This is a genomic window from Luteimicrobium sp. NPDC057192 (assembly GCF_042670205.1).
GTDB lineage: Bacteria > Actinomycetota > Actinomycetes > Actinomycetales > Cellulomonadaceae > Luteimicrobium.
In genome coordinates, this window is the sequence record NZ_JBHUWD010000001.1 from 54861 (window position 1) to 108719 (window position 53859).

At 71.4% G+C, this 53859-nt stretch carries 58 protein-coding genes (1 of these 58 cut by a window edge); 25 read left to right on the top strand and 33 right to left on the bottom strand.

Annotated features, from left to right (window positions below):
- Positions 1-149: 149 nt before the first annotated feature.
- A complete protein-coding gene (locus ACFT5B_RS00295; RefSeq protein WP_386795972.1) occupies positions 150-1631 on the bottom strand; it encodes an MFS transporter in 1482 nt (493 codons plus the stop codon).
- Between the two features lie 106 nt (positions 1632-1737).
- Here ACFT5B_RS00295 and ACFT5B_RS00300 point away from each other — a divergent pair, with 106 nt between their 5' ends.
- A complete protein-coding gene (locus ACFT5B_RS00300; protein WP_386795973.1) occupies positions 1738-2223 on the top strand; it encodes a MarR family winged helix-turn-helix transcriptional regulator in 486 nt (161 codons plus the stop codon).
- Between the two features lie 16 nt (positions 2224-2239).
- On the opposite strand, the gene ACFT5B_RS00305 is transcribed toward ACFT5B_RS00300, so the two are convergent.
- From ACFT5B_RS00305 to ACFT5B_RS00325, 5 genes are all read right to left on the bottom strand, one after another.
- The gene (locus ACFT5B_RS00305; protein WP_386795974.1) at positions 2240-2677 is read right to left on the bottom strand and encodes a hypothetical protein; all 438 of its coding nucleotides are present in this window, start codon (positions 2675-2677) and stop codon (positions 2240-2242) included.
- A 96-nt stretch (positions 2678-2773) separates the two neighbouring features.
- Entirely contained in the window at positions 2774-3877 is a 1104-nt protein-coding gene (locus tag ACFT5B_RS00310; protein WP_386795975.1) for a hypothetical protein, read from the bottom strand.
- On the bottom strand, positions 3874-4446 hold the full coding sequence (locus ACFT5B_RS00315) for an RNA polymerase sigma factor (protein WP_386795976.1): 573 nt from the start codon (positions 4444-4446) through the stop codon (positions 3874-3876). Before ACFT5B_RS00315 ends, ACFT5B_RS00310 begins: the two co-directional genes overlap by 4 nt.
- A 176-nt stretch (positions 4447-4622) precedes the next feature.
- Positions 4623-5792: a hypothetical protein gene (locus ACFT5B_RS00320; protein ID WP_386795977.1), complete on the bottom strand. Its 1170-nt coding sequence runs from the start codon at positions 5790-5792 to the stop codon at positions 4623-4625.
- Positions 5789-6355 carry an RNA polymerase sigma factor gene (locus ACFT5B_RS00325; protein ID WP_386795978.1) on the bottom strand — a complete coding sequence of 189 codons (567 nt, stop codon included), beginning with the start codon at positions 6353-6355 and terminating at the stop codon, positions 5789-5791. Before ACFT5B_RS00325 ends, ACFT5B_RS00320 begins: the two co-directional genes overlap by 4 nt.
- 137 nt (positions 6356-6492) lie before the next feature.
- Here ACFT5B_RS00325 and ACFT5B_RS00330 point away from each other — a divergent pair, with 137 nt between their 5' ends.
- Entirely contained in the window at positions 6493-6855 is a 363-nt protein-coding gene (locus ACFT5B_RS00330; RefSeq protein ID WP_386795979.1) for a VOC family protein, read from the top strand.
- Between the two features lie 49 nt (positions 6856-6904).
- Here ACFT5B_RS00330 and ACFT5B_RS00335 read toward each other — a convergent pair whose 3' ends face one another.
- Both ACFT5B_RS00335 and ACFT5B_RS00340 read right to left on the bottom strand, forming a co-directional pair.
- Positions 6905-7282, bottom strand: coding sequence for a DUF2255 family protein (locus ACFT5B_RS00335; RefSeq protein ID WP_386795980.1), 378 nt, complete (start codon positions 7280-7282; stop codon positions 6905-6907).
- A 64-nt stretch (positions 7283-7346) separates the two neighbouring features.
- The gene (locus tag ACFT5B_RS00340) at positions 7347-8303 is read right to left on the bottom strand and encodes a phosphotransferase family protein (protein ID WP_386795981.1); all 957 of its coding nucleotides are present in this window, start codon (positions 8301-8303) and stop codon (positions 7347-7349) included.
- A gap of 33 nt (positions 8304-8336) precedes the next feature.
- Here ACFT5B_RS00340 and ACFT5B_RS00345 point away from each other — a divergent pair, with 33 nt between their 5' ends.
- Positions 8337-8768: a DUF2809 domain-containing protein gene (locus ACFT5B_RS00345; RefSeq protein WP_386795982.1), complete on the top strand. Its 432-nt coding sequence runs from the start codon at positions 8337-8339 to the stop codon at positions 8766-8768.
- Here ACFT5B_RS00345 and ACFT5B_RS00350 read toward each other — a convergent pair.
- Entirely contained in the window at positions 8689-9129 is a 441-nt protein-coding gene (locus ACFT5B_RS00350) for a winged helix-turn-helix transcriptional regulator (RefSeq protein WP_386795983.1), read from the bottom strand. The genes ACFT5B_RS00345 and ACFT5B_RS00350 overlap by 80 nt on opposite strands.
- Positions 9130-9152: 23 nt before the next feature.
- Between ACFT5B_RS00350 and ACFT5B_RS00355 the strand changes: the two genes are divergently transcribed.
- The 3 genes from ACFT5B_RS00355 (at position 9153) to ACFT5B_RS00365 (ending at position 11103) form a co-directional block, all read left to right on the top strand.
- Complete coding sequence (locus ACFT5B_RS00355; RefSeq protein WP_386795984.1) at positions 9153-9527, top strand: DoxX family protein; 375 nt, start codon at positions 9153-9155, stop codon at positions 9525-9527.
- Positions 9528-9723: 196 nt separating this feature from the next.
- Positions 9724-10152 (top strand): hypothetical protein, encoded by a 429-nt coding sequence (locus ACFT5B_RS00360; RefSeq protein ID WP_386795985.1) that lies wholly within the window; start codon positions 9724-9726, stop codon positions 10150-10152.
- An 81-nt stretch (positions 10153-10233) separates the two neighbouring features.
- Positions 10234-11103 (top strand): sigma-70 family RNA polymerase sigma factor, encoded by an 870-nt coding sequence (locus ACFT5B_RS00365; RefSeq protein ID WP_386795986.1) that lies wholly within the window; start codon positions 10234-10236, stop codon positions 11101-11103.
- A gap of 6 nt (positions 11104-11109) precedes the next feature.
- Here ACFT5B_RS00365 and ACFT5B_RS00370 read toward each other — a convergent pair whose 3' ends face one another.
- Positions 11110-11715, bottom strand: a complete 606-nt coding sequence (locus ACFT5B_RS00370) for a TetR/AcrR family transcriptional regulator (protein WP_386795987.1) — start codon at positions 11713-11715, stop codon at positions 11110-11112.
- A gap of 93 nt (positions 11716-11808) precedes the next feature.
- Between ACFT5B_RS00370 and ACFT5B_RS00375 the strand changes: the two genes are divergently transcribed.
- Together ACFT5B_RS00375 and ACFT5B_RS00380 are read left to right on the top strand one after the other, a co-directional pair.
- Positions 11809-12639: a class I SAM-dependent methyltransferase gene (locus tag ACFT5B_RS00375; protein ID WP_386795988.1), complete on the top strand. Its 831-nt coding sequence runs from the start codon at positions 11809-11811 to the stop codon at positions 12637-12639.
- A gap of 77 nt (positions 12640-12716) precedes the next feature.
- Positions 12717-13991, top strand: a complete 1275-nt coding sequence (locus ACFT5B_RS00380; RefSeq protein WP_386795989.1) for an ATP-binding protein — start codon at positions 12717-12719, stop codon at positions 13989-13991.
- 40 nt (positions 13992-14031) lie between these two features.
- Here the strand turns inward: ACFT5B_RS00380 and ACFT5B_RS00385 are convergent, their stop codons facing one another.
- The 4 genes from ACFT5B_RS00385 to ACFT5B_RS00400 are packed head-to-tail and all read right to left on the bottom strand — an operon-like array spanning position 14032 to position 18168.
- A complete protein-coding gene (locus ACFT5B_RS00385; RefSeq protein ID WP_386795990.1) occupies positions 14032-14904 on the bottom strand; it encodes an ABC transporter permease in 873 nt (290 codons plus the stop codon).
- On the bottom strand, positions 14904-15827 hold the full coding sequence (locus ACFT5B_RS00390) for an ABC transporter permease (RefSeq protein WP_386795991.1): 924 nt from the start codon (positions 15825-15827) through the stop codon (positions 14904-14906). The genes ACFT5B_RS00385 and ACFT5B_RS00390 overlap by 1 nt, the downstream gene beginning before the upstream one ends.
- The gene (locus ACFT5B_RS00395) at positions 15824-16921 is read right to left on the bottom strand and encodes an ABC transporter ATP-binding protein (RefSeq protein ID WP_386795992.1); all 1098 of its coding nucleotides are present in this window, start codon (positions 16919-16921) and stop codon (positions 15824-15826) included. Before ACFT5B_RS00395 ends, ACFT5B_RS00390 begins: the two co-directional genes overlap by 4 nt.
- A 29-nt stretch (positions 16922-16950) precedes the next feature.
- Positions 16951-18168 carry an ABC transporter substrate-binding protein gene (locus ACFT5B_RS00400; RefSeq protein ID WP_386795993.1) on the bottom strand — a complete coding sequence of 406 codons (1218 nt, stop codon included), beginning with the start codon at positions 18166-18168 and terminating at the stop codon, positions 16951-16953.
- Positions 18169-18364: 196 nt separating this feature from the next.
- On the opposite strand from ACFT5B_RS00400, the gene ACFT5B_RS00405 reads away from it, so the two are divergent.
- From ACFT5B_RS00405 to ACFT5B_RS00425, 5 genes are all read left to right on the top strand, one after another.
- Complete coding sequence (locus ACFT5B_RS00405; protein WP_386795994.1) at positions 18365-19465, top strand: LacI family DNA-binding transcriptional regulator; 1101 nt, start codon at positions 18365-18367, stop codon at positions 19463-19465.
- Between the two features lie 12 nt (positions 19466-19477).
- Positions 19478-20281, top strand: coding sequence for an AraC family transcriptional regulator (locus tag ACFT5B_RS00410; protein WP_386795995.1), 804 nt, complete (start codon positions 19478-19480; stop codon positions 20279-20281).
- An 82-nt stretch (positions 20282-20363) separates the two neighbouring features.
- Positions 20364-20819, top strand: coding sequence for a DUF2000 family protein (locus ACFT5B_RS00415; RefSeq protein ID WP_386795996.1), 456 nt, complete (start codon positions 20364-20366; stop codon positions 20817-20819).
- 36 nt (positions 20820-20855) lie between these two features.
- A complete protein-coding gene (locus ACFT5B_RS00420; protein WP_386795997.1) occupies positions 20856-21443 on the top strand; it encodes a sugar O-acetyltransferase in 588 nt (195 codons plus the stop codon).
- On the top strand, positions 21440-21988 hold the full coding sequence (locus tag ACFT5B_RS00425) for a TetR/AcrR family transcriptional regulator (protein ID WP_386795998.1): 549 nt from the start codon (positions 21440-21442) through the stop codon (positions 21986-21988). Before ACFT5B_RS00420 ends, ACFT5B_RS00425 begins: the two co-directional genes overlap by 4 nt.
- 16 nt (positions 21989-22004) lie before the next feature.
- Here ACFT5B_RS00425 and ACFT5B_RS00430 read toward each other — a convergent pair whose 3' ends face one another.
- Complete coding sequence (locus tag ACFT5B_RS00430) at positions 22005-22325, bottom strand: hypothetical protein (protein WP_386795999.1); 321 nt, start codon at positions 22323-22325, stop codon at positions 22005-22007.
- Positions 22326-22392: 67 nt separating this feature from the next.
- Entirely contained in the window at positions 22393-23964 is a 1572-nt protein-coding gene (locus ACFT5B_RS00435; RefSeq protein ID WP_386796000.1) for a SulP family inorganic anion transporter, read from the bottom strand.
- Positions 23965-24044: 80 nt separating this feature from the next.
- Between ACFT5B_RS00435 and ACFT5B_RS00440 the strand changes: the two genes are divergently transcribed.
- Positions 24045-24416: a MerR family transcriptional regulator gene (locus tag ACFT5B_RS00440; RefSeq protein WP_386796001.1), complete on the top strand. Its 372-nt coding sequence runs from the start codon at positions 24045-24047 to the stop codon at positions 24414-24416.
- A gap of 23 nt (positions 24417-24439) precedes the next feature.
- Here ACFT5B_RS00440 and ACFT5B_RS00445 read toward each other — a convergent pair whose 3' ends face one another.
- Positions 24440-25255 carry an alpha/beta hydrolase gene (locus ACFT5B_RS00445; protein ID WP_386796002.1) on the bottom strand — a complete coding sequence of 272 codons (816 nt, stop codon included), beginning with the start codon at positions 25253-25255 and terminating at the stop codon, positions 24440-24442.
- A gap of 149 nt (positions 25256-25404) precedes the next feature.
- Between ACFT5B_RS00445 and ACFT5B_RS00450 the strand changes: the two genes are divergently transcribed.
- Both ACFT5B_RS00450 and ACFT5B_RS00455 read left to right on the top strand, forming a co-directional pair.
- Complete coding sequence (locus ACFT5B_RS00450; protein ID WP_386796003.1) at positions 25405-26166, top strand: SDR family oxidoreductase; 762 nt, start codon at positions 25405-25407, stop codon at positions 26164-26166.
- A gap of 7 nt (positions 26167-26173) precedes the next feature.
- Complete coding sequence (locus tag ACFT5B_RS00455; protein WP_386796004.1) at positions 26174-26878, top strand: VIT1/CCC1 transporter family protein; 705 nt, start codon at positions 26174-26176, stop codon at positions 26876-26878.
- Here ACFT5B_RS00455 and ACFT5B_RS00460 read toward each other — a convergent pair.
- From ACFT5B_RS00460 to ACFT5B_RS00475, 4 genes are all read right to left on the bottom strand, one after another.
- Positions 26851-27375, bottom strand: a complete 525-nt coding sequence (locus ACFT5B_RS00460) for an AAA family ATPase (protein WP_386796005.1) — start codon at positions 27373-27375, stop codon at positions 26851-26853. The genes ACFT5B_RS00455 and ACFT5B_RS00460 overlap by 28 nt on opposite strands.
- 44 nt (positions 27376-27419) lie before the next feature.
- A complete protein-coding gene (locus tag ACFT5B_RS00465; RefSeq protein ID WP_386796006.1) occupies positions 27420-28613 on the bottom strand; it encodes a hypothetical protein in 1194 nt (397 codons plus the stop codon).
- Positions 28610-29209: an RNA polymerase sigma factor gene (locus ACFT5B_RS00470; protein WP_386796007.1), complete on the bottom strand. Its 600-nt coding sequence runs from the start codon at positions 29207-29209 to the stop codon at positions 28610-28612. Before ACFT5B_RS00470 ends, ACFT5B_RS00465 begins: the two co-directional genes overlap by 4 nt.
- Before the next feature lie 78 nt (positions 29210-29287).
- On the bottom strand, positions 29288-30130 hold the full coding sequence (locus ACFT5B_RS00475) for an endo alpha-1,4 polygalactosaminidase (protein ID WP_386796008.1): 843 nt from the start codon (positions 30128-30130) through the stop codon (positions 29288-29290).
- Positions 30131-30366: 236 nt separating this feature from the next.
- On the opposite strand from ACFT5B_RS00475, the gene ACFT5B_RS00480 reads away from it, so the two are divergent.
- Positions 30367-31581: an NAD(P)/FAD-dependent oxidoreductase gene (locus ACFT5B_RS00480; RefSeq protein WP_386796009.1), complete on the top strand. Its 1215-nt coding sequence runs from the start codon at positions 30367-30369 to the stop codon at positions 31579-31581.
- Positions 31582-31655: 74 nt separating this feature from the next.
- On the opposite strand, the gene ACFT5B_RS00485 is transcribed toward ACFT5B_RS00480, so the two are convergent.
- On the bottom strand, positions 31656-32327 hold the full coding sequence (locus ACFT5B_RS00485; RefSeq protein ID WP_386796010.1) for a hypothetical protein: 672 nt from the start codon (positions 32325-32327) through the stop codon (positions 31656-31658).
- A gap of 8 nt (positions 32328-32335) precedes the next feature.
- Positions 32336-32662 (bottom strand): Abi family protein, encoded by a 327-nt coding sequence (locus tag ACFT5B_RS00490; protein WP_386796011.1) that lies wholly within the window; start codon positions 32660-32662, stop codon positions 32336-32338.
- Between the two features lie 588 nt (positions 32663-33250).
- Between ACFT5B_RS00490 and ACFT5B_RS00495 the strand changes: the two genes are divergently transcribed.
- Complete coding sequence (locus tag ACFT5B_RS00495) at positions 33251-34123, top strand: hypothetical protein (RefSeq protein ID WP_386796012.1); 873 nt, start codon at positions 33251-33253, stop codon at positions 34121-34123.
- Complete coding sequence (locus ACFT5B_RS00500) at positions 34120-35166, top strand: ImmA/IrrE family metallo-endopeptidase (protein ID WP_386796013.1); 1047 nt, start codon at positions 34120-34122, stop codon at positions 35164-35166. Before ACFT5B_RS00495 ends, ACFT5B_RS00500 begins: the two co-directional genes overlap by 4 nt.
- Positions 35167-35315: 149 nt before the next feature.
- On the opposite strand, the gene ACFT5B_RS00505 is transcribed toward ACFT5B_RS00500, so the two are convergent.
- Positions 35316-36557, bottom strand: a complete 1242-nt coding sequence (locus ACFT5B_RS00505; protein WP_386796014.1) for a phospholipase D-like domain-containing protein — start codon at positions 36555-36557, stop codon at positions 35316-35318.
- Positions 36558-36656: 99 nt separating this feature from the next.
- Here ACFT5B_RS00505 and ACFT5B_RS00510 point away from each other — a divergent pair, with 99 nt between their 5' ends.
- A complete protein-coding gene (locus tag ACFT5B_RS00510) occupies positions 36657-38279 on the top strand; it encodes an Eco57I restriction-modification methylase domain-containing protein (protein WP_386796015.1) in 1623 nt (540 codons plus the stop codon).
- Positions 38280-38604: 325 nt separating this feature from the next.
- Here the strand turns inward: ACFT5B_RS00510 and ACFT5B_RS00515 are convergent, their stop codons facing one another.
- Both ACFT5B_RS00515 and ACFT5B_RS00520 read right to left on the bottom strand, forming a co-directional pair.
- A complete protein-coding gene (locus ACFT5B_RS00515) occupies positions 38605-38907 on the bottom strand; it encodes a hypothetical protein (RefSeq protein WP_386796016.1) in 303 nt (100 codons plus the stop codon).
- Positions 38904-39197, bottom strand: coding sequence for a WhiB family transcriptional regulator (locus ACFT5B_RS00520; RefSeq protein ID WP_386796017.1), 294 nt, complete (start codon positions 39195-39197; stop codon positions 38904-38906). Before ACFT5B_RS00520 ends, ACFT5B_RS00515 begins: the two co-directional genes overlap by 4 nt.
- Positions 39198-39532: 335 nt before the next feature.
- Between ACFT5B_RS00520 and ACFT5B_RS00525 the strand changes: the two genes are divergently transcribed.
- Positions 39533-39868 carry a hypothetical protein gene (locus ACFT5B_RS00525; RefSeq protein ID WP_386796018.1) on the top strand — a complete coding sequence of 112 codons (336 nt, stop codon included), beginning with the start codon at positions 39533-39535 and terminating at the stop codon, positions 39866-39868.
- A gap of 138 nt (positions 39869-40006) precedes the next feature.
- Here ACFT5B_RS00525 and ACFT5B_RS00530 read toward each other — a convergent pair whose 3' ends face one another.
- Positions 40007-43483, bottom strand: coding sequence for a replicative DNA helicase (locus ACFT5B_RS00530; protein ID WP_386796019.1), 3477 nt, complete (start codon positions 43481-43483; stop codon positions 40007-40009).
- A 318-nt stretch (positions 43484-43801) separates the two neighbouring features.
- On the opposite strand from ACFT5B_RS00530, the gene ACFT5B_RS00535 reads away from it, so the two are divergent.
- Positions 43802-45172 (top strand): MATE family efflux transporter, encoded by a 1371-nt coding sequence (locus tag ACFT5B_RS00535; protein ID WP_386796020.1) that lies wholly within the window; start codon positions 43802-43804, stop codon positions 45170-45172.
- Between the two features lie 80 nt (positions 45173-45252).
- Here the strand turns inward: ACFT5B_RS00535 and rplI are convergent, their stop codons facing one another.
- The 5 genes from rplI to ACFT5B_RS00560 all read right to left on the bottom strand — a co-directional run bounded on the left by rplI (position 45253) and on the right by ACFT5B_RS00560 (position 50048).
- The gene (gene rplI / locus ACFT5B_RS00540; protein ID WP_386796021.1) at positions 45253-45702 is read right to left on the bottom strand and encodes a 50S ribosomal protein L9; all 450 of its coding nucleotides are present in this window, start codon (positions 45700-45702) and stop codon (positions 45253-45255) included.
- Positions 45703-45727: 25 nt separating this feature from the next.
- Positions 45728-45964 (bottom strand): 30S ribosomal protein S18, encoded by a 237-nt coding sequence (rpsR, locus tag ACFT5B_RS00545; protein ID WP_284292650.1) that lies wholly within the window; start codon positions 45962-45964, stop codon positions 45728-45730.
- Positions 45965-46066: 102 nt separating this feature from the next.
- Complete coding sequence (locus tag ACFT5B_RS00550) at positions 46067-46579, bottom strand: single-stranded DNA-binding protein (protein WP_386796022.1); 513 nt, start codon at positions 46577-46579, stop codon at positions 46067-46069.
- A gap of 123 nt (positions 46580-46702) precedes the next feature.
- Positions 46703-46993, bottom strand: a complete 291-nt coding sequence (gene rpsF / locus ACFT5B_RS00555; RefSeq protein ID WP_386796023.1) for a 30S ribosomal protein S6 — start codon at positions 46991-46993, stop codon at positions 46703-46705.
- Between the two features lie 175 nt (positions 46994-47168).
- Entirely contained in the window at positions 47169-50048 is a 2880-nt protein-coding gene (locus ACFT5B_RS00560; protein ID WP_386796024.1) for a transglycosylase domain-containing protein, read from the bottom strand.
- Positions 50049-50338: 290 nt separating this feature from the next.
- On the opposite strand from ACFT5B_RS00560, the gene ACFT5B_RS00565 reads away from it, so the two are divergent.
- The 3 genes from ACFT5B_RS00565 (at position 50339) to ACFT5B_RS00575 (ending at position 53639) form a co-directional block, all read left to right on the top strand.
- Positions 50339-50914, top strand: a complete 576-nt coding sequence (locus tag ACFT5B_RS00565) for a PadR family transcriptional regulator (RefSeq protein ID WP_386796025.1) — start codon at positions 50339-50341, stop codon at positions 50912-50914.
- Positions 50915-51001: 87 nt separating this feature from the next.
- Positions 51002-52093 (top strand): inositol-3-phosphate synthase, encoded by a 1092-nt coding sequence (locus tag ACFT5B_RS00570; protein WP_036955263.1) that lies wholly within the window; start codon positions 51002-51004, stop codon positions 52091-52093.
- 136 nt (positions 52094-52229) lie between these two features.
- Positions 52230-53639 carry an MFS transporter gene (locus ACFT5B_RS00575; protein ID WP_386796026.1) on the top strand — a complete coding sequence of 470 codons (1410 nt, stop codon included), beginning with the start codon at positions 52230-52232 and terminating at the stop codon, positions 53637-53639.
- Between the two features lie 10 nt (positions 53640-53649).
- Here the strand turns inward: ACFT5B_RS00575 and ACFT5B_RS00580 are convergent, their stop codons facing one another.
- A protein-coding gene (locus tag ACFT5B_RS00580) for a DUF3349 domain-containing protein (RefSeq protein WP_386796027.1) crosses the window boundary here: on the bottom strand, positions 53650-53859 show its 3' portion. Its footprint extends 93 nt past the window's final position; only the last 210 of its 303 coding nucleotides appear in the window; its start codon lies off the right edge, out of view; the stop codon is at positions 53650-53652.

The following is a 53859-nucleotide window of genomic DNA, read 5'->3' on the forward strand; positions in this document are numbered from 1 at the left end:
TCTATCCCGCGCCATTGCCCGGTGTCAAGGATCGACCGCGTGTCGCGGCCGCGCGCCCGGCGCGTCGCCGACGACGACGGCCCCGCCGCGCAGGTGCGGCGGGGCCGTCGAGGCTGGGTGTGCGCAGGAGCGGGCCCGCGCCGTCGGGGCTACTCGGTGACCGCGGCGGCCACGAGCTCGTCGCGGACGGCGTCGGGCGCGTCGGCCACGGGGGCCTCGGGCGTCCGGCCGCGGCGCGGGATCAGCAGGACGACCAGCGCCCCGGCCGCCGCAGCGGCAGCGCCGATGACGAAGCACAGGCGGAACGCGCCGTGCGTCGGGATCTCGGGCGTGCCGGGGGCGAGGACGAACGTCTGGCTCGTGAGGACCACGGCCATGACCGCACCGGCGACCGTCGTGCCGATCGACCGCATGAGGGTGTTGACCGAGACGCTCGATGCGGCCTCCGCCGCGGGGACGTTGGTCAGGATGAGCGTCGGCATGGCCGCGTACCCGATCCCGACGCCCGCGCAGACGATGCACGAGGCGATGAGAAGCTGCCACGGCGCGTTCGTCATGAAGACCGCGACGACGTATCCCGCCGACAGGACGAACGCGCCCGTCGCGAGCGTGATCCGGCCACCGAAGCGCGTGAGGAGCTTCGCGGAGACGGGCGAGAACAGCATCATCATGAGACCGCCGGGCGCGAGCCACAGGCCCGCCTGGAGGATCGTCTGGCCGAGGCCGCCCGCAGCCTTCGGCAGCTCGAGGAGCTGGGGCACCACGATCGACTGCGCCATCATGCCGAAGCCGATGAGCACCGCGGCGATGTTGGTCAGCAGGACGGGGCGCTTGCCCATGGTGCGCAGGTCGACCAGCGGGTCGTCGTGGCGCTTCTCGAACCAGCCCCACAGCAGCAGGACGACGACGCCACCGCCGATCATGCCGACGGTCGAGGCCTCGCCCCAGCCCCAGTCGTTGCCCTTCGAGACGCCGACGAGGACGCCGACGAGGCCGATGGCCAGCCCGATCGCACCCACGAAGTCGATGCGCCCGGGGTGCCGGTCGTGGGTGTTGGGGAGGAACGCCAGGGACAGCAGGGTCATGGCGACGGCGAGCACCGTGGAGACCCAGAACAGCGCGTGCCAGTCGTGGTCCTGGGCGATCCAGGCGGCGAGCGGCAGGCCGAGCGCGCCGCCGACGCCGAGCGTGGCGGACACGCCCGCGACGGCGCCGTTCACCATCTGCGGCGGCGCGACCTCACGCACCATCGAGATCGCGACGGGGATGTAGCCCATCGCGATGCCCTGGAGCACGCGCCCCACGAGGACGATCGCGAGGCTGTCGGAGAGGGCGCAGACGAGGGAGCCGGCGACGAGGATCGTCGCGGCCGTGACGAGGACCGGCTTCTTGCCGACGAGGTCGGCCAGGCGTCCGACCAGCGGCATCGCGACGCCGCCGCCGAGGAGCGTGGCGGTCACGACCCACGACGCGTTGCTGACGCTCGTGTCGAGGAGCTGCGGAAGCTCCGACTGGATGGGGATGACGAGGGACTGCATCAGCGCGGCGCAGAGGCTGCTGAACAGCAGCACCGCGATGACGAGCACCGCGCGGTCGCTACGACGCGCGGTGCCGAGGGCCGGCGAGCTCACGGGCGTCTCCTTCTGAAGGCATGGATGTGCAAGATACACAACGTTGAATGACATGTATGCTACCTACATATCCGTTCGAAGCCAAGGTATGCGCCCAGGAGGGGACATGACCGCCAGTCGACAGGCCGTTCCGACCCGCTACCAGCGGACCGGACAGCTCACCCCGGGCACCCGCGTCGCCTCCGCGCTGTTCCACCTCGACCAGCACCGCCGCGCCGTCGAGAACCACGGCCCCCTCAACGTCGCCGACGGCCGGCTCCTCTGGCTCTTCAGCGACCGCACGCCGCGCACCCTCCGCCAGATCGCGGACGAGCTCAACCTCGAGCAGTCCACCGTCAACCGCCAGGTCAACGGCGCGCACCAGGCGGGGCTCCTCGACCGGCAGCGCGACCCGGACCGCGGTGCCTACGTGTTCCAGGCCAGCGAGGCCGGCCTCGCGCGCTTCGAGGAGGCCGTCGCCTCGTCGCTCGGCCAGTACGACGACGCCCTCGCCGCCCTCGGCCCCGGCGAGGCCGCGCAGCTCGTCGAGCTGCTCGGGAAGTTCGTCACCGCGTACGGCGAGGTCGTCGAGGGGTCGGCCCCGCGCCGGTAGCGCGCGCTGCCCGCGCTCAGGTGCGCAGGACGCTCTCGTCCTGCGTGAGCTCACGGTCGACGACGACGGTCCCGCCCACGAGCGCGGACCGCACCGCGTCGACGTCGGCGCCGTCCTCGGACGCGAGCACGACGGCGGAGGTGCCGCGCGCCAGGACGTCCTCGATCTCGTCCGCGACCCGCCCGTCCATCCCGACCTCGAGGTCGAGGCCGTCGCCGGCCGCGTAGGCGGTGCCGCGCGACGACCCGAAGCCCATGCCGATGATGCCCTGCAGGTAGTCCTTGCCCACCTCGCGCATCGACGTCCGGCCCTCGTGGAGCGCGAGCGTCGGCCGCTTGTCGCCGGCGAGCCAGGTCACCACGCCCCGGCGCACCCCCGGTCGGTCGGGAAGGGCCCGCGCCGCCTCCCGTGCGCCGTCGGGCGTGTCGAAGCGCCAGACCGTCATCCATGCCATGCCGTCACCCCTGCGTGTCGTGCGCGAGGACGGGCGGCACCGCCCGCCGCGGTCAGCCTGGCGGAGCCGACACCGCAGGTCAATGCCCCGCACGCCTCACTCAGTGATCTTGAAGTACTCGTCACGACTGACCTTGCGGAGCCCGTCCACGCCGGGCGCGAAGAGCTTCTCGGTGCCCGGTCCCTTCGGGAGCCACTCGTAGCGCTCCGTCCTCGACTCGTGGCTCGGCCGCTTCAGCTCAGGGAGCTGGTAGTCGACGTCGAACTGGCTCAGGACGGGGAGGCGAGTGTCCGGGTCGAAGCACACACGCCAGCTCCAGGCACCACTCGCACCCCTGTCGGCAGGGATGCCTGGACCGCCGTCGACGATCGCCTGGTCCCCCTTGCCGGCCATCCGCAGGCAGACGGCGGCCCGCCCGTCGACCGGCGACGTGCTCGGGCCCGACGTCGTGACACCGGGCGCAGCGGCGATCTCCTTGGCCGCCGCCAGCGCCTTCCCGATCTCCTCGGCGAACTCCGCGATCTGGTCCGGGAGCGACGGCACGGCGAGCTTGCCCGTCGTCTTCGCGGCCCACGGGAACGTCGAGTACACGCCCGCGACCGGGTCGATGTACCAGTACGTCATCCGCCCGTCGGTGCGCCCCCGCACGGCGACCTTGAGCTCCTCGACGCCTCGGTGCTCCGGCGGGCCGTCGCTGTCCATCGGTGTGATCACAGTCCACCGGGTGGCGTGGCCGTCGCCCGCGTCGATGTCACGGTCGACACCGTTCGACGACTTCTTCTCGCCCGGGTGCTTGATCCACCCGGACTTCGTCGTCACGAGGACGAGGTCCGCCAGGTCGACCTCGTGGAAGGCACGTTGCGCTCGCGTCACGTACGCGACCACCTTGCCCGTGGCGGCCCCCTGCGACGTCACGGGTGGCGCGGACGCCTCCGCCGACGCCTCAGGCGCGTCCTTGGCCGAGGTCGCCGCGGCCGGGGGCGCGGCCTCGGGCGCGGCGCCGTCGTCGGGGGCGAGGACACCCGAGACGACGAGCCCCGCGGCCGCGACGGCTCCCACGCCCGCGACGCCCCAGGCGCCGACCCGCGCCCGTCGCCGGCGGGTGAGGCCGCCGGGGACGAACGCGTCGGACCGGTCGTGGACCCGGTCGAGGAGCCGCTCCAGGTCGAGCCCGTCCTCTTCGTCGAACCGCTCGATCATGCCGTCGCTCCTTCCCGGCGAGGCCACAGCCCCTCGCGCAGCTGCTCCACGGTGGCCGCGGTGACGGCCGCCTCCTCCTCGTAGGCGCGGGCCAGCCGCGCCTTGGCTCGCCGGGCGCGCACGGACGCCGTGTTGGGCCGGCAGCCGAGCGCCGTCGCGAGCTCAGGGATCGACAGCCCCTCGCCGAGCAGCAGCCGGATCACCTCCTGATCCTGCTCGGAGAGCCGGCCCAGCAGGCGCCGGACGGCGTCCCGCCCGACGACGTCTCCCGCGTGGTCCGGGAGCGCGGCCGGGCTCGCCCCTGCGACGCGCCGGGCGAGCTCCGCGCGCCGGGAGCCGGCGCGCAGCTGGTTCGCCATGACGTTGCGGGTCACGCGGAGCAGCCAGCCGAGCTCGTGCTCGGGGATCTCGCCGATCCGACGCCACGCGACGACGAACACCTCGCAGACGACGTCCTCGGCGTCCGCCGGGGCGAGCCGGGTCCGTGCACAGCGGTAGACCGCCCGGGCGTGCGCGCGGTAGAGCGTGTCGAGCCGCTCTCGCGCCACGTCGCGCGGGGGTGACGTCATGGTGGTGCTCCGTCCTGTCACGAGGGCGGGCACCGTCGGTCGCGCCCACGACCGTGTATGTCCGGCAGGCCCGCCAGGATGACAGGCGGCGCACAGAAAAGTTCGCCCGGCCGTCGCCGGGCGCAGGAACGCGAGGCGCCCGGTGCTCCCGGACGCCCCGCGTTCGTGTGGTCAGGTCACTTGGTGAGCTGGAAGTACCGGTCCCGGCTCACCTGCTGCAGGCCCTCGAGGTCGGGGGCGACGAGCTTCTCCGTGCTCGCGTTCCGCGGCAGCCACGCGTACCGGGTGGTGTGCGTGCTGTAGCTCGGCGTCTTGAGCTCTGCGAGCTGGTAGTGCGTGCTGTACGTGTGCAGCACCGGGAGCTGCGTCTCCGGGTCGAAGCAGGTGCGCGACGACCAGTCGACGACGTCGGTCCGCACGTTCTTGCCCATCGCCTTGAGGGCCTTCTGGTAGCTCTTCACCGCCTGCTCGGCCGTCGAGCCGCCCTTGCCCTTGGTGGCGCCCCACCCGACCGACGTGACGCCGTCGCCCTTCATCCGGAGGCACACGGCCTCCTTGCCGTCGATCGTCGTCGTCGTCACGGGGGAGCTCGTCACGCCCTTGAGGGCAGCCATCTCCTCCACAGTCTCGAGTGTCCGGCTCACCGTCGCGACGTAGTCCTTGATCTGGTCCGGGACCGACGGGTCCCCGTCGCCGACGGACCACGGGAACTCGGCGTAGACGCCCTTGCGGGGGCTGACGTACCAGTACGTCATCCGCCCGTCCTCGGCACCCGGGATCGCCTTCTTGACCTCCTGGTCGCCGGTCATGTCGGTCCCGACCTGCCCGTCGAGCTCCTTGACGTCCGTCCAACGGCTCGCCGAGCCGTCGCCGGCGAGGACCTCCCGCGTGCTCGTCGTGTCCATCTTCGCGTCGTCCGGGTGCTTGATCCCGTCCGTCTCCTCGGACGACACGATCATGTCCTTGAGCGCGAGCCGCGCCACCGCGCTCCTCGCCTTCTTCACGTAGACGACGGTCTCCGCGGTGACACCCCCCTGCGGTGTCGCGGCGGACGCCGCCGCGTGGGGCGTCGTCGTCGCGGGCACGTGAGGCGCGGCCTCAGGCGAGGTGCCGCCGTCCGGAGTGAGGACGCCGGAGACGACGAGTCCCGCGGCGGCGACCGCACCGATGCCCGCGACACCCCAGGCGCCGACTTGGACCCGCCGCTGCCGGGTGAGCCCGCCCGGTGCCTTGCCGTCCGTGTTCCCGTGGATCCGACCCAGGAGGCCGTCGAGGTCGAGCCCGTCCTGCTCGGCACCGGGCATGCGGCTCGCGTCCTTCCGCAGCCGCTCGATAGGGTCGCTCATGCTGTCGCTCCTTCTTCACGGGGGCTCAGGGCCCCCGAGGTCTGCTGCGGCGCCACCGGGCGCCCTTCCTCCTCGTAGACGCGGGCCAGCCTGGCCTTCGCGCGCCTGACCCGGGCCGACGCCGTGTTCGGGCGGCAGCCCAGAGCGGTCGCCAGCTCGGGGATCGACAGGTCCTCCAGGACCAGCAGCCGCAGGACCTCCTGGTCCCGTTCCGGCAGCCGGCCCAGCACCCGCTCCACGGCGTCCCGCCCGACGACGTCGCCCGCGTGGTCGGGCAGCGTCCCCTCGCCGAGGCCCGCGACCCGCTGGGTGAGCGCCGCACGCCGGGAGCCCGCCCGCAGGTGGTTCGCCATGACGTTCCGCGTCACCCGCAGCAGCCAGCCGAGCTCGTACTCGGGGATCTCGCCGATCCGCCGCCACGCGACCACGAACACCTCGCACACGACGTCCTCGGCGTCGTCGGGCCCGAACCGTGCCCGCGCGCACCGGTAGACGGCCCGCGCGTGGGCCCGGTACAGCGCGTCGAGCCGTTCGTTCGCCTGGTCGAGCGGTGGTGACTTCATGTCTCGCTCCGTCCTGTCGAGGGCGGGCGCCGCGTTCGGTGCCCCCGTACAGGTATGTCCGGCAGGAGGCCTCAGGATGACAGGTGGAACGCAACCGGCCGCGTGCGAACCCTTGACAGACCTGGGACCGTGAGGGCATGACACTCACGTTCAGCGGTGCGGTGTTCGACAGCGCGGACCCGGCGACGGTCGCGGACTTCTGGGGCCAGGCGCTCGGCTGGTCGGGGCGCGAGTCCGGCGAGCGCGGCGAGGCGGTGATCTACCCGCAGGAGGGCGAGACGGTCTACGGCCCGCCGAGCCTCGTCTTCCAGCCGGTCCCGGAGGGCAAGGCCGTGAAGAACCGGCTGCACCTCGACTTCGGCTCCACCGACCAGGCCGCCGACGTCGCCCGGCTCGAAGGCCTCGGGGCGCGGCGGGTCGACGTCGGGCAGGGCGACGACAAGACCTTCGTCGTCATGGCCGACGTCGAGGGCAACGAGTTCTGCGTCCTCGGCGACTGACCTCCGGCCGCGGCTGTCGTCGCGACCTGCGGGACGGCACTTCGGCGCGTCAGCCCTCCGAGGGGACCAGGCGGAGCGTCACGGCAGTGACGTCCGGCCCGACGACGGTCCCCACGATCGCGGGCCCGTGCCGGTCGTACTTGGCGTGGTAAGCGGCGTCGACGGCGTCGTGGAGCGCGGCATCGGCGGGCTCGAAGGTCACGTCCTTGTCGACGCCGCCGGCGCGCACCCGGCCGCGCCCCGACGCCTCCGCGCGGCGGAACCACCCGTTGCGAGGACCGTAGGCGGAGCGCACGAACAGGTCGTCACCGGACCGCACGACCCAGATCGTCACGAACGGCCGCAGCGTGCCGTCCGCGCGGTAGGACGACACCTCCAGCTCCTCTGCGGCTCCGATGCGGTCCAGCTCGTCGGTCGTCCAGGCCATCGTGGCGCTCCCTCGTCGGTCGGTGTCCCCGTCCAGCGTCACGGCCGGGCCCCGGCCGCGCATCTCAGCCGAGCAGCGGCAGCTCGCGCCGCACGGTCGCGGCGGACGACGCCGCGAGCTCCCCGACCCGGTCGGGCCTCCGGTCGAGCGCCCACCGGACGACGTCGAGCGCGTGGAGCACCGCGAGCGAGCTGACGGCCCGCGCCGCCTCGTCGGGCGCGGTGCCCGTCTCCTCGAGGACCGCGCTCAGGACCTCGGCCCACGCCACCGCGGACACCGGCGTCTCCTCGTCGTCCGTCACGTGCCAGCGGCGGACGACCTCGAGGTCGGCCCAGGGCGTCGGACCGGCCTGCGCGCAGCCCCAGTCGAGGACGACGTACCCGCCGTCGGGCGCGGTCACGAGGTTGCGGTGGCACAGGTCCCCGTGGACGAGCCCCTGCCGGAGGCCGAGGTCGTGGACCGACGCCACGACGTCGCGCAACCGGCCGCGGTCTGCAGGGTCGTAGACGCCGAGGCCGGGAAGCGGGTCGTCGGGGCCGAGCGCGCCGAGGTTGTAGGCGAGGTGCGCGGCCCACGAGGCGTCCAGGTCGCGCCCGAACCGCGAGAAGATCCCGTCCGGCGCGTCGTCCGTCGGCACCCGGGCGAGCTGCGCGGCGACCGTCCCGACGGCGCGCCACCCGGCCAGGTCGTCGGCGGCCGTCGGCACTCCGGCGACGTGCTCGACGACGAGCACCGACACCCCGTCGACGTGCGTCCGCGCGACGACCGGCGCCGTCCGGATCCCGACGCGTGCGGCGGCGTCCGCGCACCAGGCCTCGACGTCGAACGGGTCGTCCCCCCGGCGTGCGGCGTCCCGCGTGAACCGCACGACGACGTCCGCGCCGTCGGACCGGACCCGCACCGCGTGGTTCTCGTTGCCACCCGCGAGCGCCACGGCCGTCCCGTCACCGAGCCCGAGCCCGCGGACGACGCGGCGCGCGAAGCCCTCGACGTCCTGCTCGGGCGCGGTGGTGGGAGGCACGGGGTCACGCTATCGGCCGGTTAGGGTCGGCGGGTGCGTCCCCGCCTCGTGCTCCTGCTCGTCGCGCTCGCGGTGGTGCTCGCGGGGCTCGGCGCCCGCGCGCTCCTGCCGTCCGTGCTGGGCGGCCCGGCCGGCGACGCGCTGTACGCGACGCTCGTCGTCGTGCTGGTCGCGCTGGTCCGCCCGACGACGCCGGTCTGGCTCGCGGCCACCGTCGGGTTCGGCTTGTGCGTGCTCGTCGAGCTGTTCCAGCTCACGGGGGTGCCGGCCACGCTCGCCGCGCACTGGCCGCCGGTGCGCCTGGCGCTGGGCACGACGTTCGCTGCGACGGACCTGCTCCGCTACGCCGTGGGCGCGCTCGTCGGCGGGCTGGCCTGCGCGCCGGTCACGGCTCGCGCGCGTCGTACCGCGCCTGGTTCCGCTCGACGTCCGGGTCGTGCTGCACTGCCCACTCCGCGAGGGTGACGGCAGGCTCGATCAGGGTCCGACCGAGCGCGGTCAGCTCGTAGTCGACGCGCGGTGGCACCTCGGCGTGGACGGTCCGCGAGACCAGCCCGTCGCGCTCGAGGTGCCGGAGCGTCAGGGTGAGCATCCGCTGCGAGACTCCCGGGATCCGGCGCTGCAGCTCGGTGAACCGCAGGCGGCCGCCGTCGAGGGTGGCGACCACGAGCAGGCTCCACTTGTCCCCGATGCGGTCGAGGATGCGGCGGATCGCGCGACCGCCGTCCCCGCGGATCAGGCATGTCTTCTCGTAGCCGGCCACCGCTCTCCCGTCGTCGGGCACACCGGTGTGCCTTTTGTAGGTCGTCTGCCGGTCACCGATCATGTGCTTGCTTACCTACAGTAACCGTGGAGGTCGTGATGGAGATCGCGTACTGGGTCCTGGCCGGCGTGCTCGCCGTGTTCTACCTCTACTCCGGCCTGCTGAAGCTCGTCCGCAGCAAGGAGCAGCTCGCGCCGATGATGGGGTGGGTCGACACCGTCCCGATGCCGGCAGTCCGACTGATCGGGGCCGCCGAGGTGCTCGGCGCCGTCGGGCTCGTGCTGCCGCCGCTGACAGGGGTCGCTCCCGCGCTGGCGGTCGTCGCGGCCGTGGGTCTCGTCGTGCTCCAGGTCTTCGCGACGGCGCTGCACCTCGCGCGCGGCGAGACCAGGCAGATCGGCCTGAACCTCGCGCTCCTGGTGCTGGCCGCCGTCGAGGTCTGGCTCGCGACGATCTGGTGACCCGGCTGCGGCGTCGACCGCCGCGCGACGCCGTGAGCTCTCCGACGGCGGGGTGGTGCGGCGACCGTCCCGCCGGGTGACCACGGGCTCGCCCCCGGGGGTCGGCCAGGGTGGGGCACGGGCGCGACCGGGGGCACGTCACCGCGAGGGTGGAACCACCGCCGGGAACCGCCCGGCCGCACCTGAGGAGCCCGCCATGACCACCGTCCGTTTCCACCTCGTCTCGTCGCTCAGCGCCCCCGAGGTGATGGAGATCCTCACCGACTTCAGCAGCGCCCGCCCCGACGCGTGGCCCACCATCGACGCCGAGCACTTCGAGGTCCACGCGATCGGCGCCGACTGGGCCGAGGTCACCGAGGGGACGGCGTCCGCCTGGGAGCGGGCCCGCTACGAGTGGGACACCGAGAAGGGCCGCGTCGAGATCACGACGCACGACTCGAAGGTCTTCGGCCCCGGGGGCGGCTGGGTGTTCCAGCTCTCCGCGGTCGAGGGCGGCACCCGGGTCGACGTCGAGCTCACGCGCACGCCCCAGGGGACCAAGCGCATGCTCCTGGCCGCGCTGCTCCCGCTCGTGGCGCCGTCGTCGCTGCGCAAGTCGTTCGCCCGGCCGCTCCAGGCCGCGTGAGGACGCTCCCCCCGTCGGTTACCTCGACTCCCCCGGGCCCGTCATCCCCCACGACGGCACCGGATGGGAGAAGGTAACGGCGTGAGGGACACCGGCACGGACACGGTCGCGGAGGCGTTCGAGGAGCAGCGGGGCAGGCTGGTGGCGGTCGCGTACCGGATGCTCGGCTCCCACGCCGACGCCGAGGACGCGGTCCAGGAGGCGTGGCTGCGGCTCAGCCGTCAGGACGCCGACGGCATCGACAACCTCGCGGGCTGGTTGACGACCGTCGTCGGCCGGATCTGCATCGACACGCTGCGGACCCGGCGGACCCACCCGGAGTCGGCCGCCGGCGAGCTGCCGGAGCCCGTGGTGACCGAGGACGTGGACGGGCCCGAGGAGGGCGCGGTGCTCGCCGACTCGGTGGGGCTGGCGTTGCTCGTCGTCCTCGACACGCTCCGCCCCGACGAGCGCCTGGCGTTCGTCCTGCACGACCTGTTCGGAGTCCCGTTCGACGAGATCGCCCCGGTCGTCGACCGGTCGACCGACGCGACGAAGATGCTCGCCAGCCGCGCGCGACGCAAGGTGCAGGGCACCCCGCAGCCCGCGGACCGGCGTCGGCAGCGGGAGGTCGTGGACGCGTTCCTCGCGGCGTCGCGCGCCGGCGACTTCGACGCGCTGCTGCGGGTGCTCGACCCCGACCTGAGGTGGACGCGCCACACGAGCCACGGCACGATCGTGAAGGTCGGCGCCGAGGCGCTCGCCGCCCAGGCGCGACGCGGGGCAGACGCCCGCTTCACGGCACGACGCGTGCTCGTCGACGGCACGCCCGGCCTCCTGGCCTGGGGCCCGACGGGCCGGCCTCTGGCCCTCATGACGTGCACCGTCGTCGGGGACCGGATCACCGAGATCGTCTCGTTCATGGACCCGAAGGTGCTCGAGTCCATCGACCTGCCTGCGGGGGACGCCTGAGCCGGCTCAGCGGGGCAGGACGTCCGCGAGCGCCGTCGCGACCAGGCGTCGCACGCGCTCGAGGTCGGGGGCGCCGTCGTCGGGACCGCCGGACGCGCTCGCGAACAGCAGGTGCCCGCCGCCGACGAGGGCCAGCGTGAGCGTGTCGACGTCGGCTCCGGGCGCGACCCGCCCCAGGTCGCGCTCGCCCACGAGATAGGCGGCGACGGCGCCGGCCACGGGCGCGAGGATCGCGACGCCGCCGCCGGGCACCGCGGCCCGCAGGCGCGCGCGCAGCTCGTCGCGGAAGGTCACGAGCGGGACGATCGCGAGCGGCACGGGCCCGAACAGCGTGACCAGTGCGGCCGCGAGGTTGTCGACGACCGCCCCCGTCCCGACGGACGCGCGCAGGACCTCGGCGTCGCGCTGCAGCCGCGCCTCCTGGTCGAGGACGAGCGCCACGAGGAAGCCGTCGAAGTCGTCGAAGTGCCGGTGCAGCACGCCCTTGGCGCATCCGGCCTCGTCGGTGACGGCTCGGCTCGTCAGGGCGGACGGCCCGTCGCGGAGGAGGATGCGCTCGGCGGCGTCGAAGAGCTGCTGGCGGGGGTCGCTCAGGCGCACGCCGGTGGGCATCGGTCCTCCTCCCGTCGTCGTGACCTGGTCGCAGTCTGTCACCTGCGTGGCCTGCCGTTGCAGGAGTGGGCAAACGCCCACTACCGTGTCGCCATGGCGTCACCCACCGCGCAGCCCGGTCGCCCGCCCGCCCCGATCCACGGTCAGCGCGCGATGGCGGAGTCCTTCGGCACCGACGCCGAGCGCTACGACCGGGCGCGCCCGCCCTACCCGGAGGCCCTGATCGCGGCCGTGGTCGGGGTGCCGCCCGAGGGGCCCGCGCGCGACGTGCTCGACGTCGGCAGCGGCACCGGCATCGCCGCGCGCCAGCTCCAGGCGGCCGGCTGCACGGTCCTGGGCGTCGAGCCCGACGCCCGCATGGCCGCGTTCGCCCGCGAGCGCGGCCTGCCCGTCGACGTCGCAACCTTCGAGGCGTGGGAGCCCGCCGGGCGCTCGTTCGACGCCGTCGTCGCCGCACAGTCGTGGCACTGGGTCGACCCGGCCGTCGGCACCGCCAAGGCCGCGAGCGTCCTGCGCCCCGGGGGCCGGCTGGCCGTCTTCGGTCACGTCTTCGAGCCGCCCGACGACGTCGCGCACGCCTTCGCGGAGGCCTTCCGTCGGGCGGTGCCCGAGTCGCCCTTCGCGGGCGGGTCGGGCCGGAGGCCGGTCGAGGCGTACCAGGCGGGGTACGCGGCCGTCGCGGAGACGGTCCGCGGGACGGGGCTGTTCGAGGCGCCCGAGCACTGGCGGTTCGTCGTCGAGCGCACGTACACGCGCGACGCGTGGCTCGAGCTGCTGCCCACGACCGGCGGCCTGACCCGCCTGGATCCCGACCGGCTCGCGGACGTGCTGGACGCCGTCGGCGCCGCGATCGACGCCCACGGCGGCAGCTTCACCATCCCCTTCACGACCCTCGCCGTGACCGCCCGACGGGCCCGACGGTGACCCCACGGTGTGTGAGATGTCGACTAGATGATGTGTGAGATGTCGACTAGATGATGTGTGAGATGTAGGCTAAGCCGATGGCCAGCGCATACGTCCATCGCCTCTCGGACGTCGCACTCGACTCGCTCCTGACGGGGCTACCCGCAATCGCGATCCAGGGCGCCAAGGGAGTCGGCAAGACCGTGACAGCGCGGCGCCGCTCAGATCGGACCGTACGGTTCGACGTCGCGCAAGAACGGGACGCATTCGCAGCGGGCGCTTTCGACCTTTCGCCACGCGGCACCACCCTGCTCGACGAGTGGCAGCTCTATCCCCCCTGCTGGGACCAGGTTCGCCGTGCGGTCGACGACGGCGCTCCCGCCGGTTCCTTCATCCTGGCAGGGTCGACGGCACCGCCGGGCGCCCGGATCCACTCAGGCGCAGGGCGGATCGTCACGCTGCGGATGCGCCCCCTCTCCATCGTGGAGCGCGGCCTTGCGGACCCCGCTATCGGAATCTCCGACCTCTTCGCGTCGGACGGCACGACTGCGATCCAGGCCGAGACCGACGTCGACCTCGACCGCTACGTCGACGAGATCTTCACGTCCGGTTTTCCTGGCGTACGCGATCTGACAGACGAAGCGCGCGATGCATGGCTCGACGGCTACCTCTCCCACACCGTCGAGAAGGAGTTCGTCGAGCAGGGCACGAGCGTCCGTCGACCAGGCTCGCTCCGCGCTTGGCTGACCGCGTACGCGGCCGCGACCGCCAGCACCGCCACTTACTCGCGCATACTCGATGCGGCAACCGCGGGAGTTTCGACCAAGCCGGCGCGCGACACCACCGTGGTCTATCGCGACGTGCTCACCCGAACCTTCGTGCTCGATCCGGTCGAGCCATGGATCCCTGTGTACAACCCGCTCAAGCGGTTGACGCAAGCACCCAAGCACTTCCTCGCCGACCCGGCCCTCGCGGTCCGCCTCCTCGGGCTCCACCGCGACGACGTGCGTGCAGGAAGGGACACCGGCCGGCTCGACCCACGAAGCGGCTCGATGCTCGGTCCGCTGTTCGAGCACCTCGTCGCGCAGTCCGTCCTGGCTTACGCCGCGACGACGGGCTCGCGCGTGGGACACCTGCGTCAACAGGACGGACGCCATGAGGTCGACCTGATCGTCGAGCGTGGACGGCGTGTGGTGGCGATCGAGGTCAAGCTCGCTGCCGCGGTCGACGACCACGACGTCAGGCACCTCCTGTGGCTCCGCGATCAGCTGGGCGACGATCTCGCCGACGCGATCGTGGTGACCACAGGAAGTCATGCCTACCGCCGGCGGGACGGCGTCGCCGTCGTCCCGGCGGCGCTGCTCGGCCCGTGAACACACAGGATGAGCCGAGCAACGCAGCCTCCGTGAGCCGTCAGTCGTTGTCGCCCACCCGGGTGACGAGCTGGGTCGGGTTGACGAACCGCAGCGCGACGATCAGCAGAACGAGCATCGATCCCGTGTAGATGGTCGCCATCGCGTCGACGGACTGGTTGGCCCGGATCCCCGCCGCGAAGACCGCGTTGTAGAGCGTCACGACGAGCGTGGTGCTCGTCGGACCCGCGGTGAGGAACGTCAGCTCGAACATCCCGACCGTCCGGACGAGCACGAGGATGCTCGCCGCGAGGATGCCCGGGACCAGGAGCGGCGTCAGGATCCGCGTGAACACCGCCGTCGTCTTGGCGCCGCACATCCGGGCCGCGGCCTCGATCTTCGGGTCGATCTGCTCGATGAACGGCGTCATCGTGAGGATCACGAACGGCACCGACGGCACGAGGTTCGCCACGATCACGCCCGAGAGCGTGCCCGCGAGGTGCAGCTTGTAGAGCAGGGTGGCCAGCGGGATGCCGTAGGTGATGGGCGGCACGAGGATCGGCAGGACGAACAGCACCATGAGGAGCCGCTTGCCCGGGAACGTCCGTCGCGCCAGCGCGTACGACGCGGGCACCCCGATCAGCACCGACAGGACGATCACCGCGACGGCGACCTCGATCGTCACGAGGAGCACCGACGACAGCCCGAACTGGCTCCACGCGTCGGTGTACCAGTGCAGCGTGAAGCCCTCGGGCAGCCACGTGCCGAACCACTTGGTGCCGAACGAGTCGACGACGACCGACGCGACGAGCGCGACGAGGTTGAGGAAGAAGAACCCGACGACGACCCACAGGACCGCCGTCCACCACGGGCGACGACGGCGCTCCGGGTCCCCGGTGCGCCCGGTCCGCTTCTCGGCTGCGACTGCGCTCATCAGCCCTTCCCTCCCGTCGCGCCGCGGTAGAACATGCTCCGCCAGGCCAGCACGAGGCCGATGACCACGAGCATGACGGCGGCCATGATCATCGCGATCGTGGAACCCATCGAGTAGTCGAACTGCTGGAACGCCGCCTCGTACGCGGCGATGGAGATCACGCGCGTGGACCCGGTCGGGTCGCCGACGAGCTGCGCGGACGGGAACACCGAGAACGCCAGGACGAACGACAGGATGAACGTCATCGTCAGGCCCGGCATGAGCAGCGGGAGCGTCACCTTCGAGAACCGCTGCCAGGCGCCCGCGCCGAGCGTGGCCGCGGCCCGCTCGAGCGACGGGTCGATGCCCGAGATGTAGGACAGCGTCAGCAGGAACGCGAACGGGAAGCCCGTGATCACCAGCGACAGGAACACGCCGATGTAGTTGTGGATCAGCGCGACCGGGTGGTCCACGAGGTGCAGGTTCATGAGCACCTGGTTGAGCCACCCCGTCGGCCCCGCGTACATGAGGAGGCCCTGCGCCGTCAGGACGGTGCCGAGCGCGATCGGCACCACCAGGAGCGTCGTGACGGTGCGCTTGCCCCGGAACCGGCCCCGCATCGCGTAGGCGATCGGCACGGACACGACGACGTTGAGGATCGCCGCCGGGAGCCCGAGCCGGAGCGTCTTCCAGATCGTGTCCCGCAGGTAGGGGTCGGTGAAGAACTCGCGGTAGTTCGCGAGCGCCCCGCCGCCCTCCTGCGGCGTGAACGAGAGCTGCAGTCCGTAGAGGAACGGGTAGACGAACAGCGCGAGGATGAACAGCGTCGCCGGCACGACGAGCCACAGCGTCCGGTCGATGCCCCGCTCCGCGAGCCGGTGCCGCAGCGACGGCCTCTCCCCCGCCGACGGCGCCGCGACCGCGGCCGGGTCGGCGGCGGTCACACGCCCACCTCGTCGAGCGCGGGCACCGGCTCGGGCGCCGCGGCGAACACGAGCACCCGGTCCGGCCGGACGCCGATCCGGACCTTGTCGCCGGGCGCGACCCGCTCGGGGGTGCGGAAGAAGATCTTCCGCCCGGTCGACGTCGCCCCTTCGACCGCGAGCTCGCGCCCGTGGTACTCGGCGACCTCGACGGTGACGTCGAACGCGTTGTCGCTCTCGTCCCCGACGCGGAAGTCCTCGGGGCGGATCGCCGCCACGACGGCGCCCTCGCGGACGCCGTCGCGGTTGGCCCCCGTGAGGCTCAGGTCGGGACCGTCGACCCGGACGCCGTCCGCGTCCGCGCTGACGGCGGCCAGGTCGAGGAGGTTCCGGTAGCCCATGAACCCCGCGACGTACGCGTTCGTCGGCGACTCGTAGACCTCCGGCGGCGTCCCGACCTGCTGCATGACGCCGTCACGCATGACGACGAGCCGGTCGGCGAGCGACAGGGCCTCCTCCTGGTCGTGCGTCACGTACACGGTCGTGAGGCCGAGGTCCTGGTGGAGCCGCCGGATCTCCGTCCGCATCTCGAGGCGCAGCTTGGCGTCCAGGTTGGACAGCGGCTCGTCCATGAGGACGAGGGGCGGCTGCAGGGCGATCGCCCGCGCGATCGCGACCCGCTGCTGCTGCCCGCCCGACAGCTGGCCCGGCATCTTGTGCTGGTGCTCGGCGAGCTGCACCGTCGCCACGGCCTCGTCGACCCGGCGCTCCAGGTCGGCCTTGGGCAGCTTGCGCATCTTCAGCCCGAAGCCGATGTTCTTGCGCACCGTCATGTGCGGGAACAGCGCGTAGTTCTGGAACACCATGCCGAAGCCCCGCTCCTCCGGCTGGAGGGTGTCGACGCGGCGGTCGTCGAGGTGGATCGTGCCGTGCGTCAGCGGGAGGAGCCCCGCCAGGCAGTTCAGCGCGGTGGACTTGCCGCACCCGGACGGGCCGAGGAGGGCGATGAACTCGTTCCCCCGGATCGTCAGCGACAGGTCCGACAGCGCGTGGTGCTTGCCGTAGGAGTGCCCGACGCGGTCCAGGCGCAGCTCCGCGAAGTGCTGCTCGCTCATGTGTGGTCTGCCTTCTCTGGTCTGGCGGCTCAGTGGGTGCTGCCGACGAGCCGGTTCCACTTGTCGAAAGCGGCGACCTGCTGGTCGGCGGGCAGGGACGTCTCGGTCGGGAACTTCGAGATCCAGTCGTCGTACTCGGACCGGCCGTACTGCTCGATGACCTGCTGGCTCTTCTCCGGCGCCATCGAGAGCGTGACGTCCTTGACGGCCGGGCCGGGGTAGAAGTAGCCGTCGTCGTAGGCGATGGCCTGCTGGTCGGGCTTGAGCATCCACTCGACGAGCGCGAGGTCCGCGGCCACGACGTCGGCGTCGAGGCCCTTGGGGACGAGCGCGTACTGGGCGTCGCTGACCCAGTGCATGCCGTCGAACGCTCCGACCTTCATGGTGTTCGGCACGGTCCCGAGGACGCGGGGGTTGATGTCCCAGCCGGTCGTCGACATGACCATGTCGACCGTGCCGTCACCGAGGTTCTTCATCGTCTCGGTCGTGCCCGACGGGTAGTTCGCCGCGTACTTGTTGAGGTCCTGGAGGAACGACCACGTCTTGTCCCAGCCCTTGTCGGGGTCCTTGGGGTCCGTGTCGCCGAGCAGGTACGGGAGCCCCATGAGCCACGTGCGCCCCGGGCCCGAGTTGGCCGGGTTGGCGTACTGGAACTTGCCGGGGTGCGCCTTGGCCCACGCGAGCAGGTCCGCGGGCGTCTTGGGCGGGTCGGTGACCTTGGCGGGGTTGTACTCGAGCAGCGGGCCCGACGGGTAGTACACAACCTCGACGCCGTACCCGTTCGACAGCTTCTGCATCGCGGCCGCCGGCTCCTGGTAGTTGTCCATGAGACCGGGGAAGCGGTCGTCGAACGCGGGCAGGAGCTGCTCGAGGACGTCCGACTTGATGCCCGCCGACAGCCCGTCCGTGCCGCTGAGGACGAGGCTGATGGTGCTGCCGCCGCCCTGCTGCTGGGCCTTGAGCTTGCCGACCATGTCCGGCGCCGGGGCGCTCGTGTAGGTGACCTTCTTGACGATGTCCGGGTTGGCCTTCACGAAGTTCTCGATCATGCCCTTGGTGAGCTGGAGGTTGCCCGCGACGTCGAGGATGTTGAGGGTCACCGGCGACTTCGGCTTCGTCGGCACCGAGGTGGCGCTCGCGTCCTTGGTGTCGCTGCTGGGCGCCCCGCACGCCGTGAGGGCGAGTGCCAGGGCTGTGAGACCGCTCGCTGCGACGAGCGTCGCGCGAGCCTTCCTGCTGCGTGTCATGTCGTCTCTTCCGATCTGTGGGTGCGTCTTTGCGGTGGGCAGCATCCGGAGATCGGTTGTCACTGTGTCGGCGCTGACCAGCCCCGTCATCACAGCGGTTTGTCCGTTCTGGTGGCAAGCGGTTGCCATGTGTTGCCTCGGCGCCTACGGTGCGTGTGCCGACGACGACGCCGGTGCCAGGTCGAAGGGGACCACCATGGAGCGCTCGCCCACCATCTACGACGTCGCGCGCGCGGCGGGGGTCGCGCCGTCCACGGTGTCGCGCGCGTTCTCGCGTCCGGGCCGGGTCAACGCGGCGACCGCGGAGCGCATCCGGACGGTCGCCGAGGAGCTCGGCTACCGCACGAACCCGCTCGCGAGCGCCCTCCCGACGGGCCGGACCTCGATGCTCGCGGTCGCGAGCTCGGACATCACCAACCCGTACTACGCGGAGATCATCCGGGCCGTGCAGAACACCGCCGCCGAGAGCGGGTACACGTGCCTCATCGTCGACGCGCAGGAGTCCGACCGCCTGGAGCGGGCCGAGCTGGACCGTGCGCTGCCCGTGGTCGAGGGGATCGTGCTCGCCGGCTCGCGGATGTCGAACTCGTCGATCCGCCAGATCGCCAAGCAGCGCCCGACGATCGTCCTCAACCGCGACGTGAGCGACGTCCAGCGCGTCGTCGCCGACCACGCGCAGGCCATGCGGCACGCCGTCGACCACCTCCAGGAGCTGGGCCACGACCAGATCACCTACCTGAGCGGACCCGAGGCGGCGTGGGCCGACGGGATGCGCTGGCGGACCCTGCTGTCGCTCGCGACCGAGCGGGGCCTGCACGTGCAGCACCTCGCGCCCCGCTCACCCACCGTCGCGGGCGGCGTCGCCGCGGCGACCGAGTTCCGGCACAGCCCCACTCGCGCCGTGATCGCCTACAACGACCTCATGGCCATTGGTTTCCTGCGGGGCGCGCTCCGGGCCGGAGTGCGTGTCCCGCAGGACGTGAGCGTCGTCGGCTTCGACAACGTGTTCGCAGCGAGCCTCGTCACCCCGGGTCTCACGACCGTCGCCGCGCCGCTGCGGACGATGGGCTCGGTCGCCGTCAGGAACCTCATCGCGGCGATCGGCGGGGCGCCCGCGAACGTGCACACCCCGGTCACGCTCCCGACGCGGCTCGTGGTCCGCGCGTCCACCGGCGAGCGGCGGCCGCGGTCCGCGCGTCGCCACCGGCGTCGCCCGGCGGCGAGCGTCGCGGCCCCCGCCTCCCGGGCCGAGGTGGTCCCGTCGACGACGGCACCCGCCCGGCTCACGTCGTCCTGAGACACTGGGTGGGTGGCAGCCGGCGACCACGTGCAGGCGTGGCGGCCTCGGGTCCCCGGGGTCGCCGAGGTGCTGCACGCCGCCTGGCGTGACCACGCCTACCCGTCGCACACGCACGACACGTGGACGCTGCTCGTCGTCGACCACGGGCTCATCGGCTACGAGCTCGACCGCCACGGGCACGCCGCGCCGCGGTCGGGCGTGACGATCCTGCCGCCCGGCGTCGTCCACGACGGGCGCCCGGCGACGTCGGCGGGGTTCCGCAAACGCGTCGTGTACCTCGAGCAGGGCGCGTTGGCAGGCCGGCTCGTCGGCGCGGCGGTCGACGCCCCCCTCGTCCCGGACGCCACGCTCCGCGAGCAGGTGTCCCGGCTCGACCGGGCGCTCGTCCGGGACGACGACCTGGAGGCGGAGTCGCGGCTCGCGCTCGTCGTCGAGCGGCTGACGTGGCACCTCGCGGGGCGCCCCGACCTCCCGGCGCAGCCCGTGCCCGCCGTCGTCGCGCGCCGCGCACGCGAGCTGCTCGACGACGATCCCGTCGGGATCGGCGGCGTCGCGGCCGTCGCGGAGGCGCTCGGAGTGACGACGGCGCATCTCGTGCGGTCGTTCACGCGCAGCTACGGGCTCCCTCCGCACCAGTACGTCCTCGGGCGGCGCCTCGACCTCGCCCGGCACCGGCTGCTCGACGGCGAGCCGGCCGTCCAGGTCGCGACCGCTGCAGGCTTCTACGACCAGGCGCACCTGACCCGGCACTTCCGCCGGTTCCTCGCGACGACGCCTGGGAGGTTCCAGGCCGGACGGCGCGCAGAGCGCTGACGCCGGGCCGCGGCCGGGGGCCGGGCGACCGGATCAACGGCGTACAAGACGTGACGCCGCGTCGAGACGAAGGATCGTCGGTATGGACCTGCAGCTCGACGTCACTCCGCGCGAGGACCTGCTCACTCCCCCGTTCGCGACCAAGATCGCGCTCGTCGTCCGCGACGACCTCGAGGCGTGGCAGCGGCTCAACGTGACCGCGTTCCTCGCGAGCGGGATCACGGCCGCGAACCCGGAGCTCGTCGGTGCCCCGTACGCCGATGCCGACGGCGGCCGCTACCTCAGCCTGCTCGGCCTCCCGGTGCTCGTGTTCGAGGCTCCGGCGGCGGTCCTCGCGGGGGCGCGCGCCCGGGCCACCGGGCGGGGTCTGGCCGTCGCCGTCTACACGCGGGAGATGTTCACCACCGGGCACGACGCCGCGAACCGTGCCGTGGTGGAGGCGGTGCCGGGGGCCGCGCTCGACCTCGTCGGGCTCGGCGTGCACGGACCCAGGAACGCGGTCGACAAGGTCCTCAAGGGCGCCCGTCTGCATCCGTGAGCTCGTCGCTGCAGCCCGATGTGTACGATCGTACACATGACGACCGACTACTTCACGGGCGACCCCCGCACCCACCGGGAGCGCATGCTCGCGGGCGACCTCTACATCGCTGACGACCCCGAGAACGAGCGGCTCGCCCACCGCGGCGTGCGGCTCGCCGACGTCTACGCGCGCACGTTCGTGGACGACCCCGACGCCGCGCGGCCCGTCCTCGAGGAGCTCGTCGGGTCGCTGGGCGAGGGCGCGTTCATCAAACCCCCGCTCTTCGTCGACTACGGCGAGAACCTGCACGTCGGCGCCCGGACGTTCGTGAACTACAACCTCACCGCGCTCGACGTCGCAGCCATCACCATCGGCGAGGACTGCCAGATCGGCCCCAACGTCCAGCTCCTGACCCCGACCCACCCGGTCGAGCCGCAGCCGCGCCGCGACAAGCTCGAGGCCGCGCAGCCCATCACGATCGGCGACAACGTCTGGCTCGGCGGCGGGGTGATCGTCTGCCCGGGCGTCACCATCGGCGAGAACTCGGTGATCGGGGCGGGGGCCGTCGTCACGCGGGACGTCCCGGCGAACGTCGTCGCGGTCGGCAACCCGGCGCGCGTCGTGCGCGAGCTTGAGCCGTGACCCCGCCGCGGGCGCGGCGCACCGACCCGGGCCGGCGCGACCGCATCGTCGACGCGTGCCTCGACGTGATCGCGACCTCAGGGGTCGCGGGGACCTCGCACCGCGCCGTGGCCGCGGCGGCCGACGTCCCGCTGGGCTCGATGACGTACCACTTCGCCGGCATGGGCGAGCTCCTGCGCGAGGCGTTCACGCGCTTCGCTACCGCGCAGAGCGACGGCTTCGAGGCAGCGATGGCCGCGGCGTCGAACCGCGACGAGGCCCGGGCCGCGGTCGTCGGGCTGGTGACCGGCGACGGCGGCCACCGTGACCTCGTCCTCACGCACGAGCTCTACACGCTCGCGGCGCGCGACCCGGCGTTCCGGGACCTCACCACCGCCTGGATGGCGCGGAGCAGGCGGGCGCTCGAGCGTCACTTCGACCCCGTGACGACGCGCATGCTCGACGCGCTGGTCGAGGGCCTCGCGATGCACCGCGCGCTCGACACCGACCCCGACCACGCCGCGGACGCCACCGAGGCCGTCCGGCGCATCACGGGCTGGCCATAGCTGTACAGAAGGCGGGTCAGGACGCGTACAGGCCCGTGGTGGCGGCCTGGGCAGCCCGCGCGCGCCGTCGCGTCTCGCTCAGGACGACGACGGACAGGTGGGCCGCCGACAGCACCGCGGCCACGAGCACGATCCCCAGCGCGACGTTCTCGTCGTCGCTGACAGGGAAGACGTAGGCGAGCAGCACGGCTGCGGCGAGGAGCACGGCGTTGATGAGCGCCGTGCGGACCATGACCCGCGAGAACCGTCGGGCCGCGGCCGCCGGGTCGTCCGGGGCAGCCTGCGATGCGGTCGTCTCGTGCGGGATCCGCACCTCGCCGTCGGGGTAGAAGGTCACGCGCCGCACAGTACCGCCCCGGCTCGGCCGGCGGAGCAACCGAGCCGCGAGCCCGCGACGCTCGCCGCTATCCCTCGCCCGCGCCCGCCAGCGCACCCGACAGGCGTTCGTGCCGGGCCGCCGAGTCGCCGTTCATGCCGACGATCTCGAGCGTCTTGCCCTTGGCCTCGTACTTCGTGCGGACGGCGTCGAGCGTAGCGACGGTCGACGCGTCCCACACGTGCGCGTCGGACAGGTCGACGACGACGTGCGCGGGGTCGGCGTCGTAGTCGAACTGGTGCACGAGGTCGTTCGACGACGCGAAGAACAGCTCGCCCGTGACCTTGTAGTCGCGGCGGCCGGGGTCCTCGCCGTGGTCGGTGCGGGTGACCGCCGTCAGGTGCGCGACCCGGCGCGCGAACAGGACCATCGCCGTCAGCACGCCGACGATCACGCCGTAGGCGAGGTTCGACGTCGCGACCGTGACCGCGACGGTGAGGACCATGACGAGCGTCTCGGACCGGGGCATGCGGCGCAGCGTGGACGGCTTGACCGAGTGCCAGTCGAACGTCCCGACGGACACCATCACCATGACGGCGACGAGCGCCGCCATCGGGATCCGCGCGACCACGTCGCCGAGCCCCACCACCAGGACCAGCAGGAACACGCCTGCGAGGAACGTCGAGATGCGCGTCCGGGCGCCCGAGACCTTGGTGTTGATCATGGTCTGGCCGATCATCGCGCAGCCGCCCATGCCGCCGAAGAACCCGGTCACGACGTTCGCCACGCCCTGGCCCCACGACTCGCGCGTCTTGTCGGAGTGGGTGTCGGTGACGTCGTCGACGAGCTTCGCGGTCAGCAGCGACTCGAGCAGCGCGACGAGCGCCATCGCGACGGCGTACGGGCCGATGATCCGCAGCGTCTCGAACGTGAGCGGCACGTGCGGCACGAAGAACGACGGCAGCGAGTCGGGCAGCGCGCCCTCGTCGCCGACCGTGGGCACGTGGATCGAGGCCGCGAGCGTCACGACCGTGAGCAGCGCGATCGCCACGAGCGGCGCCGGGACGACCTTGGTCCAGCGCGGGATCAGCACGATCAGCGCGATCCCGACGACGACCATCGGGTACACGGCCCAGGGCACGTGCACGAGGTGCGTGAGCTGGGAGAGGAAGATGAGGATCGCGAGCGCGTTGACGAATCCGACCATCACGGATCGCGGGATGAAGCGCATGAGCTTCGCCGCCCCGACGAGGGCCAGGACGATCTGGATGACGCCCGCGAGGATGACGGTCGCCACGAGGTAGTCGAGGCCGTGCTCGCGCACGACGGGGGCGATCACGAGGGCGACGGAGCCGGTGGCCGCGGAGATCATGGCCGGCCGGCCGCCCAGGAACGCGATCGTCACGGCCATCGTGAACGACGCGAACAGCCCGACCCGCGGGTCCACGCCGGCCACGATCGAGAAGGCGATCGCCTCGGGGATGAGCGCCAGCGCCACGACGAGACCGGCCAGCACCTCGGTGCGGAGCCGGCGGGGCGACCTCAGCGCGGTGCGGACGGACCACGCGACGTCCGCCTCGGGAGGCCCGGGGACGGCCGGGACGGAAGGGACGTCGTCGGCGGCCGAGGGCTGGGGCGCGGCGTTCACGGGGGTGGGCACGTGCCACAACTCTACCCTAACGTGAGGGTAGAGTTGGCCGCGGCACCGGGGACCCCCGGCGGCACGAGAGACTGGCAGGCATGGACTCCCCCACGACGATGCACATCGGCACGGTGGCCGAGCGCACCGGGCTCTCGTTGCGCACGCTGCGCCACTACGACGAGGTGGGGCTCCTGCGCCCGTCGGCGCGCACCGAGGGCGGCTTCCGCCTCTACACCGAGCGGGACGTCGAGCGGCTCCTGCTGATCCGGCGCATGAAGCCGCTCGGCTTCAGCCTCGAGGAGATGGCCGGGCTCCTCGACGTCACCGACCGGCTCGAGGCCGGCGACGCCGAGGAGTCCCTGCGGGCGACGCTCCAGGAGTACGTCGCGTCGGCGACGGAGCGGCGCGCCGACCTCGCGCGCAAGCTCGCCATGGCAGACGAGCTCATCGAGCGCCTCGCGACGCTCTGACGACGGCGGCACCGCTCCCCGTTTCACGCGGTGGCGGGGGCTCCCACCCGGGCCTCGATCCAGCTCAGGACGCTGTCCGCGACCTCGCGCCAGCCGCTGTCGATCGTGAGCGAGTGTCCCCGGTCGGGGAACTCGACGAGCTCCGTGACCGCCGACGAGCCCCGGTACTGCTTGAGCGTCGACCGCGTGATCGACCCGGGGACCGTGTGGTCCTTGCCGCCCGTGATGAGGAGCAGCGGGCCTCGCTCGCTGTTGTCCGTGGCGACCTTGGCCGGCGAGTGGGGCGAGAAGTTCGCGCTCGCCGCCTCGAACAGCGGTTTGCCGGGCGACGGGATGGTCCACGCCTCGAAGAGGGCGTCGGACTCCGCGGGGTCGAGCGCGTTGCCGAAGGAGTAGCGGAACTGGTCCGCGGTCAGAGAGACCGCGCGCTTCTCGTTGGCGAAGTTCTTGAAGACCGGCAGGGTGGCGCGCAGCGACGACAACGGCACCGGCAGGACGCCCTTGATCTGCGCGGCGTCGATCGCGACGCCCGCGATGCCGCGGTTCTCGCCGAGGAGCTTCTCGGTGATCATGCCGCCGAACGAGTGGCCGACGAGGATCGGCTTCGTCTCGAGGCCGTCGATGATGTCCGCGTAGTGGCGGGTGACCTCCTCGATCCCGAAGCCCGCGGCCGACTCGGGGTTCGCGCGCGCCTCCTCGACCGACGGCGGCTCGCCCGGCCAGGGCGGGGCGACGGGCGCGAAGCCGTGCTCGGCGAACAAGTCCAGCCAGGGCTGCCACGACGACGCGGACAGCCAGAGGCCGTGGACGAAGACGACAGGGGTGGGTGACGCGGTCATGAGGACTCCTCGAGTGCAGACAGGCAGAGATGGATGCGTGCCCGAGCGGTGCCGCTCCACGTGGCGCGGCCCGTGTCGAGGACGACCGCCGATCGCTCGGTCGGGGGCCACGTGAGGCGCCGTCTTTCGTCCGGCTCTAGCGTCATGCCATGGACCTCGATCTGCACGGCAGAACGGCACTCGTGACCGGGGCGAGTCGCGGCATCGGGCTCGCGATCGTCCGACGTCTGCTCGAGGAGGGGATGCGGGTGGTCGCCGTCGCGCGGCACGCCCCTGACGACCCGCCGTCCGGCGACGTGCGGTTCGTGCCGGCCGACCTGTCCACCGCCGACGGCCCGCTGGTGCTCGTGGACGCCGTCGGCGAGCGCCTCGACGTCCTCGTCAACAACGTGGGGTCCGCGCCGCCCCGCCCCGGCGGGTTCGCCAGCATCGACGACGACGCCTGGCAGCAGACCCTCGACCTCAACCTCCTCGCCGCCGTCCGGGTGACGCGCGCGCTCGTCGGGCGGATGCCGTCCAGGGCGGCGATCGTCAACGTGGTCAGCGAGAACGCGATGCTCGCCGACCCCCTCGTCATGGACTACAGCGCGGCCAAAGCCGCCCTGCTGAGCTGGACGAAGTCGCTGTCCAAGGAGCTCGGGCCCGCGGGGATCCGGGTCAACTCGATCAGTCCCGGCCCCGTCGCCACCGACCTGTGGCTCGGCCACGGCGGCGTCGCCGACACCGTGTCCGCGGCCACGGGCGCCACCGCCGACGACGTCCGCCGCGGCGCCGAGCAGTCGATGGTCACCGGGCGCTTCACGCAGCCGGGCGAGGTCGCCGACCTCGCGGCGGTCCTCGCGAGCCCGAGGTTCGCGAACCTCACCGGCGCGGACGTCGTCATCGACGGCGGGCTGCGCCAGACCATGTGACCCACGCGTGGACGAGACGGGCACCGACCGGCCGGCGCCGAAGCCCGCCTGGTACGCGGACGCGCCGGTCCTGCGGGCGTTCGTCGTCGACGCGAACGACGGCATCGTCGCGACGGCCGGTCTGCTGGAGGGCTTCGCAGGCGCCGGGGCGTCGGACTCGGTGCTCGTGCTCGCCGCGTCCGCCGCGACCATCGCCGGCTCCCTCAGCATCGGCGGCGCGCGGTGGGCAGAGGAGGCCGCCGAGCGCGACGCCGAGCTCGTGCTCGCCGCGGAGGAGGCCGCCCAGCTCGCCGCCAACCCCGACGACGAGATCGCCGAGCTCGCCGCCTACTGGGAGGGCAAGGGCCTCACCCCGGACCTCGCGCTCGAGGTCGCGGGCCAGCTCAGCGCCAAGGACGCCCTCGCCGCCCAGCTCGAGTCCGAGCACGGGATCGACGCCATCCCCACCCGGGCCTCGACCGTGCGCGCCGGCGCGCTCGCGGCCGTGTCGTTCCTCGTGGGTGCGGTCGTCCCGCTGCTCGTGACGCTCCTCGTGCCCGTCACCCTCGAGGCGTGGGCGATCGTCGGCGCCGTCGTGCTGTCGCTCGCCCTCACGTCGCTGGTGGCCTGGCGGTCCGGGCACCTGTCGTTCGGCCGCGTCGTCGCGCGGGCCCTCACCGTCGGTGTGGGGACCGTCGTCGTCGGCTACGTCGCCGGCCACTTCCTGCTCTGAGTCCCGTCGACGACGACCAGCGGCCCCTCGTCCGGCGTCGGGACCTCGAATCCGTCCAGGTACGAGAGCGCCTGCGCGCGCGAGACGACGACGTCGTTCCCCGACGTGTGCCGCCGGCCCTCGAGCCGCGACAGCACGACGGCGCGCGGCGTGCTCAGGTAGTGCACGACGGGCGCGACGCCGCAGGGCGCGAGCACCGCGCGATACGCGTCGCGCTGCGCCCGCGACCAGAACGACGTGTCGACGACGACGTCGTCGCCCGCACGCACGTGCTCCACGAGCCGGCGCTGCAGGTCGGCGTGGACCACCGCGGTGACGTCCGGCGGGAGCGGGTGGTCGCGGTGCCCGAGCCGCCACGCCTCCTCGTCGAACGACAGGCGCACGTAGCCGTCGCCCTCGAGTCGCAGCGCATGGGTGGACTTCCCCGCCCCCGCCGGTCCGCACACGAGGACGACGCGCGGCGGCTCGGCCGAGGACGGGACGACGGTGGCGGTCACCGCCCCATCGTCCCGTACCCGGCCGCGCGCTTCCGCCACGGGCGTCAGTGCAGCCGCGGGTCGTCCGCGTGCACGTGCTCGACGGTGCGGGCGAGCGCGAGCATCGCGTCGAGGGACTTCACGGGAGCGGCCAGCTGGTAGACGGCGCCGTCCTGGATCCACGTGAGACGGGCACCGCCCTCGCCGGACGGCGACCACGCCGCAAGCGTGCCGTCGAAGTCGACGAGAGCGTTGCCGCGCGACGCGATCCGCGCCTCGATCGGCTCGATCGCCGGAGTCGTCACCGAGAGGTACCGGTACTTCGGGCTCGGCACCTCGTACATGCCGGTGCCCTGGGTGACAGAGGTGCTCCCTCCCCCGTCGTACTGCACCTCCCACTGGTACGAGGGCTTCGTCCCGACGGCCGGGTCCGTCGTCGGAGCGGACCGATAGCCCTTCGGGACGCTCGACGTCTCCAGGGCGCCGCCGTCGTCGAACCGGAGCGCGTCCAAGAGCCGCACCGTCGTGGCCTGCGGCAGTCCGTCCGCGACCGCGAACCACCGGATCCCCGTGTCGTCGACCCAGGTGATCCGCTGCCGAGGGCGGTCGCCGTTCTTCCAGGACAGCGCGGAGGCCGAGGCCCCCCGGACGGAGAACCTGACCGCGTGGTCGTCGGTCTCGATCCCCCGGAGCTCGTCGTCCGCCGCGACGTCCCGGTACACGTTGACGCCCGTGGTCCTCGAGCTGTCGTACACGACGGCGTTGGCGACGGCCGTCGGGCACCGGCGCGGCGACTCGTAGGCGCCGACGTAGTCGGGTGCGACGTCGACGTCGAGCAGGCCGAGCGCCGAGCTGATCGGGCTGGTCGCCCACGCCTCGCGCGGGACCTTGACCGCGTCCATGTCCTCGACGACGGGCGACGCGCACCTCCCGTCCGCGGCTGCGGCCGCCGGGAGCAGGCCCGACGAGAGCGGGCCGGTCGGCGCGAACGGATCGCCGGCGGTCCGGGAGCCCGGCCAGAACGCGTGCAGGTGCGGGGGCAGGACGATCGCACCGCCGGTGAGCGCGACGGCGACCGCACCCGCGAGCGCCACGCGGCGGACGTGCCGGGTCTTCGTGGACCTCCGACGCCGACCCGCGACCTCTGGGGTCGTGCGGAGCCCGCGCTCGAACGCTGCGAAGGCGGCGGCGAGCCCGTCGGGGTCGACGGAAGGTCGGGGAGCGAGCGCAGCGATGCGCTCGAGCGGCTCGGGAGTCATCGGGCACCTCCGGGGGAGACAGGGGAGATCGTGGACGCCGCCGGCGCGGGGACAGGGTCGGGGTCGCCGTCGAGGAGCTGGGCGAGGCGGTGCCGGGCACGGGTCAGCCGGACGTCGAACGTCCCGACGCGGCACCCGGCGGCTGCCGCGGCCTGGTGGCGGCTCAGGCCGTCCCAGGCGACGAGCAGCAGCGCCTCGCGATGCTTCTCGGAGAGCTGCGCGAGCGCGAGGACCATGTGCTCGCGCTCCGTCAGGGTGACGTCCGCGCCGGGGCTGACCTGTCGGTCCGCCACGCGGCCGAGCCGCTGCTCGAGCGCGACGGCGCGCTTCGCCGTCCGGAACTGGTGACGGATCACGTTCCGGGCGACGCCGAGGAGCCAGGGGACGACGTCGTCGGGCACCTCGGCGCTGCGCCTCCACGCGACGAGAAAGGTCTCGGAGAGCACTTCCTGCGCCGTGTGCGGGTCGACGTGCCGGAGGGCGTAGGCCTGGACGCGCGGAGCGTGGGCGTGCCACCACGCGACGACCCGCGCCTCCGCGTCGCTGCCGGCCGGTCGTTCGGGCGGGGGCACACCGGCCCCTGGGGAGTCGCTCATACCTGGTAGTGCCCGGACACGCGCCGGAACTTACCGCGCGCCCGGGACCTTGTGCGGACGCGCTCGAATGTGCTGCAGTCAGCAGGCGTCGTACCGGTACCCCGGCTCGCCGGGTGCGACGAGCTCGCGGTCCCGCAGGATGGTCAGCGGGGCCCGGTCGGTCGACCTGCAGACGTCGGCGAACGTGAGCCCGGCATCGTGGAGCGAGTCGGGATACTCGATCTCCAGGACATGCCTGCCGTATACCGCGGTGTACGCGTCGCACTCGTCGTACGCGGCGCACTCCTCGGTGACGGCGAAGTCGAACCCGAGCCGGCGCGCGGCTGGGGCGAGCTCCGCCGCGTTCTTCTGCGCGACGGCCAGGCCGGCCCCGTGCGCCAGGTCGGCGTAAGCCCGCGCGAGCGCCAGCGCGCCCGCCTCGTCCACGGCGTCGAACCGCGTCCAGGTGTCGAGGTTGTCGAGCTCGACGGCGTCGAACCCGTCGGCCGCGCAACCGCGCACGACGGGACCGAGGATCGCGAGGATCCCCCGCCGCTGGGCGGCGGTGGACGGGTCGAGGACGTACTCGCCGGGCCAGTCCGGGTCGACGACCAGCGAACCGTCGTCCCGGTGCAGCAGCAGGTCCGGGTGGGCCTGCCACTGGGCACGTTCGTCGGGCTGCGTCTGGAAGCCGTTGACGTAGCAGACGTTGTACGCACCGGTCAGCGGGCGGGCCGTCGCGTCCCGCTCCACGACGTCGACCCGCGTCGTCGACCCGTCGACCGTCACCGTCGGGGACGTGCCGCCGAGCTGGTAGTCGAACACGCCGGACGTCGGAGGGAGGGCGATCGCCGGCGTCGAGGGCGCTCGGTCCGCCACCGTCCCGCACCCGCCGAGCGCCAGCGCAGCCGTGACGACGAACGCGGCGATCCCGTGACGCATCACGCGACCGCCCGATCGTCGGGATGCAGGGTCCAGAGGCCGAGGCACCTCCCAATCGTCCCGGAACGACAGGCTCTACCGGGCTCTCCCCGCCAGACCGGTCGCCTCGACGACCGCCTGGTTCACCGTGCGTGAGTGCCGTGGCCCCAGGCCACGCGGCGTCCTGCCGCCCCTGGACTCACCTGTTACGTTCGTCCAATGCTCAGCTGGGTCGACGCGCTCCGAGACCGCACCCGATGAGCACGGCGGCCGTCGTCGGCGGGGGCCCAGCGGGCCTGGTCGCAGCCGAGCTGCTCGCCCGGGCGGGCGTGACCGTGACGGTGTTCGACCGGATGCCTTCGGTCCCCCGCAAGTTCCTCCTGGCAGGTCACGGCGGCCTGAACATCACCCACAGCGAGGACCGTGACGCCTTCTTGCGGCGGTACGGGCGCTCGGCCGACGTGCTGGCACCGATGCTCGACCGGTTCGGTCCGGCGGACCTGCGCGCGTGGTGCGACGGGCTGGGCGAGCCGACGTTCGTCGGGACCAGCGGGCGGGTGTTCCCTCGATCGTTCCGGGCGAACCCGCTGGTCCGGGCGTGGCTCGCGCGACTGGACGAGCTCGGTGTGCGGATCGAACGGCGACACCGCTGGACGGGTTGGGCCCAGGACGGTGGGCTGCTCTTCGCGGAGGACGGCGGCGCGGAGCGCACGATCACGTCCGACGCCGTGGTCTTCGCACTCGGGGGCGCCTCGTGGCCGCAGCTCGGCTCGGACGGCGAGTGGGTCGTCCCGTTCGCCGAACGCGACGTCACCGTCGCGCCCCTGCTGCCCGCCAACGTCGGCCTCCGCGTCGCGTGGAGCGAGATCTTCGCCGACCGCTTCGCCGGCACCCCGCTGAAGAACGTCGCACTGACCGTCCGAGGGACCGGCGTCCCGGCGGCCCGCGGTGACGCGATGACCACACGGACGGGGATCGAGGGCGGGCCCGTCTACGCGATCGGGGCCGCGATCCACGACGCCCTCGCACGCGGGCGGTGCGTCCTCGAGATCGACCTGCGACCCGACCTGAGCGTCGACGAGCTCACCGTGAGGCTGCGACGGCGGCGCCCGAAGGACTCCGTCGCCAACTGGTTGCGCCGCTCGGTCGGTCTTGACGCCGTCGCCGTCGCGCTCCTGCGCGAGACGGGCAGCCTCCCGAGCGAACCCGAGGCGATGGCCGACCTCATCACCTCCGTGCCCGTCCAGGTCGACGCGACCATGCCCATCGAGCGCGCGATCTCCACCGCGGGCGGGATCGCTTGGTCGGAGGTCGACGACACGCTCATGCTGCGGCGGATCCCGGGCACCTTCGTCGCGGGCGAGATGCTCGACTGGCAGGCGCCGACGGGCGGCTACCTGCTGCAGGCGTCGTTCAGCACCGGCGTGGTCGCGGCGCAGGGGGCGCTGGCCTGGCTCGACAGCGCTCGGTAGCCGGCCGGACGGTCCATCGGTCGCGACCGTCGAGCGTTCGCCGCCCCGCTCCAGCCACCTGAGCTCACGAGCGTCTAGCGCTCCGTGCCGAGCTCGCTCGCTGCACGCAGGATCCATTTCCGGAACTCGACGGCGAAGTGCTCCAGGTGCTGGTCGATCACACCGGGCGAGCACGTCGCCGGCAGGGTCACGGACAACCGGGCGGTGAAGCCGTCGGGCTCGTCCTCGAAGGCGTTAGCGATCGATCCGATGACCGTCCCGTCGGCGAGGAGCATGTGTGACCGGCGAGCAGACGGGGCGCCCGCACCAGGAAGCTCCTGCTGGCGGGTGCGGCTGTCGTCCCAGGGGCGCATGAAGAACGAGCACACGTACTCGTCGAGGGTCTCGACGATGTTCACGTCCTTCCCCGGCTCGGCGTGGATCGACCAGTGCTCCGGGTGACCGGCGAGCATCACGTCCTCGCGTGCGAACGCAGCCCCGAGCCAGGCGCCGAACTCTGCCGAGGTGATCCCGCGCGCGCGGAGGGTGGTCGTGCCCGTTGCCTCCTCACCGGCCGACCGGTCCAGGTGTCCGCGGAGGAACGCCTCGCCGGCCGCGATCTCCTCGTCCAGCAGCTCCAGCAGCCGTTCCCGCCCCAGCTTGCGCTTGAGGAGCTCCAGCGCCCGGCGGGCGGAGAACAGCTCGAACTCGTCGATGGTCGAGTCGGTCTCCTCGCCCGCCAGGCGGACGGTCGGTGTGGTCGTCACGTCGGTCCTCACTTCTCACGGACCGGGAGCTGCAGGTACGAGGGGTGGTCGCCGCCCGTGTGGACGACGTGCGTCCCGGCGTTCGCCCCCACGTACTCGCGGATGGCCGGCATGAGCGTGCCGAGCAGGTTCGGCGTGATGGTGTGTACGCGGATGAACAGGCGCCCGTGGTGAGCGCAGGTGTTCCGCACGAGGTTCAGCGCCTTCAGCCAACTTGTCAGTTGCGGAGCGAGGAGCCCGCACGCGTCGGCAACGGCATCCTGGACGTGCGGTGAGGCGAACCCGTAGAGATAGCTCAGGGCTCCCCAGTCGAGAAGCTGCTGCGCGTCATCCATACCCTCGTGTCTCGTCGAGATTCCGCTGTGTCGCCCGTCGTCGTCTGCGCCAGAGCGACCCGACGCGGTGCATGCGTGCTGAGAGGCGCACGCCTTTCCCGGCGCCCCGCAGGCAGCCTTTCACCCACCTGTGGCCGGACTGAGGGGAAGATGCGCGATATGGTGCTCGGCTGGCGTCGAGCGCGCCACGCCGAGGGTTGCCTCGTGTCTGCACAAGGAGATCGGTTCATCAGTGCCCACTGAGACGCACCCCGAGCTGGGTGACGTGTATATGGCGTCCCCAGTGACGACACCTTTCGGAGACGCGCACGGGGAGAACGCCCGGCCAGTGGGCGTTACCGAGATCAGCAAGCGAGTCGTCAGCACGCTGACGCGCACGACGCACCCCGCGCGGGACTGCCGCAAGCTCGAGTCGCCCGCGAACCCTCGCCTTGGCCTCGTCCTGGGCTGGTGGACCGACCACAAGCCTCGCCCGATCCCACGGCGGTGGTTCGATACTGACGAGTGTCGGTTCCGCGGCCCGCTTGACGACAACGAGCGTGAGGAGCTCCTGCGGTTTTGGCAGACGACGAAGATGCTGGGGCGAGCGTGACGAATCTCCTCGACGCGCTCGGCGGTGACCTGACCCTCCCCGAGACGTACTCGACTCCCGAGCCCGCTCCCGGCCAGCTCTGGCTGGTCGGCTACGACGGACGCACCCTGGGCGTCGTGCTCGTTGTCGCGGCCCGCGGGCGCACGGTGCTGGCGTGGCCGGTGACCGCCGCCAACGCTGCCGCGTCCGCCCCGTCGTTCCCGTGGACGCTCGGTACGCAGGAAGTCGTCATCTGGCCCGAGGCCGAGTTTGGGCTCTCCCTTGTGACCCTCGACCGGTGTTTTGGCGCGGGCCCGGACTCCCGGACCCTGCGACTCATTTCGGCGGCCGTGAGCGACGACGAGGTTCTTCCGATCCTTGCGTACCCCCCTGGCGACGACGAGGCAAACCTCGATGCGCTCGACGCCGTGTGCCGTCAGGCGTGGAGCCTGGCAGACCTTGAGTGGCCGCGTGTGGTTCCCGACGAAGCTGTACTTGACCCCCAGACGCTCGAGGCCGCCGGCGTCACGCCGACCGACCTACGCGAGGAGCTTGCACTGCCTCCCGGTCGTGCGATCGAACTGGCGTCGGCCGGACTCTCGCCCAACGACGAGGAGTTCGCTCAACTCGTCGACTGGCTCCCCCGCCGCGGCGCGGAGCATGCGCTCGTCCCGGCGTTTGGGCCGGAGGTCGACGAGATGAGCTCACCGACGTTCAAGGCGCGCATCGCCCGGGTTGCCGCGTTCCGGAGTCTCGACGAGTCCGGCGCCCGCGATCTGGTTCTCGCCAAGGCGCGCCGCGCCGCCCGCCAAGAGACCGGCACCGCGCGGGCCATGACCCGGGCACGGATCACGCACGCCATCGACGAACTGCTCGAGGAAGAGCCGTGACACTGCCGGGCGATCGCGACCTTGCTTGGTGGCTCAGCCGCGACGGCCAAACCACAGCAGCCGAGCACTTCGCCAACCTGTTCCGCCACCGATACCCCGCCGCGGCACTGACGGCACCGGAGTCGCCGTTCGATGCAGGCGAACTCCTGGACGACGTCGAGGTGGCCTGGACCGACACGAGGCCACCGGGCGCATGTTCGCTCGGTGGCACCTACGACCCCGAGCTGAACCCGCCGCGGCTGCGGATCGCGGTCTCCAGCAGCGGACGGCGCGACGGCTTCACCCTCCTGCACGAGGTGTGCCACCACCTCATGTACACCGACCCCGCCTGGTCGCTCACGGTCCTGCCTGGCATCCCGGCCGACAAGCGGCACATGCTTGCCGAGATGGTGGCGAACAGCTTCGCTGCTGGGATCCTGCTCCCCGCCGCGACGGTGAACCCCACCTTCGCCGGCGGCGTCACGGCTGCCGCGATCCGCGCGCTGTGCGAGGGGTCCGAGGCGTCCGCCACCGCGTGCTGTGTGCGGGCACTGCACGCGCCCGGTGACCGGCTCGTCCTGTTCACGGACCTCGACGGGAAGCCTTGGTACTCGGGCTCCACGGGAATCCCGTACAACCCGGGAAAGCGCATCACCCAGCCGTCCGTCGCGCGCGCGGTCGCGGCAGCGCAGGACAGCGCGAGCGGCACTGCCCGGATCGTGGGAGCCGAAGGGATCAGGTACTCCACGGGAACTACGGACACCGACGTCGTCGTCGACGTTGCACTCCGGGGCGGTGGCGTGTTCGTCGTCGTCACCCGTGCACCTCATGACGACCGGCTCCGGGCAGCGGGACAGTCCGGCGAGGTGGAGTGCCCGCAGTGCGACGCCACCTTCACGGTCGCCGACGCCGTGCGCCAGTGCCAAACCTGCGGGTTGTGGGCGTGTCCGGAGTGCGGCGGTTGCGAGTGCGAGCAGGCCAGCGTCGTCTGCGAGCTCTGCTTCCTCACCCTGCCCGACGCGCTCGCACGAGCGGGTGCCACACGCCACGACGAGTGCCCCTGATCCCATCGATCGGCGAGCGTCACGTCGCATCCCCGACACGACCAGCGGCACCGCGGCGCCCGCCGACGAACGTGTCCCGAACCCGCTCCTGACGACGCACGCAGCACAACTGGTGACGCGGCCACCGGCGCACCAGGAGTGACGTCCAGTCAGACGAGGTGGTCGCCCCGGGGGGCACGCGAAATCACGAGGTTGTAGTCCCCTTGTTCCGTACGCTCGATGCTCACGAACTGGCCGATGTAGTTCGTCGCTCTGAGCGCCTTGCCGAGAACGCCCCAATGCAGGACCGTCGGGACATTGCCCTGTCCGGAGATGCGGTTCGGGTCATGACTGAGTCGCAGATGCTGAACACCGAGATCCTCGCCGTCGATCCACGTGTGGAAGCCCACGACGACCTCTTGCTCCGTGAGCTTCCCATCAGTGGGAGTCCAGGGCAGGCCGCCAAAGAAGTCGTCACGGAAGTAGACCTTGTGATCCACCGGCATCGTCTCCATGCTCAGCCGGAGGTTGCCCGTCGGGTTCGTGTTGACCGACTTCACCTGCTGTGCGGCGGTGCTGTCCAGCTGCTTCACCCAGCGACGCTGGACATGATCCAGAGGCAGCGCGGGGTCGCTACCGAGGACTGGTGGCCGCACACCGGTCGATCCAGCCGCCGCACCCGTCGTGCTCGTCGCCTTCGTAGCTGGCGCGGACGGGGCGGCAGAGAACTTGGCGTGCTGCTTCGGAAGTTTACGCAGTCCTGCCCGAACGGACTTGAATAGACCACTAATCGTCGCCGCAATCGCACTGTCGTTGTCCTCAGGCGTGTCCGACCTACTCTTCTGGAAGCGTCTGGCGCGAGACTCCGAACCGAGCTGGATGTCAGTGCTCTTCCCTAGCTTGTCGATCAGGTCTGCGGTCAGCGCAACGCATGAGCCCTCTTCGCTGATCAGCGAGTCAAACCATTCGGAGACACTGTCGGTGACGTCGTCGCCCTCACCCGCGTCCCAGTCCACCCACAGAGACGCCTCGTAGTTCCATGCGAGCCCGCCGGCCGTGAGGTTGCTGGATCCAACCATCAGCGACCTCGGACCGGACGATGTCGCGAGATAGACCTTCGGGTGGAACGTGCGACCTGGGTCGTGGAAGACATAGGCCTGGTCGGCGAGCTCCAAGGCGATCTCGAGGCCTTCCTTCGTAGCGCCGCCCTCGCTCACCCCCACGATCAGGATGACCTTGCCGCCCTTGCCCCGGAACTCCGTCAGTGCATCCCAGATCCGTCCAAGTCCGGACCGCTTCGCCCATGCGACGGCGATCTTGAGCTCGTCGAACCCGCCGCTCGTCGCGTGCTCGATGAAGTCCAGGAGGTTCGGGCGCGCGGCGAAGGGCTGGCCGACGAAGCGGGTTTTCACACTGATCAGGATTCCACAGAGTGTCGGCATGACCCGGCGAACCAGTACGGTAAAGTTTACTTCAGCTACTGAAGCGGGAGGACCGGGTTGCGCACTCGATTGGAAGTCGGCGACAACAAGCTGCGTGGTGGGTTCTACTCACCAGACCTGCTCGTAGACCTTTGCATCGAACGTTCGCTGACGATGCTCAACGGACGAACCGACTTGCAGGTGCTCGAGCCGTGTGCCGGCGAAGGCGCCTTCCTTTACGGCATCGAACGCAGTCAACTCGCGGGCCGGGTGCAGCACGTCGAGGCTGTCGAAATCCTCGAAGGCGAGGCACAGAAGGCCGCGAACTCACTGGGGGCGCTCGGCCTGCCGGGCCGTGTCGTGCACGACAACGTACTGCGTTGGGCGCAAGGGCACGGCGCGGAGTACGACCTGGTGCTCGCCAACCCGCCCTACGTGCGGTTCCAGTTCATCTCGGAGGAGGACAAGCAGCGCGCGAAGGCCATCAGCACCCAGCTGGGGACGGCGGGCAGTTCCGTCTCGAACCTGTGGATCCCTGTGTTCCTGCTATCCCTCGCGAGGCTTCGCGACGGCGGCGTCTTCTCGGTCATCCTGCCCACCGAGTTCCTCACCGGCATCTCAGCGAATGCCGTGCGCAACTGGCTCCTAATGAACGCCACGGATCTGACGATCGACCTATTCGAGCCCGGGTCGTTCCCCGCGGTCTTGCAGGAGGTTCTGGTTCTCAGCGGAAGGATCTCGGCTCGAGCTGCTGCGGGGCCTTCGAGGGTCGAGTTCTACGATCACAACGGCGGCACGCGCTCCTGGTCCCACATGGTCTCGCCCGGCGAGGGCACGTGGACTAACTACCTCCTAACGCCCGACCAGAACAGCGCTCTGACCGCCGCGCGCTCGATCTTCGAGGTGAGGCCGCTGAGCAGCGTCGCACGGTTCAGCGTCTCGACGGTGACCGGTGCCAACGGCTACTTCTCCGTGAACTCCGACCTGCTCGAGGAGCATGCGCTCTGGCCGTGGGCGCTTCCGCTTCTGCCCCGATCGCGTCACGCTCAAGGCCTGGTCTACACGGAGGCGGAGCAGAAGGCTCTCGCCAACACTGACCAGCCCGCGTGGCTGCTCAGTTTCTCGGCGGACAAGCCGTCGCCCGAGTCGTCGTCGAAGGCCATGCAGTACCTCGTACAGGGCGTCGAGCAGGGCATCGACCAACGCTTCAAGTGCCGGGTCCGAAGTCCGTGGTATCGCGTACCTGTCGTCCCGGCTGGAAGGCTCCTGCTGTCGAAGCGCTCGAACCGCTACCCCCGTGTGATCTCCAACCACGCGGGGGTCGTTACGACAGACACGATCTATAAGGGGCAGCTCGTGCCGGGGGCGCCCGTCAGCGCCGATGACTTCACCGCCGTCTTTCACAACTCGCTCACGATGCTTTCGGCCGAGGTCGAGGGTCGCAGCTTCGGCGGCGGGGTGCTCGAACTCGTGCCGACCGAAGTCAATAGGCTTCGCGTGCCAGTCGTTCAGGGCGCTGGCTCCGAGCTCGCGCGGCTGGACGAGATCACGCGGAAGTCCGATAACCCGGAGGCGCTGATCGAGGCGACCGACGAGACCTTGAGCCGGCTGCTCCCGGCGCTCGACGCGCAAACAATGAGCGCGCTGAGCGATGCGCGGCATGCGCTGATGGAGCGCCGGCTCCAGCGGACGCACTCGAAGTTCTACAACTGATCCGATACGAGGCGCAATAAGCCCAACCCCGAGCGCAAGCTCCCCCATCTCATGCTGGCGCCTCCGCAATGGGGCGCCCTCGGGAGGGCGCTTGGGCGCCTCGTGACTCGTGACTCGTGACTCGCACCATAGACGGACCCTTGCCGGGTCACAGGGCACGGTGTATCCCATGTGGACAGCGCGCCGCGTTCCTCGGTCGCCGCAGGCAGACTCTCTTGCTACTGCAGGCTCGGAACGGGTGACCCAGCGCTTCTAGGCGAGCGAGTCCTCGGCGCTGAGCGACGGGGCGCTTCATGTTCCGCACCTCGAACACAACGGCTCCCGATCACGGTGCGCCGAGAGCGTTAAGCAGATCGCGTAGCACGATCGTGAGTTCGTTGTACGCGTGGAGCGTGAAGAGCGGTGTCATCTCGTCGGGTCTCGTGTCGTCGAACGCGTCGAGCAGGCCGACTGCTTCGGTGATCGCTTCGAGCAGGGACATCGGTGCGTCCGGCTTGGCCACGACGAGGTACGCGCCGGTGGGCTGCCCGAGCCGGGTGATCGGTATGTGCCCGCCGCGGGCTCTGAGGTCGTGGACGGTGTCTTGGGCGAGGCGTCCGAGGTTGGCGATCTCGATGTAGGCGGTCATGGCTTCTCCGGTCGTGCGTGTTGGGTGAGGTATCGGCGTTCTCGGGCGAGGAGACCTCCGCGGGTGCTGACCTGCCAGCCTGGCTCGACGCGTTCGTGACCGAGGGCATCGAGGAGGCAGTCGGCCGTGACGGGGCACGCGGCGCAGACTCGGCGCTGGTGGGCGACGACGACGGCGGTGACGGTGTCGCGGTCGTAGAACAGTTCGTCGCCGACGCATGAGGCGTCGTCCTTCCAGCCCGGGAGTGGTGCGCGACGTCGGCCGAGGAGCGCTTCGGCGTACGCGCGCACGACGGATGCGGGGGCATACGGGGAACCGCCTGCCGCTCTCGTCGGACCTGGAGCGCTCACGCTGCACGTCCACCGGGCTGAGAGCGTGCAACAGCGAGGAGAGCAGTGGAAGGGGGGAGTGGGTGCAGGCTGCGAACTGCCGTAGGCAACGCGCACCCGTCGGGGTGGCGGCGTTGCGAGGACGCGTGGTGCTGCACCGACCGCATCGACGCAGGCGCCTACCGGCGTCCTCCCGACGGATGGACTGGACCGCCTGAGGAATGGCCGGGCGCCACCAGGTCCGTCGTCTGGGCGGCGACTTCGCCGGCCACCCGCCGGTTTGTCGCGGCGGAACAATGGACGCCGCCAGAGGAACTCGCTGCAAGGTTCGAGGAACTCGTGCCATCGGCAGTGGCTACCTCGAGGTCAGGCGCGAGGCCGACTACCCCGTCCTCACGCTCGGCTTCCATGACGACGCTGCGGTCGTCCATCGGTTTGCCGATGCAAAGTCCACGTGGCTGCTCCGTGCGAGGAGCCACATCGCGACCGGCACCGCTGAGGTTCCGATCCAGGACGAGGTCACTGAGTTCACAAGCGAGTTCGTCCACGGCCTCGCCCGTGCCTGGGAGGTGGTCCAGCGGTTCGCCGTCAACGATGGCTTCCCAGACCCGGCCCTCTGGGACGAGATGTAGCCCAGAGGGAGGCACCGTGCCGACCCACCACCGGCACACCAGCCGCACCACTACTCCGTCAGGTGGTCACGCACGCTCGCGCGGCTTTGTAGCAAGGGTGGACCATTTTGCAAACTAGGTTGCACGTCGCAGCCGCGACTACATCTGCATGTCGACGAAGCGTGAGTAGTGCCCCTGGAACGCGACGGTAATGACGTCGGTCGGGCCGTTGCGGTGCTTTGCGACGATGAGGTCTGCCTCGCCCGCACGTGGGGACTCGCGCTCGTAGGCGTCCTCGCGGTGGAGCAGGATCACCATGTCCGCATCCTGCTCGATGCTGTTGTGCAGAGCGATGCCGTTTGCCACGAAGTTGTGCGTTCCGACGACCGTCGCGTCGAAGACCTGCTTCTCTCCGAGCGGTTCGATCGAGACGATCTCGTCCCACAGCAGATCGTTGACGGCCATGATCTCGAGCTCCTCGGACTCGAGGACGGCCGCGATCCGACCCAGGCGTTGCCGCGACGGCGCGTGCTTCCAGAGCGTGCTGCCGCAGAACTGCGTGCCGATCGCCGCGGCGAACTCACGCTGCGTCATGCCGCGTTCGACGAGGAGGTCCTTGACGTCCTCCCATACCTGCCGCGGCACGGTGTCGACGTTGGTGTTGGCCTGCTTGTCACGGATGATCTCGAGCAATCGCATCGCCGACTCGCCACGCTCACCGTGCACGCCGATCTCCTGCAGGAACCGACGCTGGTCGTCGGCGCCCGACACGTCGAGCGTGTACGCGGGACGATAGTTCGCCTTCGGGGTCGCGGTGCGCAGCCGGGTCGAGATCCCGAACCGGAGGAACAGCCGTGACAGGTCGTCGACGAGACGACGCGACGTCGACGCGTAGTAGATCCGGCCGCTCCGGCCGTTCGCGTTGACCGTCACCGACCCGTCGGTCGCCCAGATGTGGCGGAGGAACAGAGCGATCTGCTCCTTGGGCAGGTGGAACACGCTCTCGGGGACGAACTTCTCATGGCTGCGCAGACCGAAGAGTCCCAGGTCGTCGAGCCACTCCGCGATCGGGTTCCGCTTCCCACGCGCGAGCCGGTAGGGAGCAGGAAGACGGAGAGTCGTCACGCGAGCAGCCGCGTACTCGTCGCGGATCGGCGTGATCCCGAACGCCGCGGCAGCCTCGGTGACGATCGCAAGGTTCTTCTCGTCGATCGACGCGTACCGGAGCGGCTGTCGCTTGACGAACGACCCGTCCCCCAGCAGGTGCGCGAGCATGACGACCTTGCGGTCGTCCCACGCGGCGTTCTGCTCGGGCCCTGGTACGTGCCGCGGCACGCCCACACGCGACCCGACCTCGAGCTCGCCCAGCGCCGTCCAGCCGCCGTAGGTGAGGAACGGGTGGTTCGCGGTGGCCTCCACCTCCTTGCCGGACGCGAGCCGCACCCGGAACACCGGCTTTACACCGGTCGGGAACACATGCGTCAGGTGCCGCCGCACGTACTGGAGCCGGTCGTTGAGCGCCCAGACCGGCACGTCGCGAGCCCCCAGCGCGAACAGCTCGCCCATCGTCGTCTCGGCGCCGGTGTCGGCGCGCAGGATCCGCGTGTCCTCGGTGAGGCACCCGGACTCACGGAGGTCCGACATCGCGGGCTTCTTGTCCGTCCGCTGCTCGGCGCCACGGTTGAGCTGCGAGATCGCGATCACCGGCACCTCGAGCTCCTTGGCGAGCAGCTTGAGCGCACGGGAGAACTCGGACACCTCCTGCTGTCGGGACTCGACGCGCTTGCCGGACGTCATGAGCTGCAGGTAGTCGATGACGACGAGCTTGAGGTTGTGCCGCTGCTTGAGCCGCCGGCACTTGGCGCGGATCTCGGTCAGGGTCATGTTCGGGGAGTCGTCGATGAAGAGCGGCGCCTCGGAGATCTTGCCCATCGTGGCGGCGAGCTTCTGCCAGTCCTCGTCGCCGAGCTGCCCGTTGCGGAGCTTCTGCAGGTGGATCCGCGCCTCCGCGGACAGCAGGCGCATGGTGATCTCGTTGCGGCTCATCTCGAGCGAGAACACGACAGCGGCCTGGTTGTGCTTGATCGAGGCCGACCGGACGATGTCGATGCCGAGCGTCGAGTTGTGCGTCGGGACCATCGCACGCGTCGCCAGGTACAGGTGGTCGGGGTGGTCGATCTCGACGCACCGCACGGGCACCGACTCGACCGGCTCGACCGACACCACGAGGCGGGCGGCGAACCGCCGCGAGGGGCGCAGCTCCTTGTGGAGGAGTCGCAGGTCGTCGCGCCCGAAGACGTCGTCGTCGGCCTCGAAGACGACGCTCGCTGCCCCCGTCTCCGCGACCGGCTCGGTCCGGTACCCCAGCCCGACGACGAGCTCGCGCACGTCACCCGCCACCGAGCCCGTGGCGAGGTCGAGGCTGACCGCGCCCGACCGCAGGACGTGCCCGGCGTCGTCGGCGATGCCGGCGAGGAGCTCGCGGCGCTGCAGCTCGCCCGCACGCAGGTACTCGAGCGGGACCCGCGCGAGCTCGCCGCGGGCCACGGCCGAGCCGACGACGCGCGGCGGCGCGGCGAGCGCGACGTCCGGCAGGGCGAGCGGCAGGGTCGTCACGACGGCGTGGTTGGGGCGCCGGTCCGGGGTCTCGGCGTGGACGGTCGCCGCGAGCTCCTCGGTCGTGCGCACGGTGCCGTCGAGCCCGGACCCGCGCCGCGACTCCCGCGTCGACGTCGACCACTCGTGCAGCGCGTCGGCGACCACCTGGGTGCCGTCGTCGAACGTCACGCGGTAGCAGGGCCGGTCCACCAGGACCTCGGTCGCGCGGACGACGCGCGTCGGTCGGCCGTCGGCGGCCAATAGCTCGTCGCCCACCCGAACCTCGCCCATCGTGGTCCAGCCCGTGGGCGTGGGCAGGGGCGTGTCGAGCGCGAGCGCCTTGCCGATGGCGGGACGCGCTGCGACGACGATCATCTGCCCGGGGTGCAGGCCGTTCGTGAGCCGGTCGAGGTCCGCGAACCCCGTCGGCACGCCGACCATGCCCTCGCCGCGGTGCCCGGCGGCCTCGATCTCGTCGACCGTCGGGCCGAGGATCTCGGCGAGCGGCACGTAGTCCTCGCTCGCCCGCCGCTCGGTGACCGCGTAGACCTCGGCCTGGGCGTTGTTCACGATGTCGTCGACGTCGCCGCCGTCGGCCGCGTAGCCGAGCTGGACGATGCGCGTGCCCGCCTGGACGAGACGACGCAGCACGGCCCGCTCACGGACGATGCGCGCGTAGTAGCCGGCGTTCGCGGCGGTGGGGACGCGGGCGATGAGGTCGTGCAGGTACGGCGCGCCGCCGACGCGCTGGAGCTCGCCCAGCTTGGTCAGCTCCGCGACGACCGTGATCGCGTCCGCCGGCTCGCCGCGACCGTAGAGGTCGAGGATCGAGTCGTAGATCGTCTCGTGCGCGGGGCGGTAGAAGTCGGTGCCGCGGATCTCCTCGACGACGTCGGCGATGGCGTCCTTCGAGATGAGCATCGACCCGAGGACGGACTGCTCGGCGGCCACGTCCTGCGGGGGCGTCCGGTCGAACGCTCCCCCACCGGGCGCGGCGTCGGGAGCGTCGTAGCCTGCCTCGAGCTCGTCGATCGACATACGCGCCGGGTCCCCCTCCTCGTCCGTCCGGCACGGGCTGCGCCGGTACGAACACCTGTTCTACTCGTACCCCCCGACAAGCCGTGGTCCGGTCCTGAGACCACGGTCCCGCCGCGGGAGCCTCCGCGACAGTAGGCGCACCGCCGACGACACACAACCGCGCGCTGACGCACGTGTGGACAACACTGTGGACAACCTGGGGACAGTTCCCCGAGCGCTGTGCACAGGTCGTGGACAAGGCTGTGGACAACACGCATGTCGTTTGCGCACGGGACGCTGGAACGGCGGAACCGCAACGGTTCGTTAGCCTGTGGAACTGTGGACGGAAATCTCTCGCGCGACACGCCGGAGCGCACGGACGAGAGCCCCGTCCCCTCCCGCAGCCTCGACCGGCAGATCCTCGCCCTCGCGGTCCCCGCGCTCGGGGCGCTCGTCGCCGAGCCGCTCTTCGTCCTGGTCGACAGCGCCGTCGTCGGGCACCTGGGCACGGCCCAGCTCGCGGCGCTCTCCGTCGCCTCGACCCTTCTGACGACGCTCGTCGGCCTCTGCGTCTTCCTCGCCTACGCGACCACCGCGGCCGTCGCGCGACGCATCGGCGCGGGCCGCCGCCGCGAGGCCCTCCAGTCCGGCGTCGACGGCCTGTGGCTCGCGCTCGGGCTCGGCCTCGTGCTGGGCGCCGTCCTCGCGGTCGTGGCGCCGTGGGCCGCGCACGCGCTCGGCGCCGCCGACGACGTCGCCCACTACGCCGCCGTCTACCTCCGCTGGTCCGCGTGCGGGCTCCCGGGCATGCTCGTCGTGCTCGCGTCGACCGGCGTGCTCCGCGGCCTCCAGGACACCCGCACGCCGCTGTGGGTGGCGTCCGGCGGGGCCGTCTTCAACGCTGCGCTCAACGTCCTCCTCGTCTACGGCGTCGGGCTCGGGATCGCGGGCTCCGGGATCGGCACGGCGGTCGCGCAGCTCAGCATGGGAGCCGTGCTGTGCGTGGTCGTGGTGCGCGGCGCCCGCCGCGAGCACGCGTCGCTCACGCCCCACGCGGGCGGGATCTGGGCCAACGCGCGCGACGGCGTGCCCCTGTTCGTCCGCACGCTCTCGCTGCGCGCGGCGATCCTCGTGACCGTCTTCGTCGCGGCCGCGCTCGGCGAGGTCGCGCTCGCCGGGTACCAGGTCGTCAACTCCGTCTGGGGCTTCGCGGCGTTCGCTCTCGACGCCCTCGCGATCGCCGCCCAGGCGCTCGTCGGCCACCGCCTCGGCGCGGGCGACGTCGCCACCACCCGCCGCGTCCTGCGGCGCACCCTGCAGTGGGGCGTGGGCGCAGGCACCGCCCTCGGCCTCGTCATCGCCGCGGGCGGCTGGTGGTTCGCGCTGCTCTTCACCCAGGACCACGACGTGCGCGTCGCCGTCGCCGTCGGGATGGCCGTGTGCGGCCTGCTCATGCCGATGGCGGGCTGGGTGTTCGTCCTCGACGGCGTCCTCATCGGCGCCGGCGACGGTCGCTACCTCGCCTGGGTCGGTGTGCTGACGTTCGTCGTCTATGTCCCCGTCGCACTGGCCGTCCGGGCCTGGGCGCCCGACGGCGCAGCAGGGCTCGCCTGGCTGTGGCTGGCGTTCGCGGGGGTCTTCATGGCGGCCCGCGCGCTGACCACGGGGCTGCGCGCCCGCGGCACGGACTGGATGCGCGTCGGCGCCTGACGCGACGCCGGGGACGACGAAGGCCCGGCCCCCACGACGTGCGTCGCGGGGGCCGGGCCTCGTGAGTCAGAGCGCGAGGCTCAGGCGGCCACCACGGTGACCGTGACGTTCGCCGACACCTCGGGGTGCAGGCGGACCGACACCGTGTAGGTGCCCGTGGCCTTGATCGGCTGCCCGATCTCGACCTTGCGCTTGTCGAACGCCGGGAAACCGGCGGCCTTCGCGGCGTCGACGATGTCGGTGGTGGTCACCGCGCCGAACAGGCGGCCGGCCTGGCCCGCCTTGGCGGAGACGACGACCGGCTTCGACTGCAGCGAGTCGCGGATCGCCTTGGCGTCGTCGAGCGACGCGATCTCGCGGGCCTTGCGAGCCTTGCGGATCGCGGTCACCTGCGACTCGGCACCCTTCGACCAGGGGGTCGCGAGGTTGCGCGGCACGAGGTAGTTGCGGGCGTACCCGTCCTTGACCTCGACGACGTCGCCGGGCTCACCGAGGCCGGTGACCTCGTGCGTGAGGATCAGCTTTGCCATGGTTCTGTCCTTCCCTGTCCGGCCGTCAGCGGGCGGTCGACGTGTAGGGCAGCAGGGCCATCTCGCGCGCGTTCTTCACGGCGCGGGCGATCTGGCGCTGCTCCTGGACGGAGACGCCGGTCACGCGGCGCGCGCGGATCTTGCCGCGGTCCGAGATGAACTTGCGGAGGAGAGCGACGTCCTTGTAGTCGACGGTCTCGACCTTGGCGGTCTTCAGCGGGTTGGACTTCTTCTTCGGCTTGCGCACCACAGGCTTCGCCATGGTGTTGCTCCTTCGTGTACTTCCCCGCCCGTCCGCGGTGCCCGTCCTGACGACGGTTCGGCGCGTGGGGGCCGGGGATTCTCGTGTAGGGGTGCGGTGGGACTAGAAGGGCGGCTCGTCCGAGAACGAGCTGCCCGACGACGCAGGGCCCGCGGTCGCCCACGGGTCGTCCTGCTGTGCCCCACCGGAGGAGGACCCGAAACCGCCGGACGACTGGCCGCCGCCACCGAAGCCACCGCCGCCACCGCCGCGCGAGGCGCGGGTGACCTTGGCCGTGGCGTACCGCAGGGACGGACCGATCTCGTCCACCTGCAGCTCGACGACGGTGCGCTTCTCGCCCTCACGCGTCTCGTAGGAACGCTGGACGAGGCGGCCGGAGGCGATCACGCGCGTGCCCTTGGTGAGGGACTCCGCGATGTTCTCCGCAGCCTCCCGCCAGATCGAGCAGCGCATGAACAGCGTCTCGCCGTCCTTCCACTCGTTCGACTGGCGGTCGAAGGTGCGGGGCGTGGACGCCACGGTGAAGTTGGCGACCGCGGCGCCCGACGGCGTGAACCGCAGCTCGGGGTCACCCGTGAGGTTGCCGATCACCGTGATGATGGTCTCGCCTGCCATGCCTGCTCCTTCGGTCGGTCGTTCCCGTTTCCGCGATGGTGCCAGGTGTCGCCCACATCCGCGAGGGTGCGGGGACCGGCCTCATCGACGGAACGCGAGGGCTCGTCGGTCTCGGTTCCGGACTCAGTCGGCGTCGGTGCGCAGGACCTTCGTCCGCAGGACGACCTCGTTGAGGCCGAGCTGGCGGTCGAGCTCCTTGGCGGTCGCCGGCGTGGCGGTGAAGTCGACGACGGCGTAGATGCCCTCGGACTTCTTCTTGATGTCGTAGGAGAGACGACGACGGCCCCAGATGTCGACCTTGTCGACCGAGCCGCCGTCGGTCGTCACGACCGAGAGGTACTTGTCGAGAGACGGAGCAACGGTGCGCTCCTCGATGTCGGGGTCGAGGATGACCATCAGTTCGTACTGACGCATGTGTGAACCCACCTCCTGTGGTCTTTACGGTCACGGTCCTTCCGTGACAGGAGGGTCTGCGTCGACCGCGCGTGACGCCGGGGATTCCGGCCGCCCCCACGGATGTGGGCGCACGGCAACGCTCCAGGGTACCGGGGCGAGGGGCCGGACCGGAAATCCGGCCCCTCGCTGCCGGTCAGTTCCCGGCGTCCGCCCCGGCTGCCGCGGTGTCGGTCGGGTCCGGCGTGGGGGTGCCCCCGCCGTTCCCGTTGCCGCCGCCGTTGCCGCCACCGCCGTTGTCGGGGCCCTTCGAGACGACGAGCGTCACGGTCGAGCCCTGGTCCACGGTCGAGCCCTCGCCCGGTTCGACGCGGATGACGGTGCCGGCGGGCTGGTCGCTCGACTCCTGCTGGACGTTGGCCTTCAGGCCGGCGTTCCGCACGGCCGCCTGGGCCGCCGCCGCCGACTGCCCGACGAGCCCGCCGGGGACCGTCGTCGTCTTGCTCGGCTCGGGACCCTGCGAGACCACGAGCATCACCGTCGTGCCGCTGTTGACGGTCGAGCCCTCGCCGGGAGACACGCTCATGACGATGCCGGGCGCGTACTGGTCCGAGTACTGCTTGGTGGCGTTCGCCTGGAGCCCGACGCCGCGCAGCTGCATGCGCGCCACGGCCAGGCTCTGCCCGACGAGGCCGTTCGGGACCTGGACGCCCTGGTCCTGGGTCGGCTTGTCCGTCGGCTCCTCGGTCGCCGTCTGCGTGGGCGTCTGCGTCGCCGTGGGCGTCCACGTGGACATCGTCGGGTCGTACTCGGGGAACTGCTCGACGGGCATGCCCTCGGTGACGTCCTTCATGTAGTACGACCACAGCGCGGTGGGCCAGGTGCCACCACCGATCCCGTACTGCTTCCAGATGGGGGTGCCGAAGGGGGTGATCGACACCTCCTTCTTGCCGTCCTTCGAGGACTCCCAGTTGCTCACGGCCGTCACGAGCTGGGGCGTGAACCCGACGAACCAGGCCGCCTTGTTCTCGTTCGACGACCCGGTCTTGCCGGCGATGGGTCGGCCGACGTACTGCACCGGGTTCTGGTAGGTGTCCGGGAGCGACTTCGCGGTCCCCTTGACCGGCACGTCCTCCATCGCGGAGACGACGCCGTTCGCGACCTCGTCCGCGAGGACCCGCTTCTGCTTCGTGGGTCCCTGGTAGACGACGTCGCCCTCGAAGTCGGTCGCCTTCTTGATGACGTGCGCCGTCGTCTTGAGACCGCCGGAAGCGAAGACCGAGTACGCCTCGGCCATCTGCAGCGCGGACACCGAGTCGGTGCCGAGCACGTTGGCCGCGTTGCTCCCGACCTTGGGGATGCCGAGGCGCTGCGCCATCTCCTGCGTCTTCTCCGGCCCGATCTCGGAGTTCAGATGGCCGAAGATCGTGTTGACCGAGTCGTAGAGGCCCTGGCGCAGCGTCTCGTTGGGGAATCCTTCGCCCTCGAAGTTGGCGAGCGGCTTCGAGCCCCAGCCCGGGATGACCTGCTTGTCGCTGCCGTCGAACGTCTGGTCGAGCGAGTACCCCGCCTCGAGGCCTGCGGCCAGCGCGAACGCCTTGAAGGTCGAGCCACCCTGCGCCTTGGCTCCGGTCATGCCGTTGAAGCCGGCCGCCGACGCGTTGTACTGGCTCTTGAGATAGTCCTTGCCGCCGTAGATCGCCTTGATCGAACCGTCCGACGGGTCGACGGTCGCGAGGCCCGTGCCCATGTACTTGGAGGCGTCCTTCGGGGTGGCCTTGACCTGCTTGACGGCCTCGTCCTCCATGGACTTGTCGATCGTCGTGACGATCTTCATGCCCTTGGTGTCCATCTCCTCGTCCGTCATGCCGGACTTCGTGAGCTCGGCGCGCACCATGTCGATGAGGTAGCCGCGCTGGCCGGACAGCGACTGCGAGACGACCTTCTTCTTGAGCTTCGGAAGGCCGGCCTCGAGCGCCTTGTCCTTCTGCTCCGTCGTGATGTAGCCGTCCGCGGCCATGAAGTTGACGCAGCGCTCCCAGCGGGCCGTCGCCTTCGCCTTCGCTGCGGCGCCGTTGGCCGGGTCCCAGTTCGACGGCGAGGGGATGATCCCAGCGAGGAACGCAGCCTGCGACGGGGTGAGCTTCTTGGCGGTCGTGCCGAAGTAGGCCTCCGCCGCGGTCTCGATCCCGTACGCGCCGCGGCCGAAGTAGATGGTGTTCATGTAGTCCTGGAGGACCTGGTCCTTCGGCGTCTCCTTCGACACCTTGATCGCCGTGAGCGCCTCCTTGAACTTTCCGACGTAGTCGGTCGTCGAGCCCGTGTGGAAGTAGCGCTCGACGTACTGCTGCGTGATCGTCGAGCCACCTGCCTGGTTGCCGCCTACGTTCTTGAGGTTGGTCACGAGGGCGCGGGCGATCCCCTTGGGGTCGACGCCCGAGTTGCTGTAGAAAGTCCGGTCTTCCGACGCCACGACCGCCTGGCTCACGTAGTCCGGAAGATCGGCCAGCTCGACGATCTTGCGGTTCTGGTTGGCGTAGGCGTCGTTGGAGTCGCTCGACGACGACCGCAGGTTGCCGATCACGGTCTTGCCGTCCGCGTAGTACACGGTCGACGTCTGGATCTTCGTGTAGGCCGCGCCGGCCGTCGGCACCTTCGTCGTCGCGTACGCGGCGACGACGACGCCGACACCGAGCGCGAAGATGCCGAGGAACGCACCCACGACGACGCGCCACGACGGCAGCCACCGGCGGAAGCTCGTCACGTGGTAGCGCGGGTAGTTGACGTAGCGCCGCCACCCGGTGCGCGGGTTGCCCTTCTTCACCGCGGCGCGCCCGCCGGCCGCGGCAGCCCCCGTCTTCGCCGTCGACGACGGCCGGCTCGTCGGGCGGGTCCGCCCGGCCGTGGAGGCGGCGGGGCGGGGTGTGGCGCCGGGGCGCGCGGAGGAGCGCGGCGTCGTCGGGCGGATGGAGGGCGGCGGCGGGACCGGACCGCGCGCAGCGCCGTCGGAACCGCCGGTGCTGCTGAAGTTCGGTCGGCCGGGAAGGCCGCCGTTCGCGTCGCCTGCGGAGCTCACGCTCAGCCTCTCGTCGGACGGTCAGGACAGTGGTGGACGCTGCTGCGCGGTCGAGAGGACCGGCGCCACGCCCTTGGGAAGGATAGGCGGTCACCCTTCGCCCGGGCCCGGTCGCACGCCTGGCGCGGCGGATGCTTCGCCACAGTTGCCCCGGCCGTTCGCCGGTCCTTCACAAGCGCGCGCGAAGGGTCGCACGCACCACGGTTCTTGCATCGAGGCATCGACTCGACGTAACCTCCCGATGTATCAACTCGATACATCGACTCTGACTCCCCGAAGGAGGTGCCCGCGTGCGCAGCCGTTCCGACGTGCTCGAGACCGCGATCCTGGGCCTCCTCAAGGAGTCCCCCCTGCACGGGTACGAGCTGCGCAAGCGCCTGAACCTCGTGCTCGGGTCGTTCCGTGCCCTCTCGTACGGCTCGCTGTACCCGGCCCTGAAGTCCCTCGTGACCCGGGGTCTGATCGTCGGGACCGACAGCTCCGAGGCCAGCGCCGCGCACCTCGCGCCCGCCCTCTCGGGAAAGCGTTCCCGCATCGTCTACGAGCTGACCGCAGAAGGCAAGGAGCACCTGCAGACCCTCCTCGCGCAGGCCGGACCGGCCGCGTGGGAGGACGAGAACTTCGACGTCCGCTTCGCCCTCTTCGGGCAGACGGACGCCGACACCCGCCTGAGGATCCTCGAAGGCCGGCGCAGCCGGCTCACCGAGAGGCTCGAGGCGGTCCGTGAGTCCACCAACCGGTCTCGCGCACGCATGGACGAGTACACGTGGGAGCTCCAGCGCCACGGACTCGAGCAGGTCGAGCGCGAGGTCCGCTGGCTGGACGGGCTCATCACCGCGGAACGCGACCGGCGTTCACCGCACTGACGAGCCGCCCCGGGCCTCCCGGTCCGCAGGCACCCAGCAAGCCGACGGCGAACGTCGCCCCGGCACTTGAGAAGGTAAGGAGCGAGGATGTCCTCCATCCGCGTCGCCATCGCAGGCGTCGGCAACTGCGCGTCGTCCCTGGTTCAGGGCGTCGAGTTCTACAAGGACGCCGCCCCGGACTCGACCGTCCCGGGCCTCATGCACGTCCAGTTCGGTGACTACCACATCTCGGACGTCGAGTTCGTCGCCGCGTTCGACGTCGACGCGAAGAAGGTCGGCTTCGACCTCGCCGACGCCATCAACGCGTCCGAGAACAACACCATCAAGATCACCGACGTCCCGCCCACCGGCGTGACCGTCCAGCGCGGCCCGACCTTCGACGGCCTCGGCAAGTACTACCTCCAGACCATCGAGGAGTCCGACGCCGCCCCCGTCGACGTCGTCCAGGTCCTCAAGGACAACAAGGTCGACGTGCTCGTCTCCTACCTCCCGGTGGGCTCCGAGGAGGCCGACAAGTTCTACGCGCAGGCCGCCATCGATGCGGGCGTCGCGTTCGTCAACGCCCTCCCCGTCTTCATCGCCTCCGACCCCGAGTGGGCCGCGAAGTTCGAGGCCGCCGGTGTCCCGATCGTCGGCGACGACATCAAGTCGCAGGTCGGCGCCACCATCACGCACCGCGTCATGGCCCGCCTGTTCGAGGACCGCGGCGTCGTGCTGGACCGCACGTACCAGCTCAACGTCGGCGGCAACATGGACTTCAAGAACATGCTCGAGCGCGAGCGTCTCGAGTCCAAGAAGATCTCGAAGACCCAGGCCGTCACGTCCAACCTGTCCGGCCCGCTCGCCGGCAAGAAGGACGACAAGAACGTCCACATCGGCCCGTCGGACTACGTCGCCTGGCTCGACGACCGCAAGTGGGCGTACGTCCGCCTCGAGGGCCGCGCGTTCGGCGAGGTGCCCCTGAACCTGGAGTACAAGCTCGAGGTCTGGGACTCCCCCAACTCGGCCGGCATCATCATCGACGCCGTCCGCGCCGCGAAGATCGCCAAGGACCGTGGCGTCGGTGGCCCGATCCTCTCCGCGTCGACCTACCTCATGAAGTCCCCGCCCGTGCAGACGGAGGACACCGAGGGTCGCGCGCAGCTCGAGGCGTTCATCCGCGGCGAGCGGGAGCGCTGAGCCTCCCCGCTCTGACGCACCCCTTCGAAGGCCCGGCACGGTTCGTCCGTGCCGGGCCCTCGGGCGTCGTCGTGGTTCCGTTCGTCCTGGTTTCGACGGGCGGGCTGGGGGATGTGCGCACCCGTAGGCTGTGGCGGTGGTACCCACCGAGCCCGACGTCCCCACCGCCGACGCTTCCGACGCACCGGGGACCGAGCCGGTGGCGAACGCTGCCAAGGCGACCGTGCTCACCGACCTGCGGGACCTCGGCCGGCTCGCGGGCTTCCGCAAGCTCATGGCCGCCCGGCTCACCAGCCAGCTCGGCGACGGCATGTTCCAGGTGGGCCTCGCGAGCCTCTTCTTCTTCTCCGCGACGACGTCCCCGAAGGGCGTCACCGCGACGCAGGTCGCCGCGGCCTTCGCGGTGATGCTGCTGCCGTTCACGATCGTCGGGCCGTGGGCGGGCGTGTTCCTCGACCGGTGGCGCCGACGCCAGGTGCTGGTCGTCGGGAACCTCGTGCGCCTGGTCCTGGCGGTCGCGCTGACCGTCGTCATGGCGACGACCGGCGTGAACCTCGCGGTCTACGTGCTCGCGCTGACCGCGCTCAGCGTCAACCGTTTCCTCCTGTCGGCGTTCTCGGCGTCGCTGCCGCACGTCGTGCCCCGCAGCCACCTGCTCACCGCGAACGCGCTCGTCCCGACGCTGGGCTCGATCGCCGCGGGCGTGGGCGGCGCCGTCGGGTTCGTGACGCGCCTCGCGCTCCCCGACGGACACGCCCAGGACGCCGGTGCGCTCGCCTTCGCCGCAGTGGCGTTCGGGGTGTCGTCCCTGTTCGCGAGGCGGTTCGAGCGCTCGACGCTCGGACCCGACGTCGTGCGCAGCCGCGACGAGCTGCGGGCCGAGCTCGCGCGCACCGGCCGCGACCTCGTCGACGGCGCGCGCTACCTCCTCGTGCGTCGCACCCCCGCGCAGGGCCTGGGCGTCGTGTTCGCGACCCGGTTCCTCTACGGCATGGTCTTCATCGCGTGGCTGCTGCAGTGCCGCAACCTGCTCTCCGACCCGTCCGACGTCGACGGCGGGGCTGTGAAGTTCGCGTCCGTCCTCGGCGCGACGGGGCTCGGCTTCGGGCTCGCGGTCGTCCTCACGCCGACCCTCAGCCGGTACACGGGCCCGCAGCGGTGGATCGTCGGCTGCCTCGGCCTCGGCGCCGTGGCGCAGGCGCTCACGGTGCACGTCGCGCTCCCCACGATCCTCGTCGCCTCCGCGCTCCTGGGCCTCGCCGCCCAGGGCGCGAAGATCGCGGTCGACACCATCGTGCAGCGCGACGTCGACGACGCCTTCCGCGGCCGCGCCTTCGCGCTCTACGACGTCCTCTACAACGCGGGCTTCGTGGGCTCGGCCGCGCTCGCGGCCGCCACCCTGCCCGACGACGGCGACGCCCCGGGCGTGCTCGCCGCCATGGCCGTGGTGTACGTCGTCCTGGCGGTGGTGCTCGGCCGCTGGGGCGCACGGGACGCGGCACCCGTCGACACGAGCAGCTGGGGGCGTGCCGCCGAGGCGCGCTGACCGGTCCCGCTCAGTCGTCGGCAGGCGGGTCCGCGAGCGGCCAGCCCGCGGCCGCGAGGACGGCCCGGACCCGGGCGACGTCCCGCTCGATCGGCTCCTGCGCCGTCGTGCGGGAGACGAGGTCCTCGATCGCCTCGTGCGCGATCGGGCCGCGGTCGTGCTGCTGGACGACGGCGAGCGCCACGTCCTCGACCTCCTGCTCGGTGAGGGTCCGGCGCAG

What these genes read in the sequence shown, in the direction of transcription:
- ACFT5B_RS00305 (WP_386795974.1), bottom strand. Translation starts at nt 2,677, where the DNA reads ATGGCATGGATGACGGTCTGGCGCTTCGACACGCCCGACGGCGCACGG.
- ACFT5B_RS00395 (WP_386795992.1), bottom strand. Translation starts at nt 16,921, where the DNA reads ATGAGCGAGCAGCACTTCGCGGAGCTGCGCCTGGACCGCGTCGGGCAC.
- ACFT5B_RS00450 (WP_386796003.1), top strand. Translation starts at nt 25,405, where the DNA reads ATGGACCTCGATCTGCACGGCAGAACGGCACTCGTGACCGGGGCGAGT.
- ACFT5B_RS00440 (WP_386796001.1), top strand. Translation starts at nt 24,045, where the DNA reads ATGGACTCCCCCACGACGATGCACATCGGCACGGTGGCCGAGCGCACC.
- ACFT5B_RS00380 (WP_386795989.1), top strand. Translation starts at nt 12,717, where the DNA reads ATGGCCAGCGCATACGTCCATCGCCTCTCGGACGTCGCACTCGACTCG.
- ACFT5B_RS00370 (WP_386795987.1), bottom strand. Translation starts at nt 11,715, where the DNA reads ATGCCCACCGGCGTGCGCCTGAGCGACCCCCGCCAGCAGCTCTTCGAC.
- ACFT5B_RS00350 (WP_386795983.1), bottom strand. Translation starts at nt 9,129, where the DNA reads ATGATCGGTGACCGGCAGACGACCTACAAAAGGCACACCGGTGTGCCC.
- ACFT5B_RS00375 (WP_386795988.1), top strand. Translation starts at nt 11,809, where the DNA reads ATGGCGTCACCCACCGCGCAGCCCGGTCGCCCGCCCGCCCCGATCCAC.
- ACFT5B_RS00335 (WP_386795980.1), bottom strand. Translation starts at nt 7,282, where the DNA reads ATGGCCTGGACGACCGACGAGCTGGACCGCATCGGAGCCGCAGAGGAG.
- ACFT5B_RS00465 (WP_386796006.1), bottom strand. Translation starts at nt 28,613, where the DNA reads ATGACTCCCGAGCCGCTCGAGCGCATCGCTGCGCTCGCTCCCCGACCT.
- ACFT5B_RS00470 (WP_386796007.1), bottom strand. Translation starts at nt 29,209, where the DNA reads ATGAGCGACTCCCCAGGGGCCGGTGTGCCCCCGCCCGAACGACCGGCC.
- ACFT5B_RS00530 (WP_386796019.1), bottom strand. Translation starts at nt 43,483, where the DNA reads ATGTCGATCGACGAGCTCGAGGCAGGCTACGACGCTCCCGACGCCGCG.
- ACFT5B_RS00385 (WP_386795990.1), bottom strand. Translation starts at nt 14,904, where the DNA reads ATGAGCGCAGTCGCAGCCGAGAAGCGGACCGGGCGCACCGGGGACCCG.
- ACFT5B_RS00405 (WP_386795994.1), top strand. Translation starts at nt 18,365, where the DNA reads ATGGAGCGCTCGCCCACCATCTACGACGTCGCGCGCGCGGCGGGGGTC.
- ACFT5B_RS00415 (WP_386795996.1), top strand. Translation starts at nt 20,364, where the DNA reads ATGGACCTGCAGCTCGACGTCACTCCGCGCGAGGACCTGCTCACTCCC.
- ACFT5B_RS00525 (WP_386796018.1), top strand. Translation starts at nt 39,533, where the DNA reads ATGGACGCCGCCAGAGGAACTCGCTGCAAGGTTCGAGGAACTCGTGCC.
- ACFT5B_RS00360 (WP_386795985.1), top strand. Translation starts at nt 9,724, where the DNA reads ATGACCACCGTCCGTTTCCACCTCGTCTCGTCGCTCAGCGCCCCCGAG.
- ACFT5B_RS00330 (WP_386795979.1), top strand. Translation starts at nt 6,493, where the DNA reads ATGACACTCACGTTCAGCGGTGCGGTGTTCGACAGCGCGGACCCGGCG.
- ACFT5B_RS00570 (WP_036955263.1), top strand. Translation starts at nt 51,002, where the DNA reads ATGTCCTCCATCCGCGTCGCCATCGCAGGCGTCGGCAACTGCGCGTCG.
- ACFT5B_RS00515 (WP_386796016.1), bottom strand. Translation starts at nt 38,907, where the DNA reads ATGACCGCCTACATCGAGATCGCCAACCTCGGACGCCTCGCCCAAGAC.
- ACFT5B_RS00400 (WP_386795993.1), bottom strand. Translation starts at nt 18,168, where the DNA reads ATGACACGCAGCAGGAAGGCTCGCGCGACGCTCGTCGCAGCGAGCGGT.
- ACFT5B_RS00480 (WP_386796009.1), top strand. Translation starts at nt 30,367, where the DNA reads ATGAGCACGGCGGCCGTCGTCGGCGGGGGCCCAGCGGGCCTGGTCGCA.
- ACFT5B_RS00310 (WP_386795975.1), bottom strand. Translation starts at nt 3,877, where the DNA reads ATGATCGAGCGGTTCGACGAAGAGGACGGGCTCGACCTGGAGCGGCTC.
- rpsR (WP_284292650.1), bottom strand. Translation starts at nt 45,964, where the DNA reads ATGGCGAAGCCTGTGGTGCGCAAGCCGAAGAAGAAGTCCAACCCGCTG.
- ACFT5B_RS00445 (WP_386796002.1), bottom strand. Translation starts at nt 25,255, where the DNA reads ATGACCGCGTCACCCACCCCTGTCGTCTTCGTCCACGGCCTCTGGCTG.
- ACFT5B_RS00490 (WP_386796011.1), bottom strand. Translation starts at nt 32,662, where the DNA reads ATGGATGACGCGCAGCAGCTTCTCGACTGGGGAGCCCTGAGCTATCTC.
- ACFT5B_RS00325 (WP_386795978.1), bottom strand. Translation starts at nt 6,355, where the DNA reads ATGAAGTCACCACCGCTCGACCAGGCGAACGAACGGCTCGACGCGCTG.
- rplI (WP_386796021.1), bottom strand. Translation starts at nt 45,702, where the DNA reads ATGGCAAAGCTGATCCTCACGCACGAGGTCACCGGCCTCGGTGAGCCC.
- ACFT5B_RS00300 (WP_386795973.1), top strand. Translation starts at nt 1,738, where the DNA reads ATGACCGCCAGTCGACAGGCCGTTCCGACCCGCTACCAGCGGACCGGA.
- ACFT5B_RS00475 (WP_386796008.1), bottom strand. Translation starts at nt 30,130, where the DNA reads ATGCGTCACGGGATCGCCGCGTTCGTCGTCACGGCTGCGCTGGCGCTC.
- ACFT5B_RS00420 (WP_386795997.1), top strand. Translation starts at nt 20,856, where the DNA reads ATGACGACCGACTACTTCACGGGCGACCCCCGCACCCACCGGGAGCGC.
- rpsF (WP_386796023.1), bottom strand. Translation starts at nt 46,993, where the DNA reads ATGCGTCAGTACGAACTGATGGTCATCCTCGACCCCGACATCGAGGAG.
- ACFT5B_RS00550 (WP_386796022.1), bottom strand. Translation starts at nt 46,579, where the DNA reads ATGGCAGGCGAGACCATCATCACGGTGATCGGCAACCTCACGGGTGAC.
- ACFT5B_RS00315 (WP_386795976.1), bottom strand. Translation starts at nt 4,446, where the DNA reads ATGACGTCACCCCCGCGCGACGTGGCGCGAGAGCGGCTCGACACGCTC.
- ACFT5B_RS00320 (WP_386795977.1), bottom strand. Translation starts at nt 5,792, where the DNA reads ATGAGCGACCCTATCGAGCGGCTGCGGAAGGACGCGAGCCGCATGCCC.